52 protein-coding genes, 4 tRNA genes and 1 other annotated feature (1 of these 57 running past the window's edge) are annotated in these 57,671 nt (G+C 39.0%); of the genes, 12 read left to right on the top strand and 44 right to left on the bottom strand.

Going from position 1 to position 57,671, the window contains the following annotated elements:
- Together A8F94_RS21370 and A8F94_RS21365 are read right to left on the bottom strand one after the other, a co-directional pair.
- Positions 1–508, bottom strand: the 5' portion of a protein-coding gene (locus A8F94_RS21370; protein ID WP_066205352.1) for an ECF-type riboflavin transporter substrate-binding protein. Its footprint begins 65 nt before the window's first position; 508 of the gene's 573 nt are visible here — the first part of the coding sequence; the start codon lies at positions 506–508; its stop codon lies beyond the left edge, outside the window.
- 53 nt (positions 509–561) lie between these two features.
- Positions 562–1,425: an SAM hydrolase/SAM-dependent halogenase family protein gene (locus tag A8F94_RS21365; protein WP_066205349.1), complete on the bottom strand. Its 864-nt coding sequence runs from the start codon at positions 1,423–1,425 to the stop codon at positions 562–564.
- A 68-nt stretch (positions 1,426–1,493) separates the two neighbouring features.
- Positions 1,494–1,768 (bottom strand) — a binding site (T-box leader).
- Between the two features lie 443 nt (positions 1,769–2,211).
- Between A8F94_RS21365 and A8F94_RS21360 the strand changes: the two genes are divergently transcribed.
- Positions 2,212–2,994 carry a metal-dependent hydrolase gene (locus tag A8F94_RS21360; RefSeq protein WP_066205347.1) on the top strand — a complete coding sequence of 261 codons (783 nt, stop codon included), beginning with the start codon at positions 2,212–2,214 and terminating at the stop codon, positions 2,992–2,994.
- A gap of 646 nt (positions 2,995–3,640) precedes the next feature.
- Positions 3,641–3,907, top strand: a complete 267-nt coding sequence (locus A8F94_RS21355; RefSeq protein ID WP_066205345.1) for an Ada metal-binding domain-containing protein — start codon at positions 3,641–3,643, stop codon at positions 3,905–3,907.
- A gap of 110 nt (positions 3,908–4,017) precedes the next feature.
- Here the strand turns inward: A8F94_RS21355 and A8F94_RS21350 are convergent, their stop codons facing one another.
- From A8F94_RS21350 to A8F94_RS21340, 3 genes are all read right to left on the bottom strand, one after another.
- Positions 4,018–4,608, bottom strand: coding sequence for a DUF4839 domain-containing protein (locus tag A8F94_RS21350; RefSeq protein ID WP_066205340.1), 591 nt, complete (start codon positions 4,606–4,608; stop codon positions 4,018–4,020).
- A 228-nt stretch (positions 4,609–4,836) separates the two neighbouring features.
- Entirely contained in the window at positions 4,837–5,280 is a 444-nt protein-coding gene (locus tag A8F94_RS21345; protein ID WP_066205338.1) for a hypothetical protein, read from the bottom strand.
- A 705-nt stretch (positions 5,281–5,985) separates the two neighbouring features.
- Positions 5,986–6,603: an AAA family ATPase gene (locus A8F94_RS21340; protein WP_066205335.1), complete on the bottom strand. Its 618-nt coding sequence runs from the start codon at positions 6,601–6,603 to the stop codon at positions 5,986–5,988.
- A gap of 82 nt (positions 6,604–6,685) precedes the next feature.
- On the opposite strand from A8F94_RS21340, the gene A8F94_RS21335 reads away from it, so the two are divergent.
- Together A8F94_RS21335 and A8F94_RS25960 are read left to right on the top strand one after the other, a co-directional pair.
- Entirely contained in the window at positions 6,686–7,354 is a 669-nt protein-coding gene (locus tag A8F94_RS21335) for a hypothetical protein (protein WP_066205332.1), read from the top strand.
- A 13-nt stretch (positions 7,355–7,367) separates the two neighbouring features.
- Positions 7,368–7,532, top strand: coding sequence for a hypothetical protein (locus tag A8F94_RS25960; protein WP_175384491.1), 165 nt, complete (start codon positions 7,368–7,370; stop codon positions 7,530–7,532).
- A 151-nt stretch (positions 7,533–7,683) separates the two neighbouring features.
- On the opposite strand, the gene A8F94_RS21330 is transcribed toward A8F94_RS25960, so the two are convergent.
- The 28 genes from A8F94_RS21330 to A8F94_RS21195 all read right to left on the bottom strand — a co-directional run bounded on the left by A8F94_RS21330 (position 7,684) and on the right by A8F94_RS21195 (position 35,425).
- Complete coding sequence (locus tag A8F94_RS21330; protein ID WP_066205329.1) at positions 7,684–8,871, bottom strand: DUF262 domain-containing protein; 1,188 nt, start codon at positions 8,869–8,871, stop codon at positions 7,684–7,686.
- A gap of 18 nt (positions 8,872–8,889) precedes the next feature.
- Entirely contained in the window at positions 8,890–10,092 is a 1,203-nt protein-coding gene (locus tag A8F94_RS21325) for an FRG domain-containing protein (protein ID WP_066205326.1), read from the bottom strand.
- 1,239 nt (positions 10,093–11,331) lie between these two features.
- Positions 11,332–11,487, bottom strand: coding sequence for a hypothetical protein (locus tag A8F94_RS25955; protein WP_175384490.1), 156 nt, complete (start codon positions 11,485–11,487; stop codon positions 11,332–11,334).
- Between the two features lie 582 nt (positions 11,488–12,069).
- Positions 12,070–13,218 carry a Shedu anti-phage system protein SduA domain-containing protein gene (locus A8F94_RS21315; RefSeq protein ID WP_066205320.1) on the bottom strand — a complete coding sequence of 383 codons (1,149 nt, stop codon included), beginning with the start codon at positions 13,216–13,218 and terminating at the stop codon, positions 12,070–12,072.
- Between the two features lie 74 nt (positions 13,219–13,292).
- Entirely contained in the window at positions 13,293–13,772 is a 480-nt protein-coding gene (rlmH, locus tag A8F94_RS21310; protein WP_066205317.1) for a 23S rRNA (pseudouridine(1915)-N(3))-methyltransferase RlmH, read from the bottom strand.
- Positions 13,773–13,873: 101 nt separating this feature from the next.
- Positions 13,874–14,032: a CxxH/CxxC protein gene (locus A8F94_RS21305; protein WP_066206085.1), complete on the bottom strand. Its 159-nt coding sequence runs from the start codon at positions 14,030–14,032 to the stop codon at positions 13,874–13,876.
- A gap of 140 nt (positions 14,033–14,172) precedes the next feature.
- Positions 14,173–15,393, bottom strand: a complete 1,221-nt coding sequence (locus A8F94_RS21300; protein ID WP_066205314.1) for a S1C family serine protease — start codon at positions 15,391–15,393, stop codon at positions 14,173–14,175.
- 198 nt (positions 15,394–15,591) lie between these two features.
- Complete coding sequence (locus tag A8F94_RS21295) at positions 15,592–16,386, bottom strand: MBL fold metallo-hydrolase (RefSeq protein WP_066205312.1); 795 nt, start codon at positions 16,384–16,386, stop codon at positions 15,592–15,594.
- 6 nt (positions 16,387–16,392) lie between these two features.
- Complete coding sequence (locus tag A8F94_RS21290; protein WP_066205309.1) at positions 16,393–17,196, bottom strand: two-component system regulatory protein YycI; 804 nt, start codon at positions 17,194–17,196, stop codon at positions 16,393–16,395.
- Positions 17,183–18,493, bottom strand: coding sequence for a YycH family regulatory protein (locus A8F94_RS21285; protein WP_066205308.1), 1,311 nt, complete (start codon positions 18,491–18,493; stop codon positions 17,183–17,185). The genes A8F94_RS21290 and A8F94_RS21285 overlap by 14 nt, the downstream gene beginning before the upstream one ends.
- Complete coding sequence (gene walK, locus A8F94_RS21280; RefSeq protein ID WP_066205306.1) at positions 18,490–20,319, bottom strand: cell wall metabolism sensor histidine kinase WalK; 1,830 nt, start codon at positions 20,317–20,319, stop codon at positions 18,490–18,492. Before walK ends, A8F94_RS21285 begins: the two co-directional genes overlap by 4 nt.
- 8 nt (positions 20,320–20,327) lie before the next feature.
- Positions 20,328–21,035: a response regulator YycF gene (yycF, locus tag A8F94_RS21275; RefSeq protein ID WP_066206082.1), complete on the bottom strand. Its 708-nt coding sequence runs from the start codon at positions 21,033–21,035 to the stop codon at positions 20,328–20,330.
- Between the two features lie 253 nt (positions 21,036–21,288).
- On the bottom strand, positions 21,289–22,737 hold the full coding sequence (locus A8F94_RS21270; RefSeq protein ID WP_066205304.1) for a M23 family metallopeptidase: 1,449 nt from the start codon (positions 22,735–22,737) through the stop codon (positions 21,289–21,291).
- A gap of 410 nt (positions 22,738–23,147) precedes the next feature.
- A tRNA-Phe gene (locus A8F94_RS21265) sits at positions 23,148–23,220 on the bottom strand.
- 261 nt (positions 23,221–23,481) lie between these two features.
- A tRNA-Asp gene (locus A8F94_RS21260) sits at positions 23,482–23,558 on the bottom strand.
- 12 nt (positions 23,559–23,570) lie between these two features.
- Positions 23,571–23,642: transfer RNA gene (locus tag A8F94_RS21255), tRNA-Glu, on the bottom strand.
- A gap of 14 nt (positions 23,643–23,656) precedes the next feature.
- Positions 23,657–23,732 (bottom strand) — tRNA-Lys (locus tag A8F94_RS21250).
- Between the two features lie 218 nt (positions 23,733–23,950).
- A complete protein-coding gene (locus A8F94_RS21245; protein WP_066205302.1) occupies positions 23,951–25,246 on the bottom strand; it encodes an adenylosuccinate synthase in 1,296 nt (431 codons plus the stop codon).
- 194 nt (positions 25,247–25,440) lie between these two features.
- On the bottom strand, positions 25,441–26,805 hold the full coding sequence (dnaB, locus tag A8F94_RS21240; protein WP_066205299.1) for a replicative DNA helicase: 1,365 nt from the start codon (positions 26,803–26,805) through the stop codon (positions 25,441–25,443).
- Between the two features lie 154 nt (positions 26,806–26,959).
- Positions 26,960–27,409, bottom strand: a complete 450-nt coding sequence (gene rplI / locus A8F94_RS21235) for a 50S ribosomal protein L9 (protein WP_066205296.1) — start codon at positions 27,407–27,409, stop codon at positions 26,960–26,962.
- Entirely contained in the window at positions 27,406–29,379 is a 1,974-nt protein-coding gene (locus tag A8F94_RS21230) for a DHH family phosphoesterase (RefSeq protein ID WP_066205293.1), read from the bottom strand. The genes rplI and A8F94_RS21230 overlap by 4 nt, the downstream gene beginning before the upstream one ends.
- Positions 29,380–29,648: 269 nt before the next feature.
- Complete coding sequence (rpsR, locus tag A8F94_RS21225; protein WP_043934268.1) at positions 29,649–29,888, bottom strand: 30S ribosomal protein S18; 240 nt, start codon at positions 29,886–29,888, stop codon at positions 29,649–29,651.
- 52 nt (positions 29,889–29,940) lie between these two features.
- Positions 29,941–30,456: a single-stranded DNA-binding protein gene (ssb, locus tag A8F94_RS21220; RefSeq protein ID WP_066205290.1), complete on the bottom strand. Its 516-nt coding sequence runs from the start codon at positions 30,454–30,456 to the stop codon at positions 29,941–29,943.
- Positions 30,457–30,531: 75 nt separating this feature from the next.
- A complete protein-coding gene (rpsF, locus tag A8F94_RS21215; protein WP_066205283.1) occupies positions 30,532–30,819 on the bottom strand; it encodes a 30S ribosomal protein S6 in 288 nt (95 codons plus the stop codon).
- 139 nt (positions 30,820–30,958) lie between these two features.
- The gene (gene ychF / locus A8F94_RS21210; RefSeq protein ID WP_066205281.1) at positions 30,959–32,059 is read right to left on the bottom strand and encodes a redox-regulated ATPase YchF; all 1,101 of its coding nucleotides are present in this window, start codon (positions 32,057–32,059) and stop codon (positions 30,959–30,961) included.
- Positions 32,060–32,252: 193 nt separating this feature from the next.
- On the bottom strand, positions 32,253–34,259 hold the full coding sequence (locus tag A8F94_RS21205; protein WP_066205278.1) for a molybdopterin-dependent oxidoreductase: 2,007 nt from the start codon (positions 34,257–34,259) through the stop codon (positions 32,253–32,255).
- Positions 34,260–34,334: 75 nt separating this feature from the next.
- Positions 34,335–34,532 (bottom strand): DUF951 domain-containing protein, encoded by a 198-nt coding sequence (locus A8F94_RS21200; RefSeq protein WP_066205276.1) that lies wholly within the window; start codon positions 34,530–34,532, stop codon positions 34,335–34,337.
- Positions 34,532–35,425, bottom strand: coding sequence for a mechanosensitive ion channel family protein (locus A8F94_RS21195; RefSeq protein ID WP_066205273.1), 894 nt, complete (start codon positions 35,423–35,425; stop codon positions 34,532–34,534). Before A8F94_RS21195 ends, A8F94_RS21200 begins: the two co-directional genes overlap by 1 nt.
- A 282-nt stretch (positions 35,426–35,707) precedes the next feature.
- Between A8F94_RS21195 and yyaC the strand changes: the two genes are divergently transcribed.
- A complete protein-coding gene (yyaC, locus tag A8F94_RS21190; protein WP_066205270.1) occupies positions 35,708–36,343 on the top strand; it encodes a spore protease YyaC in 636 nt (211 codons plus the stop codon).
- Positions 36,344–36,392: 49 nt separating this feature from the next.
- Here yyaC and A8F94_RS21185 read toward each other — a convergent pair whose 3' ends face one another.
- From A8F94_RS21185 to rpmH, 11 genes are all read right to left on the bottom strand, one after another.
- Positions 36,393–37,097 carry a DUF554 domain-containing protein gene (locus tag A8F94_RS21185; protein WP_066205267.1) on the bottom strand — a complete coding sequence of 235 codons (705 nt, stop codon included), beginning with the start codon at positions 37,095–37,097 and terminating at the stop codon, positions 36,393–36,395.
- 397 nt (positions 37,098–37,494) lie between these two features.
- A complete protein-coding gene (locus tag A8F94_RS21180; protein ID WP_066205265.1) occupies positions 37,495–38,352 on the bottom strand; it encodes a ParB/RepB/Spo0J family partition protein in 858 nt (285 codons plus the stop codon).
- Complete coding sequence (locus A8F94_RS21175) at positions 38,345–39,106, bottom strand: ParA family protein (protein WP_066205262.1); 762 nt, start codon at positions 39,104–39,106, stop codon at positions 38,345–38,347. Before A8F94_RS21175 ends, A8F94_RS21180 begins: the two co-directional genes overlap by 8 nt.
- Positions 39,107–39,385: 279 nt before the next feature.
- Positions 39,386–40,255, bottom strand: coding sequence for a nucleoid occlusion protein (gene noc / locus A8F94_RS21170; protein WP_066205259.1), 870 nt, complete (start codon positions 40,253–40,255; stop codon positions 39,386–39,388).
- Between the two features lie 246 nt (positions 40,256–40,501).
- Positions 40,502–41,218 (bottom strand): 16S rRNA (guanine(527)-N(7))-methyltransferase RsmG, encoded by a 717-nt coding sequence (gene rsmG / locus A8F94_RS21165; protein WP_066205256.1) that lies wholly within the window; start codon positions 41,216–41,218, stop codon positions 40,502–40,504.
- A 16-nt stretch (positions 41,219–41,234) separates the two neighbouring features.
- Positions 41,235–43,124, bottom strand: a complete 1,890-nt coding sequence (mnmG, locus tag A8F94_RS21160; protein WP_066205253.1) for a tRNA uridine-5-carboxymethylaminomethyl(34) synthesis enzyme MnmG — start codon at positions 43,122–43,124, stop codon at positions 41,235–41,237.
- A gap of 33 nt (positions 43,125–43,157) precedes the next feature.
- Entirely contained in the window at positions 43,158–44,543 is a 1,386-nt protein-coding gene (gene mnmE, locus A8F94_RS21155) for a tRNA uridine-5-carboxymethylaminomethyl(34) synthesis GTPase MnmE (protein WP_066205248.1), read from the bottom strand.
- Between the two features lie 348 nt (positions 44,544–44,891).
- The gene (jag, locus tag A8F94_RS21150) at positions 44,892–45,509 is read right to left on the bottom strand and encodes an RNA-binding cell elongation regulator Jag/EloR (RefSeq protein WP_066205245.1); all 618 of its coding nucleotides are present in this window, start codon (positions 45,507–45,509) and stop codon (positions 44,892–44,894) included.
- Positions 45,506–46,282, bottom strand: a complete 777-nt coding sequence (gene spoIIIJ, locus A8F94_RS21145) for a YidC family membrane integrase SpoIIIJ (protein WP_066205242.1) — start codon at positions 46,280–46,282, stop codon at positions 45,506–45,508. The genes jag and spoIIIJ overlap by 4 nt, the downstream gene beginning before the upstream one ends.
- A gap of 208 nt (positions 46,283–46,490) precedes the next feature.
- Entirely contained in the window at positions 46,491–46,853 is a 363-nt protein-coding gene (rnpA, locus tag A8F94_RS21140) for a ribonuclease P protein component (protein WP_066205240.1), read from the bottom strand.
- Between the two features lie 220 nt (positions 46,854–47,073).
- Positions 47,074–47,208 carry a 50S ribosomal protein L34 gene (rpmH, locus tag A8F94_RS21135; RefSeq protein ID WP_066205237.1) on the bottom strand — a complete coding sequence of 45 codons (135 nt, stop codon included), beginning with the start codon at positions 47,206–47,208 and terminating at the stop codon, positions 47,074–47,076.
- A 685-nt stretch (positions 47,209–47,893) separates the two neighbouring features.
- On the opposite strand from rpmH, the gene dnaA reads away from it, so the two are divergent.
- The 7 genes from dnaA (at position 47,894) to gyrA (ending at position 57,338) form a co-directional block, all read left to right on the top strand.
- Complete coding sequence (gene dnaA / locus A8F94_RS21130; RefSeq protein ID WP_066205234.1) at positions 47,894–49,240, top strand: chromosomal replication initiator protein DnaA; 1,347 nt, start codon at positions 47,894–47,896, stop codon at positions 49,238–49,240.
- Positions 49,241–49,424: 184 nt separating this feature from the next.
- On the top strand, positions 49,425–50,561 hold the full coding sequence (gene dnaN / locus A8F94_RS21125) for a DNA polymerase III subunit beta (RefSeq protein ID WP_066205231.1): 1,137 nt from the start codon (positions 49,425–49,427) through the stop codon (positions 50,559–50,561).
- 423 nt (positions 50,562–50,984) lie between these two features.
- Positions 50,985–51,203, top strand: a complete 219-nt coding sequence (gene yaaA / locus A8F94_RS21120) for a S4 domain-containing protein YaaA (RefSeq protein WP_066205228.1) — start codon at positions 50,985–50,987, stop codon at positions 51,201–51,203.
- 11 nt (positions 51,204–51,214) lie between these two features.
- A complete protein-coding gene (gene recF / locus A8F94_RS21115; RefSeq protein WP_066205224.1) occupies positions 51,215–52,333 on the top strand; it encodes a DNA replication/repair protein RecF in 1,119 nt (372 codons plus the stop codon).
- A gap of 2 nt (positions 52,334–52,335) precedes the next feature.
- Positions 52,336–52,563, top strand: coding sequence for an extracellular matrix regulator RemB (remB, locus tag A8F94_RS21110; protein WP_368072803.1), 228 nt, complete (start codon positions 52,336–52,338; stop codon positions 52,561–52,563).
- A gap of 132 nt (positions 52,564–52,695) precedes the next feature.
- On the top strand, positions 52,696–54,615 hold the full coding sequence (gene gyrB, locus A8F94_RS21105) for a DNA topoisomerase (ATP-hydrolyzing) subunit B (protein WP_066205221.1): 1,920 nt from the start codon (positions 52,696–52,698) through the stop codon (positions 54,613–54,615).
- Between the two features lie 143 nt (positions 54,616–54,758).
- Complete coding sequence (gene gyrA / locus A8F94_RS21100) at positions 54,759–57,338, top strand: DNA gyrase subunit A (protein ID WP_066205217.1); 2,580 nt, start codon at positions 54,759–54,761, stop codon at positions 57,336–57,338.
- The last annotated feature ends 333 nt before the right edge of the window (positions 57,339–57,671 follow it).

Below are 57,671 nucleotides of genomic sequence, written 5' to 3'. Positions count from 1 at the left end.
TTAAGAGCAGAGTACCAATCACAGCCACCGTAACAATGTTGGAAAGTCCTGCAACCAACCCTTGGGTATATACTTTATTTGCTGGTTCTGCATAAATCCAGATATCCAATGTCGGGGCAACAAGAAACCACCCAAATGCCTGGGCAAGCGCTTGGACAACATTAAATAAAATGATTTGTTTTGCGCCGAATACGCCTGATTCCATATTGATTTTTTTCGAGACAAGGCCAATTAGAAATCCAACAAGCATCGATACTAGAACCCAGCTCCACCAAGGTGAACCATAAAAAATCGCATCTTTTAATGCGTGGCCGATTAATCCAATCAGTCCCCCTGCAATCGGTCCAAATATAACTGCCATTAGAGCTAAAAAGGCATAAGCTGATTGAATTTCTGTGTTTGGAATTCCTGTTGGGATGGAAACGAATCTGCCTAAGATTACAAAGATTGCTGAGCCAATCCCAATCGCAACAATGGTTTTAATGGATAATGATTTGTTACTCCTCATCTCAAACTCTCCCTTTTTTAAAAATATTTATAGTACAAAAGTATGAAAGCACTTTATTGATTATAGCTTATTTTCGGAATCTTGCGAATGGATATTTTCCACTTGGCGCCTGTTTCGATATGGTATGCATTGGCAAACGAGCCTTGGTTAATGGCCACACCGATTTTATCGAGCGAATTGATAAAGAGCAGCGGTTCTCCTAGATGGCTGTCAGCGAAAGAGCGTCCATATGTCATGATATTTTTATACACTTGGCGGATATCATTTTGGATGATTACTTCAAAAGAATCGCCATGTCTAACTTCCAATTGATTGAAAAGCGTTCGGTCAATATTGGTCCATAGGTTACCGAAGCGAACATCAAGAATATCAATATTTCCGATAAGGGTGCCCTCCTCAAGAGAAGGTTCCAATTTAAAAAGCTGATTAATGGAATCTACAGAAATTTCTGGGCCTATTTGTTCAAAGGCAATCACACCTGAAGCAAGTTTTGCTGCGGTATAAGCGTACACATCACGGCCATGGAATGTATACGATTCGCCCGAGTTTGGCAAACGATTGACCGTTTCATCAATGATTCTTGCTTCTAAAAGGCCGATTTCCGCTTTAATATGGGTAAGTGTTCCATTATCAGGCGTAACAATATATTGATTGTCGGCCGTTTTGACGACAATACTGCGGCGATCCGTTCCTACCCCTGGATCGACAACGGAAACAAACACGGTTTCTTCAGGCCAATATGAAATGGTCTGGTATAAGCGATAGGACGCCTCCCAAATATTATATTGTGGAATATCATGGGTCAGATCAAAAATTCTGAGTGCTGGGTCAACTGAAATCGCAACACCATACATTGCACTTACCGCCCCATCGCTTATACCGAAATCTGTCTGCAAAACTAAATTGCTTTTTGTCATTTACAATCGCTCCCCCATGTAAAAAATAGTCATTTTGGACATAAAAAAACCACGTCCTTATCAATTACGATAAGGACGTGGTTGAATTCACGTGGTACCACCTTATTTCACCGCTTGCTCACGCAAATCGGCCTCTGCAAGTACGAGAGCTCAAAAAACTCTCTTTATACTGTGGTTTTGATAACGAGTACCAATTCTCGTCGTGTCCTACTAATTTTAAAAATAAAATGTTCAGCACGAGACTCCGAGGCCATTGTTCAGATTATTATTTTTGCTTCTTTTCAGCTCCCGAAGCTCTCTGTGTAAAATAAGTAATCCTACTTTTTCTCATCATCGTCATTAAAGATAATTAGATTTTTAATATTATCTGAATTATACAGCAATTAATAATAAATGCAAGATGTTTATTTTGAATAGAAGAAATTAAGGTAGGAGGACATATATTCTCCCTAAGCCAGCCTTCAAAACCTCATTTACTTATGATAAGGTCACCCACCCTGTAAAAGTGGCAGTTTTTTGATAGGTATGATGTCACCTTTATCTAGCGCATTTTTTGCTAATTCAACACAACGTCCCAGGTACTTCAAATCTAAATCACTATCATCATTTAATCCTACCCGGCTTCTTTTACGCCAATATTCCAGAAACGTGACCCGTTTGTGAAATACTGGTCTCATGAAAGAAAATAAACTTTATACATTTTGTAAATGCGTACTTATTAATTAGAAAGTCAGGAATAGAATGATAATGGTTTTACTTTACTAATATTAGGGGGAGAAGAATGTAATGAAAATATTACGGCTTGGCCATGCAATGTATATGTTTACAAGTAAGGGAGGAAAAAATTACCTCGTAGATCCGTTTATTGATTTAAATCCAGGATTTCCACAACAGCTAGATAATAAGGATTTTTATAATGCTATTGATTGTGTATTTTTGACACACGGACATTTTGATCATACAAGTGGGCTTTCTAAGGTAGTGGAAAACAAACCTGACATTATGGTTGTTGCCCAATATGATTTGGCCATGATCCTTCTGCAAAAAGGTATTAAAAATGTACTACCTATTAATCTAGGTGGTTTGGTATCCTTCGAAGATCTTAACGTCACAATGGTACAAGCAAAACATACATCCTCATACGGGGAGATAGAAGGAACCCCAATATATGCGGGCGAGGCATCTGGTTATATTTTTGACTTTGACAATGATTATACAGTTTACCATTCTGGGGATACCGCTCTTATGTACGATATGAAGTTAATTCAAGATGTGTATAATCCAGAGATTGCAATATTATCCTCATCAGGCCATTTTACAATGGGACCAAAAGAAGCAGCCTATGCAGTAAAGCACCTATTGGATGTTCAATACGTTATTCCAAGCCATACATTTCCATCTAAAAAAAGTGCCACATCACCGGAGACCCTTGAACAATTATTGAATGCCTTTCCCGTAGTGGCATATATGATAGATAGAGATAGAGACCTGAAAGAGTTGTTAAACGATTATCAACAAACAGAAGTGGTAACGATGGGATATGGAGAGGAAAGGGAATTTAAGAAATAGCCATATTATATAAAAAGTACCAATATCGTTGTCCTTCAATTGATTGTGCCTTCATGACCTCTAATACAATCCATTCATATGAAAATCGTTCTTGAATTCTAGCCAACGTATTAAGGTCATTCCTCGTTCTGCTGCCTTACTGTTAAAAATAGTTCAAACTTAATAGCTCAAGGTGATTTTACTATTCAGTGATTGTATACTACAAGATAAGTAATAGAACAGAGATAAGCTCTTTATCATCTCTGTTTTTTTGTTTCCTTTTGGCAATCTCTCCAATTTATCTAATGAGCTTGTCTATCATTGTTCATAATTAAAACTGCATCTATTTATAATACAGTCCCCCTTATGTATTTAAATGAGGTTTTATTAAATTTAACAACCACAATAAGTATTATCATATTATATTTGGCCCCACTAATTTCTGATAAAGGATCGGTACAGCTCGGTCCAGTAACGGTCCACAATTGATCTAACTCTAATGAAGTTTTTATTTGCACGTTAATAAGTATCCTTTCCACTTCATCAGTATGGAAAGGTGAAAAACCTAGAATTATATTGAAATTTCAACTGGAAATTATATGAAGTACCATTTGAAATATAGACGAGTTACCCAAACAGCGCAGTTAAGGACAAAGGAGCGAACGGAATGTCTGAAAAAATGTACACCCTGCTTGATGCAAACCGCCAGCCATACCAGAGTGTAATCCCAGGAACCCTAGGCGGGAACGGGAAAGCGAAAATCTATGGACGGCTGGATTGCCATGCTGCATTACGAGCGATAGCCCAAGGAGGATATGTGGAAACCCGGGTCTTCTTTGCCGATGAGGAAATCGCCATTGCAGCCGGTTATCGCCCATGCGGAGCATGCATGCGCGACAAATATGCTAGTTGGAAGGCGCAGCAAGGAAAATAATCTCGGTAACCAATTATACATACACTTCCCAACTGGCCAATACAAACTAGTAAAAAAGAAGCCTGGAACATTTCCAAGCTCTTCTTCAAAATATCCATTCTTTAATTCTTTTATCGTATTTCAGTAGAAACCGGCTCCAGTATGAAAAGCCCAGAGCTTTCATTGTATTCTTCAACTACAGCCGTAATAATAAGATTTTGTCCCGCGCCTATCGTATCTGGTATTTCAGAGCCAGTAAGGTTTAAATCAGAAATACTTACATCTTCGAATTTAAAGCTAGGTCCAATAGCATTTGTTTCACTATAATCACCCGCATATATTAAAATATCATATCGTGTTGTAGAATTCCCGTGTGGCATCATATCTGCAATATTTCCATTAAATTCAATGGTTCCGCCAGCATATTTTTCTGCAAATTCACCAACAATTGGCTCGTATGGATCCTTGACTGCCAAGACTGCTGCTAGCTCCTCATTATTTTGTACCGTCAAAATTTCCTGTTTGCTCTCCGCAGGTTTATCATTGTTGGATTGGTCCTCTGTCTCAGAACTCTCTTTATCAGTAGATTCTGAGTTACTTTTCTTAGAACTCGTTTCCTCGGTTGGTTCTGTGTCCGTTTTTACAGAATCCTGTTCATCAGAACATGCTGAAACGCTGATAATAGCAAGCATCAAAAAAAGCATTAAGAAAATTTTCTTCATAATGGCCTCCTTAAATGATGTATAACCCAAGCAAATATGTTCCATTATTTCCCCAATACCCGCAATCACGTAACCAACAAGAAAACATGAAGCCAACCAGAGCCAAGCTTTGGAGAGCAAGGGAATATATTTTTATCTAAACTATCTGAACCTTCTGCTTGTTCATCACTTGTGATACGGTTCACCGTATAGTATCTATATGTGTTCTTTATTATTTTTTTTAACTTTTTAAAAAGACGCACTAACATTACGCTCTAAAAATTGTTCCAGAGCTAAAAATATTCCCACGATTTCTTCATCAATCTCGCGTTTTGTTAGATTTTGTAAAACCTGCTGATGTGAAATAGAAATCTTCCACTCTTTTTGGAGAAATTTATTTAGTTTTGAGAAGGCGTCTTTTCCTGGGATAACTGAAAGCCTATAATTAATACTAGACCAATCTGATTCAAATTCCTTTCCCTTACTAGAAACTAAACTAGATAACGCAATCCCTTTACTCCTTTTATAATTATACTCATGGTCAATTATCTGCCCTAAGACATCCTCTTTATATTCGTCTGCAATATTATTAAGGATTTTATCTATATTAATATCTTGAAGATTCTCTAAAGAACCATTCTTTATCCTCTTAATTAATTTTTTTATAGCTCTTTCTATTGCCTTTGAAGACAAAAGGTAGTTCTCAATCTCTTTTTTCTTTAATATATGAACTAAAGAAATCTTTTTTCTTAAACTTTCTTTAAATTCAAGAATTTGATCTGTATATTTGTAATCTCTATCAAATAATGCAGCAATTTTAATCTCTTCACCAAGAACACCTGAAAAAGCCCACTCGGCATGGCTTATTTTTTCCCACTGAGAAAATCCTCCTAAGGGAATTACCGTAAGGTCTCCACTGCTGAATATAGAAGAATGTCCAGAGATTTTTCCAGGTCTTTCTAGATACTTATTATCATTTCCTTCAACAAATAGAACTTTTTTGCCTCTTGCAAGTAGTTAGATGTATATTTTGAGTTGAACCAAGTATATCAACAGCATTTTGTAACCCAGTTAAATCCGTTAATCTTTGAGCAGTTTTTTTATTTTTCTCGACAATTAATACCTCATCTGGATCTACTTCATTTATTACTTCAATTGAATGAGTAGCTAGGATTACCTTCAGCTTTAACCCTCTCAATGTAAAAATAAGTTGTCATTGTAGGTCTGGATGAAGATATATTTCTGGTTCATCAATAACTATAAAATCAGCGTTTTGTGACTTTATTATGTGGGTCAATAATTGTAACCAAATTTGGAACCCGTTTTCTGACCAAAAGACTTCCGCGTGATTCTGTTTTCAGTACAAAACATATTTAGTGTTGTAGAAAGCATTGATTCTCATTCTGGTAAATCAATACTTACACCTGGCCAAGTCTCCTCTAATATTCCTTTAAATGTGCCAAAATGCTCTTTATCATAAAACCAAAAATTTCCAAATAGTCTTGGGGCTCGGTGGCTACTAGCCCACCTTTTTACATATTCTTCATTGTGAATTTCTTCATCTTCTTCTAAAGGACCTAAGGTAGGAACAATCGCAAGGTTTAAAGGAAATTCAGTTCTGAAAGGAACAGCAGACCTTACTGGTTTTCTTTCTCCTTCAAAATAAAGAATTGGTTCTTTCTTATAATCAAATAAAATAAAAATGGATTTTTTATCCTTTAACTTGTATTGTATAGAGGTGGTTTCTTCATTGTAATCAGTATGAATGTGTCTTATTGAAATGGGTATACTTGATTCCGGGATATTATAACCATATGTCGTTTTACCATCTGCAAGTTTAATTAAAGTTGGCTTGTATCTAGAAGCGAAGCGATATGCACCGGATAAAACTCTAAGTGCATCTAAAATTGTTGATTTACCACTGTTGTTAGGACCTACCAGAACATTAAAGTCATTTAATGAGATAACCAAATTTTTGTGAGTTTTAAAATTCTTAAAAATTATAGACTTAAGCATCACTGAACCCTTCATTTACCATACAATGCTATTTTTAGCTTTTCATAAATATCTATCTATAAGAGATGTAGGAGTGAATTACATGACAAAATTAACCTATATTGGTGAAAGCAGTTTAAGCCTCATAAAAGGTAAACAATATGTGGTACTTAATAAACTTGAGGATAATTTGATTAATGTAATTGATGAATCTGGTACGGATTATGTTTTCTACCTAAATAATAATCTTTGGTTAATAGATGATATTAAAAATCAAATTATTGAAACAAAACAAATTGACCAAGTTGAATGTTTATCATTTTTTGATGTGGGCTATAATATTAAAAATAAAGGTATAAAAATTGGTCCTGTACATAAATTGATTAGTAAAACAATACTGGAAGTTGCTGCCACTTCAGACACTGCTTTTTATAAAAATGATATTTTTATCCCCAAGAGTATTCCTTTATTTGGAATGGACGGGAAGTGGGTAATTACTGGCGGTACTTATATTCGAAAAGTTAAAGTTATCGCCTCTTCTAATAATCATAGAAAAATCGACGAGTTAGCAAGACTGGTCAACTTATATAAACATCAAAATGATATTGATACTAATCCTGATGATTGGGAAAAGGTAACAGGTCAAGCAATCGTAAAAAATGTTTCTACCTCTATAAAAGGAATTGCCGATGTCCATTGGTATTCTTGTATAAATATAGGAAAAGTAGATATGAAAATCAAAAAATTGATAAGAGAGCTACCTAAAAGATAAAGGGTGGTGTAACATGTTATTTAAAGTCAGATATCTAGGAAAAACTAGTCTCTCATTAACAAATGGAAATATATATGATGTCATTTCTAAAGATGCATTTGATTGGTGGAGGATAATAGATGAATCTGGTGAAGATTATTGTTATTCTTTAGATGAATTTGAAATTATCGAGTCATAATATTTTAATTATCTTTTTTTAATTCAAATTTGTTAACCATTTATATATACAGGTAACCTTTTATTAAGGTTACCTGTATTAATTTTCAATTTAATAATAGACCTGACTGACTTATGGTATGGTTCTCGCGTGATTATCAAAATGAGGGTATTTAAATATGGAAGCTCTCTTTTAATGTTAGGGAGTTATATACTTCGTTAAAAATATTATTTTTATCAATTAAATAATTCACTAAACTCCTAGTATTAGTGCTCGAAGCATTATATTCAATATCACCTAAAGGGCTTTTAAGTATAATATTTCTAACCTCTCCACTTAACTCTGGATGGTCAATATCTATTTCGAAATAATAAAATATTACTGCTAAAACCATAGACACCCCTACATGATACTTGGCCATTCTTTTCTCTGATATTTTATAAATACTATTTGAAAAAGGATATTCTACAACTTCAGATAACTTAAGTACAAATTGATTAAAGGCGTCTAACTTTAACTTCAACTCTCCTAAGTTTTCATCTTCATCATTTTTGAACAACTTTGATTTTGATTTTAGAAAATTATTAGCTGCTTCCACACCATCTTTTGCTGTGAGATCTGGTCCCATAAGTAATATACTTAATAGAATGCACAATTCCTGATGGTTTTTCTGTTTATCCTTTCTATCTTTGGTAATATTGTAAATCCTCACCAGATCCCAGTATTCTGGTTTTTTTTCACTATTTTCAATTATTTCATTTATAAAATTGGTAATAAATTGACTGGTTTTTGAATAATAAGTGGCCATTGCAATTTCATGTTTTTCCAATGGTTTGGTATTTCTGTTGTACCTTTTAAATAATTCAATTTCAATTTCATCATCTTCAAATGGAAAGAATTCTAGTATTGATAAGTGACTTCCTAAAATTTTTATTTTATGTTCCCGATTTAACTCGGAAAACCTTTTATTGTAAACAGAAAAATCTTCACTTAATATTTCCAAATTTTTTAATGCAAATTTATCTTTTACAAATCTATAAATTGCTGTAAGGCGATGTTGCCCATCCATTACATGACGAAGTTGAATACCTGCATTACTAGTTCTTACTAAAAAAATTTCTGGGATTGGAATGCCTAGTAAAAGCGATTCAATTATAGAAGCTTCTTCTGCTAAAGTAGATCTATATTGTCTTTGATAATCTGGACTTAAAACGATACCATGTAGAACTTCTAATTGCTCATTGTCACTTAGGTTCTCCAAGTCACTTTTTATGTATTTTTCACCCTTATCAATAAAATTAATTATATCCTGAACTGATATTAAAGGACGTTGGTATTCTATTTTATGACTAATCTCCATTTATTAAAAATCCTCCTCTCATGCCTCTTCATAAATAAATTTTATTGTTTTAACCATGTTATCCTTATCTGGATATATATTTTCAAAAGTAATACCTAAGTTAAATAGTTCACTTAATATCTTATTCTTTGATTTTTTATCGATAATAGCTACTTTTGTATGTTTTGCTAACATATTTTCTAACTTATCTCCCGGCTCCACTTTAAGAAAACACCCTTTTTGAAAGTGAATTCTCTCGCTAGAGTTTCCTACTTTAATGAAATAAGATTGATCTGAATAAGTACGTTCTTTTGTTGTTTTTAAATCCTTATCAGAAAAATCAACAAGTTTTATTTCATCTCTGATAACTTCTTTATTATGAGCTGAGGCATCAACAAAATATACTATTGAATGATTTTCATTGTATTTATAATCTTCCACAGCAAAAAGTAATGAAATTAAATGTGCTTCTGTAAAATCTAGATAATTAGTAGGTAATCCAAAATGTTGGGCGTAAGCCCTAAGTTCTTCTATATCCTTTTTTTCTACTGAATTATCATAAAATGCCACTTTTTGTTTGAATAAAGATTCATACATGGATGAATGACTTTTATAACTGTCTGTATGTATCCTATAAAGTGAGGGTGTTAATGTGTATCGGCAATCTTTTTGACCTCTAGACACAAAATTAAAGTTATCAAACTTAGATATAAAATCTACATATTCAGTTACACTTTCTATGTACTGAATATTCTCTTGATTAACTTTAAATGTATTTGAAAAAGTTTCTATGACATTTTCTTTGTCCCAGGCCTCCAGGTCTTTAACTAACCCTTTCCATTCACTTTCATCAGAAAAATCATATTCAATTTTTAGAATGTTTTCTTCTACTTTAATTTTAAATTTATTAGGTAAGCCTTTCTTTAATAATAACTCTTCTACACGAGATGTATCCACTTCACTAAGGTTTTGTTCAGTTTGGTTTGCGATATCATATTTTTTTACTGAAAAATGATATTTAATGCTATAAACTATATCAAACCATTTTCCAACTAATTCCTCACTTTCTTCAAACCTTTCTGTCAAAATATCTTTTATCTCTTGATCCATGTATTCCGTTAACTTCTCATACTCTGTATTATCTCTTATAAAAGATTGCTTTAACATTTCAAAATTATAGGATTCAGGCTCTACTTGACTAAATATATCTAAAATATTATCTATTAAGTCAGTTAGATTCACTTTTTATTCCCCCTTGTTCTATAGTTAGCTGTTAATAATATACCATATTTTTACTTCGGCAATATTTGGTTATGAACAAGGATTTAGTTATTATTATAATTATTTTCAAACATAAATTAAAAAAATGCCGTAAACTTTACTTGTTTACGACATTGATAAAAAACCTCATGTACTTATGATACGGTTCTCCGTAATGTATCTAAGTGCGGTTTTTCCCATATTAAAACTAGTTTTTTATATTCCTAAGCTGCTCACGTATTAATAAATAATGGGTTTTTCTTTTTTCAAGCTAACAATAGTGAAATTACTGAAACATACAAAAATAGTGCTGCTTACGTTGCTTATGCAACAACAATATTTTCTATAACTCATTTAATTATTTTATTATTAACTTCAGGATATAAGCTGTAAATTCATATATAAAACCCAGAAATTGAACATTCCAAAAAAATAAAAATACAGCCAATAATATAATAAAGGTGATCACCTTAGTATAAGTTAATTTATTTTTTTTATCTTTCGTATATAGCCTTACTCCTGGGGACACATTTCTCATAAAAATCGCTATTTTTATTTGATATAATAATAGTATCTTTTCCAGCCGATTCTGTAGCAATATGAATGTCATAAAACAACGTTAATACAGGGTTAATATGATATAAATTGTTATACATATATAAGTTTCCAATTACAAGAAATAGAATAATAAACGCTATAAGAGTTGGAATATTTAATCCTTCTTCGCCTTGAAATATGAACATCCTGGAAGTGTGGATGCTCTGTTAAACCAGTAGAAGAGCGAGATTCATTAGAAGAAGTCATTCTACGTATTAATGAACGCTTTCCAGACGACTTTTCAGAAGGTGATAGAGTGTTATGCACAACACGTTAAAAAGAAAGACGAATGCACGGATGGTAAACATGGCTTGAAATAACAGTGAAGAGATGTTTGAGAAGAATCTATTTAAAGAACCATTCCAAGATACTCTTTTAGATATAATCTTCTGGATTCTGTGACCTTAGCCACTTATAAAAGTCTTTTGCTAAGAAAGAATATACAGTATTAAAATAATTCTGGTCTGCGTCAAACATTTTTCGTAGGTATGTAAAGATGATAGACTCACCGAACAATCGATGGGTCTATTAATACTCAAGAACTTGCAGGGAATGATTATTCTTCGCAAGTTCTTTTATAATCTAAAATTTAACCAACGCCTAATAAATATACGATTATTACCCTTAATACATATTCCATTCAAAGCGATCAGGAATATAGTCTAAGTTAATTCCTTTACTTTCTAAATCTCTGTATACATCTTTTGCAAATTCATCATAATTTGGTACATCAACATCAGTAACGGTTGGTGAAGAAACATAATAATTAACTTCATACATATTTTTATCCATATCCCAAAGGAATTCAATAGTGACATTCACTTCAAATTCAAAATGCCTCTCTTCACCACTATTAAAGTTTTCCAGGTAAGCCCCATCCTTATTATATCTATAACTAAATTCGAAATGATCCTCAAAATCGTTAGTATTATCCCCATTTTTAGAACTGCCAAACCAAATCCTTTCGTTTTTCTTTCATTATAACTTACATTACTTTCTGATTCATTTCATGTAAGGATTTTACCTTTTCATCATTAAAATAGACTGTAATGATAGGGAAAATAGCTGACCTCTCATATTGAGAAACTTAGATCTGGTAGAAGGTTTTCCTTGGTTTTTAGGTCGCTTCCCTCCTCTTTAATATATTAGAGTAGAGGTGGATTGAACATTTTTTTCCAACTTTTCTTTATACTTTCTTTTTTGGAGTCCTACTCGTTCGCTTTCAAAAAAAAACCACACTGGCTTATGGTAGGTTTCTAATTAGTTATTGTGAATAATCGTCAGTCTATTTGTGATTATCAATACCTATCGAATCACAAGTTAGTAATAAAATAAGTAATTATCATTATTACCTTCCTGTTTTCAATAATTTTCCGTTTTATTACCAGTTAAAATGTTTAATAATGAATTAGCATTATCTAATAAATCATCGTAGGTAATTATTTCAATTTTATCTCTAAAAATTAGATTCCTTCTTCTGAGCTTTTCTTTGTTTTCTGGTGTTAAAGTTTTTGATCTTCCAATGACCACATAGCCTTTTGGTGAATATAATTCTTGGATTTTTTCACGTGCATATGGGTTATTGTGTTCAATCCACTCTAACCAATCCATTATTTGTTGTTCTGCATGTACTAATTCACTAGACGGGTTACCTTGTTTAGTATAAATATTTAAAGTACTTGCTTCAATTTCAATAACATCAAAAAGACCACTATATCTTTCTAATACATAGTCAGCTTCATATTCTGACCCGAAACTATGTTTATCTAATACTCTAATATATTCAGTTCCAAATAATATTGGATAGTTTGTCAAAATTGTTTGAAGTTTATTCTCATTTCTAAATGAACTATTTAATAAGTCTGATAATTTTTTAATTCCTTCTTTCAAATTATTAATAACGTATTGAGCATTATCGAGCTGTTTTAATTTCTCCATTATTTTATTTTTATAGATATTAACTTCACTAAACGAATAAATTCTTGGAATTTCATTGCTCGTCAAATCAACTTCTTCTTCAAGATTTGGCATAATAGAATTTGTAAGTTTGTAAGTTTTTAATTCACCATTTTCATCTAATAATTCAAAACCATATTCATATAATTCGTTATAATATTCAACAAGCTTTTGTTCTGTACTATTATCATTAGGAAAAACAGGTACATTGTATATAATTGACATAGCTAGTTCATGTAGTATATCTTTATCTATTTCATCTTTTGAGCCTTCAACAGACGTTGTTAATAAAGCAGCCACTTCAACACTGTTATAAGAACTATTAAACGTATAACAGATAATGTAAAGCAATGGTCTACTTTCTTCATCAATGTCAAAAATCATTTCTTTAACAATTTCATAAAAATTAGGCTCTTCTCTATACTTTTCTACATTTATTTTTAGATCTTTTTTACCATCTGAATACTTTTTATAATCTTCATCAATATCTTCGCCACTATGTGTAACCAAGGTACGCAATAAATTTGGTTTTTTATACATGTCTAATCTTCTCAAAAAATTTCCCTCCTATGAAAATTTTATTATTATTTACAATACGAGTGAGAGCTCTAAAAATACAAAAACCGCATTTACTTATGATAAGGTTCCCCCCTGTTAATCCTAAACGCCCGATAAATCTGCTCCACCAATATCAACCTCATCAGCTGATGGGGAAACGTCATTTTGGAAAATGAGAGCTTTTCATTTGCGCGCGATAAAACTTCTCCGCTTAAGCCAAGTGAGCCGCCTATCACAAACGCAATTTTACTTTTCCCATGAAGGGCCAGGTTATCCAAGGTGGAAGCAAGCTCTTCGGAGGATTGCATTTTTCCTTCTATTGCTAATGCAATGACATACGGGTCCTGCCCTATCTTGGCAAGGATCCGTTCTCCTTCCTTTTTTTTGACCTGCTCCATTTCCGCCAGGCTCATTTCTTCAGGAGCCTTTTCATCTGGCACTTCAATCACTTCTATTTTTGAATAGGCCGATAGCCTTTTGATATATTCTTCGATTCCCTGTTTAAGGTACTTTTCTTTCAATTTGCCAACTGTCACAATCGAGATATTCACAATCCACAGCCCTTTACAATTTGGTTACAAACAGTTTACAAACAAGTTATCAACAGGAGTTATCCACATTTCCACATTTATTATCCACATCTTGTAGGAGATCATCCGTTCGCCACAATATATACTGAGGTTTTTTGACAAAATTCGCAGCTTGTTGATAACTTATCCACAACCACTTTTTCAAGGATCGGAAAGGTTTCATGTTCATCTACGACTTTATCTAAAGCCAAATCGACATGTTCTTCACAGCAATAAATCATTGGATCCACCTCCCATTCATTTGTATTTTCCACAAATGCAAACTGGTTATTCCCATCATAACAAACCCTTTGACTTATCCACATTATTTTTTTAGCCTCAAAAAAGCAGCGAAGTCACCTAGCCCCGCCGCTTTAAAAATCTATAGATTATCTTCTCCTAGTTCCAAGGTCGTTTTCATCTCTTTGCCTTGTCTGTAAAACTTGATTTCCATTTTCTCGCCGATTTTCTTTTTATTATATAGATGCTTCCGTAAATCTATCACATCTTCTATTTTTTCACCATCCATCGAGACGATTACGTCTAATTCCTTCAATCCAGCCTTATCTGCTGGCGAGCCGGGCACTACATGCCTTAAGGCAACACCATAGTTTGTTTTTTCCGGAAGATTCAATTCCCCTTGCCGGAAGGAGACAGGTAAATCTGATACAGAGCGCAGATCCACTCCCATGTACGGACGGCGGACCTCACCATATTGTTCAAGATCATTTATTACCGGCTTTGCATAGTTAATTGGAATTGAAAGCCCGATTCCTTCCACGGCGGACTCCGCAATTTTCATTGAATTAATACCGATTACCTGTCCGGCGATATTAATTAGCGCACCCCCGCTATTGCCCGGGTTAATTGCAGCATCTGTTTGCAGAACCTCTGCCTGCCAGTCCGGTATACCATCCTGGTTGATATCAACAGGAATAGCACGCTCTAGGCCAGATATGATTCCTTGAGTAACTGAACCTGAGAAAGTCAGGCCTAATGGATTTCCTATTGCAATCACCGGCTCACCAGGCTTCAGGTTGTCGGAATTGCCGAACTCTGCAACAGTTTTTACTAGCTTGGAATCAACCTCCAGCACCGCAAGATCTGTCCATATATCACTGCCCTTAAGCTTTGCTGGAATTTTAGTGCCGTCTGCAAGTGTAATCTCCAATTCGCTTGCCCCTTCGACAACATGATGATTGGTTACTATGTACGCCTTATTCCCTGACCGTTTATAAATAACTCCAGAACCTGTCCCTGCCGATTCTTCCTGTTCTTCACTGAACCAGAACCTGCCTGATGTTTGTATATTGCTTATCCCAACAACGGCATCAGCAGCTTTATCAACTGCCTTTGTTACGTCCGTATTTACATCAATAGCAACTGTGCCGGAGTTCCCAGCCACTTCCTCCTTAGGTGCCTTATTAGTAGGCTCAACAACATAAGGAAGAACGCCTGCATCTGAAAGGACGGGAATGGTCATAATTACGATCAAAGCCCCGATAACCGCCCCGATAAGGCTTGTGAGGAAATAACCTTTCCTACTGCGTTTCTTCTCTGGTTCCCGATACCGGGTTTGAAAGTCTTGATCGTAATACCCCATGTTACTCCTCCTCCATGCAAGCTGGCACTTTTTGTTCATATCATTATTATACTCGCAAACCTATGGTTTTCTAATTAAAAACAATCTTTATGCTTATCTTTTTCCAAAAATCACATGTTTTGGACAATAATTATTTTTACAAATCAAAAAGAGCAAATCCCTTCCTCATGTAGGAGGAGATTTGCTCTTTTTCTCGTTTTAAACAGCAGTAAGTGCTGTAGGAATTCTTGGGTCTGTATCGTACAGGTCAAATTGTTCTCCTATGAGAATGCCTCTTGTTTCAAGAGTTTGGGCAACAGACATTCTTGCCAAGTCCTTAATATTGTTATCAAGGCTTAAATGGGCAAGATAAATCCTTTTTGTATTTTCTCCGGCGACTTCACTCATCGCTACGGCTGCATCCTCGTTGGAAACATGGCCGACATCACTTAATATCCGGCGCTTTACATTCCATGGATATCTTCCCATCCTCAGCATTTGAACGTCATGATTGCTTTCAAATACATACGCATCAGCGTTTGAAATGACTCCCTTCATCCTGTCACTGACATAACCAGTATCAGTGATGATGACAAGCTTTTTGCCGCCTGAATAAAATACATAAAACATTGGCTCAGCCGCATCGTGTGATACCCCAAATGACTCAATATCAAGTGAACCAAAGCTTTTTACTGTTTCCATTCCAAAAACAAATTTTTGCTCTGTTGGCACTTCGCCTATCAGGGTATCCATGGCCTTCCATGTTTTTTCATTTGCATAGATAGGCAGTTTATATTTACGCGCGGCTACCCCAAGTCCCTTTATATGATCGCTATGTTCATGGGTAACAAGGATGCCTGACAAACTGCTCATTTCACGGCCAATTTTCTGGAAAAGACCTTCAAGTTGCTTGCCGCTCAGGCCTGCATCAACAAGGAATGAATGGTCGCCTGATTCCACATAGATCGCATTGCCAGTACTACCACTGGCAAGTACACTAAACTGCAATGTCATTCGACTTCACTCCGTTACTTCGTTTTCATTATTGTTATAGTTTAAATCAACTTGTCCTTCAAAGGCATTTACATACAGGTTTTCTTCATTATTTACCTCAATTCTCCAAGTTGGCGCAAACACTTGTGATGAAGCAAGCGGTACGAAAGTTGAATAACCTAGTTCAGCATCCGTAATTTTCGAGTTTGACTTTAGAAGCCCACGCTGAAGAAGAATTTCGATGGCTTTTAAAGGGGTAAGAACTTCCTCTTTTACATCGTCATACTTTTTTATATCCTCCAAGAGCGTTTGCTCATAGGAGACGACTTGATTTTTATCATTTAAATGGAATACAAGCATTCCATTTTCATTTTTATAAAAAAACTTGTTTTCAAATTGCTGAAGATAAATAATCGTCTTATCTTCTTCATTTTTACTCCAAAATTTATACTCGTTTCCATTTAGGACATTCTCAGCAATAAGCCCCGCTAAAGAAACGGGTTCAAAATTGCTATCGAGTTGATATGGCTTATCAAAAGAGGAAAACAGCGTTGTCTTTTTATTTATTTGAACAGTTTGCCCTTTAAGGCTATCCGCCTCTTTTTCTGTGAATTCTTTTAACCGCGCACTCACATATTGTTCCTTAATAGAACCTTTTGGCATATCAAAGGTTATCTCAATTTCTTCAGCTTTCAATTGATCCTCAATCTTAGTTTCAACCCTCAACTCATACTTACTTGAATTATATTTAATCATAAATTGAGAGACGAGATATACATCAAGAATAAGAAAAGTAATGATAAAGATTGTTTTTATTCTACTCCAGTCCACGCTTGACTCCCCCTAACTCATCCATGGAAATCTCTTCCCATGAATTATTGTAAAGGTAGAACCAGGCTGGCTCCAGAACGATGAGCCTTTTTAACTGAGGCTCTCTCTCCATCCTATAGCCAAGTACGAGGCTTTCAAGCAATTCAGGCTTAAAATTTTCTCTGCTGTGCAGGAATTCAATTACATCCCTGCCAGATGGCCTGACCACTTTTGTAAACTCCAATGGTAGTTCCATTGAAAAAGTCGGCCTCGTAAATTTTATTATTTCATTTTTCCCCCAAACTTCTGTAATTTCCGAAAGACCTTTGCTATTGAAAACAGGATAGCCGTCCATACTATACATTCTGAAGGTAACTTCCTGGCTGCCTTCATCCAAACTTGCAAATCTATACGGATCGGTCCAGCCACTATGATTATTAATGAAGTCAATACTTCTTTGCAAAAGGTTTGCAGCCCCCGAGATATACCCATTATCCTCCGTTGGATTAACAAAAACAAGATAATTATCATCGGTATAAATGTTCAACTTGCTTGAGTCATTCGTATATTCTTCTGAACCATCAACAAAGCTCTTTAATACGAGGTTAGGAACCTTGAATAACGCTTCCTTAAATTCCTCCGAGTTAAGATTCATCGGTAAATACTTGTATTGAATCATTTCTGTTTCCTGTTCCGGAATAAAGATGGTCCTCTTTTCGCCTGCATTATAAGAAAAATAAGCTGGGTACTGTTCAGCATTTTCGTAGAATTCCTGGTCAAATTTGGCCAAATAGGAAGAGGATATATAACTAATATAAATTTGCTGGTTTGCAGTATTGGCAAAATAGATTCGTCCGCGATCCTTTTTTAGGCTTGTCATATCAATGACTACACGGTCAAACTTAAAGGACGGGATCCTTTTTTGCTCAAAGTTTAGTACTTCCCTAAATACTTCAATGGGTACTTCGTGCGGAAATACAAGTTCAACTTTGCCTGTACCATGGATAGCCTGTTTGAAGTTGCCCGCCTGTTCAGTGTAATTCTGGACATCAAAGTATACCCATTCTGAGATTTCATTTATTACTCTATCCACTTCATTTGTCCCAAAATGTTTATCTTCCCCTACATGGTAGAGGATTCGATCAGGTTTAATAATGCTGGACTCTTCCTTCTTATCGCCCATTTTGACTTCCTCAACAAATTTGCCACTCACAAGTGGATCATAATTTGGCTGATACGTCCATATGGCCCATGTTAGTCCAAAACTAAGCAACATGAGTGCTGTAAGCACAACTGATTTTATTGTTTCATATTTCATGCCCAGTCAACCTCTTCAGAAGGCTCATAAGGAAGTGTAAAGATGACTTGTGTTCCTTTACCTTCCTCGCTTGTTGCCCAAATTGTTCCCCCGTGTGCCATTATCATTTCCTTGGCAATCGCAAGCCCGAGGCCTGTCCCCCCCAATTTTCTTGTCCTGGCCTTATCGACACGGTAGAAGCGGTCAAATATTTTCCCTACATTCTCCTTTGGAATCCCGATACCTTCATCCTTGACACTCACAGTAATCTTCCCTACTTCCTCAACTACTGTAAAAGTGACTTCCCCGCCTTCAGGAGAGTATTTCATTGCATTCGAAATAATATTATCCAATACCTGTGTCAGTTTGTCTTCATCAATATCAACAAAAAGAGGCTTCCTTGGAAGGATTCTGGTAAACCTAACATTCTCTTCCTTGGTCATCTCAAACCGGTCAATAATCCTGTTAAAGAATTCCGTAAAATCTATCCATTCTTTTGAAAGGCGATAATCCCTGCTATCCATTTTGGAAAGCTGCAGTAAATCATTAACCAGACGGATCATCCGCTCAGTTTCTGTTTGTGCCACATTCAAAAATTGAGGGCCAACCTCCGGATCCTTCATGACACCATCCGCAAGTGCTTCCAAATAGCTTCTCATTGTTGTTAATGGAGTTCTTAACTCATGGGAAACATTTGCGACAAATTCCCTGCGTTCTGCATCGATTTTTTCTTGTTCGGTAATATCATGTAATACTGTAATCAATCCATTCACAAAGCCTGTTTCTTTTTGAATAACAGAAAGATTGGCTTTAAGAATATAAGGATTATGTTTTGTGCTATAATCCAGAATAATTGAATCATTTATTTCCAGCAATTCCTCAAAGGTATATGTGTCCTGCAAATCCAATAAGGCAACTATAGGTTCAGATAACACTGTTTCACGTGAAACACCAAGCATTTTTGCTGCTGGCTCATTAACGACAATGACTCTTCCTCTCCGGTCCGTTGCAATAACGCCATCTGTCATATATGAAAGAACAGAGGAAAGCTTCCTTCTCTCACCTTCTGTAGTCGCCTGGGCCTCCTGGAGCTTTTTCGTCAGGTTATTAAAGGTCATGGCCAGGGTGCCAATTTCATCATGGCCATACACTTTAACCTTTCTGGAAAAATTACCTTTAGCCATGGCAATAGCCTGTTTTTTCATGTCTGTAATCGGCCTGGTTATCGTTTGGGCCAGTAATGTACCGAGGATAGCCGTAATGCCAAGGGCAATTGCCGTCCCTGTTGCAAGAATGCTATTGATTGTATTCATCTGCTCAAAAACAGATTCAATATTTGCCTCTAAATAAATGGCACCGATTGTTTTCCCTTCTGATTTAACAGGATAAGCCAACACCCAAATACGGTGGCCACTGCTGCGGTCTATGAGGATATCACTCTGTTCCTCTTCTAGCAAAAGTGCGCGTTTTATTCTTAGTTCTGTCGTTCGCTTCCCTACAACATTTTGGTCACCCGGTTCAGACGTACCAATAATGTTTAATGAGGCTGCGCCAATAAATCTGGCTTCAGTAATATCATCACCAACCGCAAAATCACTCAGGATTTTTCTGACATCATCTTCAAGTGTAGGGTCTTCCGATGTTCGCTCCTTCTCCATCTGCTCGACTAAATTATACCCGAGCATGTTTACCTGCCCTTTTAACGATGTTTGGAAATTGGTGGTTAACGTTTCTTCCAATTGCCTTACAAAATATACACCAATTATTTGTCCAGCGACAAGAATGAGCAGGATATACATTAACACAAGTTTTAATCTAATTGAATTTAAAAAACCGACTCTTCTCATGAAGATGTTTACTCCTGATCCGGATTTCGCAAGTAATAGCCTACTCCTCTTCTAGTCACAATCCAGGCAGGATGGCTTGGATTATCCTCAATCTTTTCCCTAAGCCTTCTGACAGTCACATCAACTGTCCGTACATCGCCATAATAGTCATATCCCCATACAGTCTGAAGGAGATGTTCCCTAGTCATGACTTGTCCAATGTGCTTGGCAAGATAATGGAGTAGTTCAAACTCACGGTGAGTTAATTCTATTGTTTCGCCACGTTTTGAAACGATATAAGCATCAGGGTGAATAGTCAATGAACCAACTTCAATTTCATTGGTTGTTCCTTCTGTGGCTTGTCCAGAAGGAAGTTGATGGCGTCTCAGGTTCGCCTTTACCCTTGCAATCAGTTCCCTTGTACTGAAAGGCTTTGTGACATAATCATCAGCGCCTAATTCAAGTCCAAGGACTTTATCTATTTCGGAATCCTTTGCAGTCAGCATAATGATTGGCATTTCATGCTTTTTTCGTACTTCCCTGCAAACTTCCATCCCATCCCGAAGCGGAAGCATAATATCCAGCAGGATCAGGTCAGGTTGCACTTCTTCAACCATTGAAATAGCTTCGTTCCCATCATAAGCACAGAAAACAGTATAGCCCTCTTTTTTTAAATTAAATTGAAGTATATCAGCAATTGGTTTTTCATCATCTACAACCAATATTTTCTTTTCCATCCCCATGCTCCTTTCTTCCTGTTTCTCTTTCTCTACTACATACGTATACTACTTTACTTTACCACTTTAGCCCCCATAAATCATCTATTAGAAAATATTGGACGGATGAGAGTTACATTGTTCTTATTGAACGTTCCTGCTCGTAATAGAGTAGCCAGAGGGTATGATTGGCCCTTTATAAGTTGCATGTTTGCCTGTGCCTCCTCTAGTATAAAAGCCCCCGACATTTTGTCGGGGGCTCACTCCTATTTGATTACCGTATGTAATTCAATGGATTCTGGAGTTTACCATTTTTATAGACTTCAAAATGAAGATGAATACCAGTTGAGTCTCCTGTCGAACCCATGTTTCCTATTTTTGACCCTCTGGAAACAGTTTGCCCCACTTGGACATCTATGGAAGAAAGGTGTGCATATACAGTCCGGAAACCATTATTATGGTCTATTACGATTTTCTTTCCGTATGCCCCATCCCATCCCGCCTCAACAACGGTTCCATTATCGGCGGCCTTGATTGTATAGTTGGATGGACGAGCAATATCTATGCCTTTATGCATTTTTCCCCATCGATAGCCTACCTGGCTTGATACATATCCACCAGATGCCGGCCATACAAATGAGCCCTCACCGCGTGATGGAACTACCTTTGTACCTCGGACAATAATATGATTAACAGGTTTTGTTGTAATCGTCTCGTTGGAAACAATTTTATTTACTGTTTTCCCGTTTTGTTCAGAAATGGTATAAACGACATGTCGTTCTCCATTTTTCCCTTCTTGCTTAATCTTCTTTTCACCCTTAAACATGGAATCGTCATTTACAATTTCAGTTTTAAAGGTTATCGATTCTTTTTTAAACACTTCTCTTTCAACAATAACGGACAGGTAAGCCTTCGGAACCGTAATATTGAGCTGTTGTCCCACTTTAATTACCGAAGTTTCCTTTACTCCTGGATTAAGAGCAAGCAACTGGGTGGTGGATAGGTTTACGTCCTTCGCTATTGACCCAAGCACATCCCCGTCTTTAACAGTATACTGTTTTTCTTCCAAAGTTCCTTTTTGCAAGAATTTAAGTGCTTGGTCAGGATTTAGTACATTTTCAGGGGTTGTTGTTAAAGCTTCAATAGCTACGTCTTCAGAAAGACGAACATCTTTTAAACGTGTTTGATTTTCTTTCAATGCGGGTAAAGTCTTGGCAGGATTGTTTTTTGTATCTTCAAACTCCTGCAGCTCCTCAGCAGTCACATATTGTAGCTTCAATTTATTTAAGACTTCTTCAGCGTCTTGCTTGCTTTTTAAATATACAATCGGTTTTCCGGCAACTACAATTGCGGTTGATTCAACCTCAACAGCTAGTTCAGCGGAAAGTTTCTGAGTTGCTTGCTGATTATTGGCAGTGGATCTGAAGACTTGTTCTGGTATATAAGTAATATTCGAACCAATGGTGAAGGTATAGTCTTTATGAGTCTGCTCCATTGTTTGAATTTCTTTTTTTATAAGATCTTCTATTATATGTTTATCTGAAACAGTTCCAATATATGTATCATCCATATACACATAATATACAGTTGTAAGTTCTGACTTTGCCTCTACTTCTCCGGCGGTACCAAACATTAGAAATGATAGTGCCAACAAAGCGATAAGGCAATTTGGCAGTGGAATTCTTCTGGATTGGACCAACCGCTTCTGAGCTTTTTTCATCATTATTTTTCCTCCTGAGCGACAAGAACATGACTATTATCCTACTTCATCTTCATTGGGAAATTTTTTATTTTTTATACTTCTATACTTTACCATAAAAAAATATTTATAAATTGAAAGTTAAAATATTGTAATATAAATGTATAATAGCTGACATTTTAAGGGAAATACCTGGGTTTTTTTAGCGAAAACAGAGAATGGGCAGAGGGAAACAGGAACGTTATCCTAGGAGAAAAAGCCTATAAATCAAGGTTTTATGAAAAATTCCCTACCATAGTTATAGAAAAGCAATATCGACATATTTTTTAATATTTGTTGGGAAAATTTCAATTTATTATTACAAAACTATTACATTTGTAAAGTAAATGAAGGGAAATAAATAAAGAGAGCAGAAGATTCTGCTCTCTTTATTATGGCGCGGGACGGAATCGAACCGCCGACACAAGGATTTTCAGTCCTTTGCTCTACCGACTGAGCTACCGTGCCTTATTAAAAATGTACCCTAAAGTGAATCCTGCATGTCCTTCGTCCCAATCTCGGAAAGCTTATTCAAGCAGCCTCTCGATTGGTACGCTGATGCTTACTCATGTTGCTTATTCACCGTGCTCTACCGACTCCTGTGCTTAAAGCATCAGCTAACGCTCATGCATAGCGCAGAACCTACTTTGATAATTACTCAGGATGTTTACGGTCCAGCTACCGATCCGTATTCACTTCCATATGTATGTTGTATAGCCTTTTTAAAAATGGCGGTCTGGACGGGACTCGAACCCGCGACCTCCTGCGTGACAGGCAGGCATTCTAACCAACTGAACTACCAGACCAATAAATAATAATGACCCCTACGGGATTCGAACCCGTGTTACCGCCGTGAAAGGGCGGTGTCTTAACCGCTTGACCAAGGGGCCATTCACCAAGAAAATGGTGAGCCATGAAGGACTCGAACCTTCGACCCTCTGATTAAAAGTCAGATGCTCTACCAACTGAGCTAATGGCTCGTAAATAATATTATTATATTAATTCGCCAACAAGCTAAAACAACTTTTTGCCAGTGGCGACGTTTTTTATAATAGCATAAGCAATTTATATAATGCAAGGGTTTAGTAAATATTTTTTTAAAACAGGTAAATCTTTCTTTTGTTTCCCTATTCCTCTCCTTCTTAAACAATATAAACAATGGTGGCACCATCGCCCAAAGGGAGGTGCCACCTGTTCATTAAATGCTCGTTCTCCACGGGCTTCTAACAACATTCGTCTGTGAACGGTCTGGGCCGACTGAAAAAATTGAAAGTGGGATACCTGTCAGCTGTGAAAGCCGCTCTAAATAATGGCGTGCATTTTCGGGTAAATCTCCAAGGTTTTTGCAGCCTGTAATATCCTCGGTCCAACCAGGTAATTCCTCATAAACAGGCTCACACTCAGCAAGCACCTTCAGGCTCGCCGGGAATTCTTCAATGATTTCTCCCTTGTATCGGTAAGCTGAGCAAATTTTTACTGTCTCCAGCCCCGACAGGACATCAATTGAGTTTAGCGAAAGGTCGGTAATCCCGCTTACACGCCGTGCATGGCGGACAACGACACTGTCAAACCAGCCAACTCTCCGCGGACGGCCTGTTGTTGTACCATATTCACGGCCAACTTCACGGATCCTGTCACCAATTTCACTGTTTAATTCCGTCGGGAATGGACCATCACCAACACGGGTTGTATACGCTTTTGACACCCCAACGACTTTTGTAATCTTTGATGGGCCAACACCAGACCCGATTGTTACCCCGCCTGCAACTGGATTGGAGGAAGTAACAAATGGATAGGTGCCCTGGTCGATATCAAGCATGACTCCCTGTGCTCCCTCAAACAGGACTCTGCGTCCATCATCCAATGCATCATTCAATACAACCGAGGTGTCACAAACATACTTTTCAATTTGCTGCCCGTACTCATAATATTCTTCAAATATTTCTTCAACCGTAAATCCGGTTGTTTCATAAATTTTTTCTAAAAGGCGGTTTTTCTCCTGAAGGTTCCTTGTTAACTTCTCCTTGAATACTTCCTGGTCTAGCAGGTCGGCAATCCGGATTCCTATCCTTGCTGCCTTATCCATATATGCCGGGCCAATTCCCTTCTTTGTCGTCCCAATTTTATTTGGGCCTTTGCTTTCTTCTTCAACCTCATCCAATTTCAAATGATATGGCAGAATGACATGAGCACGGTTGGAGATTCGCAAATTATCAGTTGAGACTCCTTCCCCATGCAAATATGCAAGTTCGTTGACTAGTGCCTTTGGATCAACGACCATGCCGTTCCCAATCACACATATTTTGTCTTTATAAAAAATTCCCGATGGAATTAAATGCAATTTGTATGTAACACCATTAAATTTAATCGTATGGCCTGCGTTATTTCCACCCTGATAACGTGCGATTACCTCAGCGTTTTCTGATAAAAAGTCTGTAATCTTTCCTTTTCCTTCGTCGCCCCATTGTGTTCCCACTACAACAACTGATGACATACCAGCACCTCCGTTGTACTTTCTATTCTTGATAATCCTCTCCAATCTTACCAACTTTCCAATGGGGAAGTCAACAAAACCCGAACATTGTTTAATGTATTTACTTATTATGTTCGTAAAATACCAATATATACTCATTTAAAAATAGTAAAATATTATATAAAAAAAAACCCACCTGAAATGGTGGGTTTTCCTTATGCTCCCGGTGGAACTGCCGAGTCTCCAAATCTCGTCTCAAGATTTACGAATTTATTATATTCTTTTACAAAAGCCAATTGGACCGTTCCTGTCGGGCCATTCCTCTGTTTTGCAATAATGATTTCAATGATATTCTTATTCTCAGATTCCTTGTCATAGTAGTCATCCCTGTACAAGAACGCAACGATATCAGCATCCTGTTCAATACTTCCAGATTCACGGATATCAGACATCATAGGCCGCTTATCCTGCCGCTGCTCCACTCCCCGTGATAACTGGGACAAGGCAATAACCGGCACCTGCAATTCACGTGCAAGCTGCTTCAAAGAACGGGAGATTTCGGAGACCTCCTGCTGGCGGTTCTCTCCGCTTCGGCCACTGCCCAAGATCAACTGAAGGTAATCAATTAGAATCATGCCCAGGCCATGCTCTTGCTTCAGCCTTCTGCATTTTGCCCTAATATCGGCAACCCGGACACCAGGAGTATCATCGATGAATATGCCTGCCCTTGAAAGGCTTCCCATCGCCATCGTTAATTTGCCCCAATCCTCGTCGGTAAGAGAGCCTGTCCTAAGCCTTTGTGCATCTATGTTCCCTTCAGCACAAAGCATCCTCATCACCAGCTGTTCCGCTCCCATCTCAAGGCTGAAAATAGCAACATTTTCATCGGTCTTGGTCGCAACATTCTGGGAGATATTCAAGGCGAAGGCTGTTTTACCAACTGACGGACGCGCCCCTACAATAATAAGGTCATTCCGCTGGAAACCAGCTGTCATTCGGTCCAGCTCCCGGAAGCCAGTTTCAATACCGGTAATATCGCCTTTCCGGTTATGCATCATTTCAATATTGTCATACGTACGGACCAGAACGTCTTTAATATTATGAAAAGCCCCTCCGCCTTTGCGCTGGGAAACTTCCATTATGCTTTTTTCCGCCTCGGATAGCAGGGTATCGACTTCATCCTCACGGGTATATCCATTTTGGGCAATCTCGGTTGCTGTACGGATCAACCTGCGGAGCAATGACTTTTCCTCAACTATTTTTGCGTAGTATTCTATATTGGCAGCTGTCGGTACAGAACTGGCAAGTTCACTTAAATAGCTGACTCCGCCTGTATCCTCGAGCAATTTCGCTGCAGCAAGTTCTTCAGTTACGGTTACTAAATCGACTGCTTTTCCTTGATCATTCAATTTAAGCATCGTGTTAAAAATCTTTTGATGCGATGCCCTGTAGAAATCTTCAGGAATCAGAATTTCTGTGGCAAGAGTTAGAGACGAAGGTTCCAGAAAAATGGCGCCCAGCACCGCTTGTTCAGCTTCTATATTTTGAGGCGGCATCCGGTCCGCAAAAACATCATTCATCTATTTAAACCCCCTATTACGAAAAAATTAACGTATTTCCCTATCTATCAGCCTTAAAAAACCGCGAAAAAATGTGACCAGCTCGGCCGATCACATTATCATCCATTTACCTTATTATCTTAACATGTTTATGATTTAAATCTACTTTAAAATTTTATTTTCCTTCTTTTACATGAACATCTAATGAAGCAGTTACTTCATGATGCAGCTTAACAGGGACCTTTGTATGCCCGAGGGTACGAATAGCGTCATCAAGCTCCATCTTTCGCTTATCAATTTTTATATTATGCTTTTTCTGAAGTTCTTCCGCTATTTGCTTCGTTGTAATGGAACCAAATAACCGTCCGCCTTCTCCGGATTTTGCAGTCAATTCCACAGTTATTTTCTCAAGAACCTCTTTCATTTTTTTTGCTTCAGCAAGCTCTGTTGCAGCCGCATTTGCCTGTTTTTTCTTCTGCGCATCAAGAACACTCATATTCGCTGGAGTAGCCTCAACAGCCAATCCTTGTTTTAATAAGAAATTATGTGCGTAGCCGTCCGCAACATTTTTAATTTCGCCTTTTTGGCCTTTCCCTTTAACGTCTTTCAAGAAAATGACTTTCATTCCCTTTTTCCTCCTTCAATATAATCATCGATTGCCCTCTGCAATCTTTCTTCCGCCTCGGAAACCGTGATTCCATTTATCTGTGTGGCTGCATTGGTTAAATGGCCGCCCCCGCCAAGGCTCTCCATAATCACCTGGACATTAACCTCACCCAACGAACGTGCGCTGATGCCAATCTTACCATCATCCCGATATGACAAGGAGAATGATGCTGAGACTCCATCCATTGCTAAAAGGGTATCCGCAGCCTGGGCAAGCATGACCTGGTCATATACTTCATCTTCTTTTGCTTTTGTAATTGCAATGCCCTCTTTATAAAAATAAACCGATTCAATTAGCTTGGCTCTCTTTATATAGGTATCAACATCTTCCTTCATAAATTTTTGGACAAGGATTGTATCGGCACCAAGTGACCGGAGATAGGAAGCTGCATCAAAGGTCCTTGCTCCTGTTCTAAGTGTAAAGCTCTTGGTATCTACAATAATCCCTGCCAATAAGGCAGTGGCCTCTATCATATTGAATCGGCCTCGTTTAGGCTGATACTCCAATAGTTCTGTAATAAGCTCCGCTGTTGATGAAGCATATGGCTCCATATAGACAAGTAGAGGATTACTTATAAAATCTTCACCTCGCCTATGATGGTCAATAACGACAACATCGCTAATCGTATTAAGAAGTCTCTCATCAATGACGAGAGAAGGTTTATGAGTGTCAACAACAACGAGCAGCGTATCGTTGGTGGCAAGGTCCAATGCCTGCTCTGGTGTAATGAACCGTTCATAAAGGTCTGGGTGCTGTTTAATTTCATCCATTAACCTTTGTACGCCTGTATCTATTTCATCGAAATTAATGACGATATAGCCTTCTCGTTGATTCATTTGGGCTACCCTGCTAATCCCAATTGCTGAACCCATGGAATCCATATCCGGGAATTTATGCCCCATGACAATTACTTTATCACTTTCAGCAATCAATTCCTTCAAAGCATGGGAAATGACTCTTGCTCTAACCCTTGTACGTTTTTCTATAGGGTTGGTCCTTCCCCCGAAAAACTTTACTTTACCATTCGGTTGTTTGATTGCTACTTGGTCACCGCCACGGCCGAGAGCAAGGTCAAGGCTCGATTGTGCCAATACCCCTAGTTCAGGCAAGGATGAAACACCGGCACCCACACCAATACTGAGCGTTAACGCAACATTTTGGCGCGCAGTCGTTTCCCTCACCTCATCAAGAATCGTAAACTTTCCTTTTTCCAGCTGATGCAGGATTTGTTCATTTAAAATTCCAATAAAGCGCTCTGATGTAATGCGCTTTAGGAAAATCCCATTATCATTTGCCCATTTATTTAATAAGGAAGTGACGAGATTATTGATGCTGCTCCTCATATGGTCCTCAAGGCCCTGGGTCAATTCCTCATAATTGTCGAGATAGATAATAGCAATAACCGTTCTCTCTTCCTTATATAACTTTTCAATTTCGGTCTGTTCGGTTACATCAAAAAAGTAAAGCAATTTTTCTTCTAGTCGGTGAATAACCCGGAATTTTCGATCATGAAGGGTTATTAACTCAGTCTCTACCTCTTGCTTTATTAACGGAATTAACGATTCAGCTACATCATAAAGGGATCTTCCCGCAAGTGTCTCCTCGTCAAAACAGGAAGCAAGGTAAGGATTTGTCCATTGAATATAATAATCATCATTGATGAGCATAATCCCGATAGGCATTTCCATTAAAGCTTCTTCGCCAACTTTTTTAACGCGGTACGATAGCGTTGATATATATTGCTCCATTTCCTGACGCTGTCGTGTATCTACCTTTAATAGGCCATAAAGTAATCCGGCTGCGATAAGCAGGCCAAAAATACTGACTATCGGAAGATATAAGGCCAGGACGCCAAGAAGCACCGCTGTTAAGCAAAGTAATCCATAAAAAGGATAGCGTATCGATCGCTTTTCCAAAAAAGACGGCATTCTTTCAGCTCCCTGACAATAGTTTCTTTATAACTTACCATACACCCTATATTAATTATACCCAATATCCCGGCTAGTGAAAGACAAACGCATTCAGAATAGCGCCTGGCAAATATGTTCTTTAAAAAGAACAAATCAACAGTATTCATTGCTTTTTATGTATGTATTCTTTAGATATTTCTATATTATCTGGTATACATTATCAGTTATATCATAAAAATAGGCAAAAAGAGCAGCAAGGATTCCCCTGCTGCTCTAATTTTTAGCGATTATTCACCAGACACATATGGAAGAAGTGCCATCAAACGAGCACGTTTAATAGCTACTGTCAATTTGCGCTGATACTTGGCGTTTGTACCTGTTACACGGCGAGGCAGGATTTTGCCGCGCTCTGAGATGAATTTCTTAAGAAGATCAACATCTTTGTAATCGATATGAGTAATGCCGTTAGCAGTAAAATAGCATACTTTGCGGCGCTTTGCGCGACCGCCTTTACGTCCCATTGCCATTTTTATGTCCCTCCTAACTGTTGGATTTTTTATCTATTGCACTGAATTAATTTTAGAATGGAAGGTCATCGTCGGATATATCGATTTGTCCGCTGCCAGCGAACGGATCATCATCCATACGAGTATATCCCTGCTGCTTTTGAGCAGCCGGACGCTGATTCTGATTACCGCTTCCGTTTCCAAATGGATTGCCTTGTTCCCTTGGAGCATTCCCATAAGAGTCATAATTGTCACTTCTTGCAGAGGAATTTCTTGGCTCAAGGAATTGAACACTTTCTGCAACAACCTCTGTTACATATACTCTTTTTCCATCTTGTCCCTCATAGTTGCGTGTTTGAATTCTGCCATCAACACCGGCCATACTGCCCTTTTTAAGGTAATTTGCAACATTTTCGGCTGGCTTTCGCCAAACGACACAATTTATGAAGTCAGCCTCTCTTTCACCCTGTTGGTTCGAGAAAGCCCGGTTAACAGCAAGCGTAAATGTAGCAACAGGAACTCCACTTGGGGTATAACGCAATTCAGGGTCTTTGGTCAGGCGTCCAACCAGGACTACACGATTCATCATCAGAATCAACTCCTCTTTATGGGTTTTTGATGTTTCACGTGAAACATTTACCCAATCCATTTATCAAAAAAAGGATTATTCTTCTTCTTTAATAACGATGTGGCGAATGATATCTTCGCTGATCTTTGCAAGTCGGGAAAATTCCTCAACCGCAGCCGGTTCAGCATTCACCTTAAGGATTTGGTAGTATCCGTCGCGGAAATCATTGATTTCATATGCGAGGCGGCGTTTACCCCAGTCCTTAGCTTCAGCCACTTCCGCACCATTGTCAGCAAGAATTGTGTTAAAACGCTCAACAAGAGCCTTCTTTGCCTCATCTTCAATGTTTGGGCGGATGATGTACATAACTTCGTACTTTCTCATCACAGTCACCTCCTTTTGGTCTAAGCGGCCCGATTTGGGCAAGGAGCAATTAATTATCAATTACTCACAATGATAAATTATAACATGGAATTTTAAAATCCGCAACAAAGTTAACAAAAAAACCCGCGATTTGCGGGTTTTACACGTTAAATCTGAAATGCATGACATCTCCGTCTTTTACTTCATATTCCTTACCTTCAAGGCGGACCTTCCCTGCTTCTTTGGCAGCATTCATGGAACCATATGTGACAAGGTCATCATAATGTACAGTTTCAGCCCGAATAAAACCTCTTTCAAAGTCAGTATGAATAATACCAGCACATTGAGGTGCTTTCATTCCCTTTCTGAAAGTCCAGGCGCGAACTTCCTGAACTCCTGCCGTGAAATAAGTTGCAAGGCCAAGCAAACTATAAGCCTTGCGAATTAACTGATCAAGGCCTGACTCTTCAATCCCAAGCTCGGAGAGAAACATCTCCTTTTCTTCTCCCTCCAGCTCAGCGATTTCAGATTCAATCTTGGCACAAATAACAATTACCTCTGCGTTTTCTTCGGCAGCATAGTCGCGTACCTTTTGTACATATTGATTTGAAGAAGGATCAGCGACATCATCTTCTCCAACATTCGCTACGTAAAGGACTGGCTTAATCGTTAACAGGTGGAGCAGTTTAGCTAGTTTTAATTGCTCGTCAGTAAATTCGATAGACCTTGCCGGCTTTCCATTCTCAAAAGCATCACGGAGCATCGAAAGAACTTCAAATTCCGCTGCAGCATCTTTGTCTTTTTGCTTTGCCAACTTCTCAACTCGGGCAATCCGCTTTTCTACTGATTCCATGTCAGCAAGAATAAGTTCCAAGTTAATTGTTTCAATGTCTGAAATAGGATCAACCTTTCCAGATACATGGGTAATATTCTCATCTTCAAAACAACGTACTACCTGGCAAATCGCATCAACTTCGCGGATATGGGAAAGGAACTTATTCCCAAGTCCTTCACCTTTACTGGCACCTTTTACAATTCCAGCGATATCCGTAAACTCAAATGTGGTTGGGACAGTCTTTTTTGGTTGGACAAGCTCTGTCAGCTTATTCAATCTATGGTCCGGTACTTCCACAATTCCTACATTCGGGTCAATTGTACAGAATGGATAATTCGCCATTTCTGCCCCAGCCTGTGTAATTGCATTAAAAAGCGTTGATTTTCCGACATTCGGCAGTCCTACAATTCCAGCAGTTAAAGCCATTTCCGCCACTCCTCTTCTCAAACTTCATCTATTTTCACATAGCAATTATTTTAAAATGTTGAAAGCCTCTCACAATTATAGGCATTTCCGCCTGAAAAGACAAGGAAGGCTCAACAAAAAAGAGCGGCTATTGCCACCCCAAAATTCGGATTCATGATACTTTACAGGAATCAGTTTCCTTATAATCATTAACTTATTCGATTTTTTCTATAGCAACTAAACAATCATATAGTGTACTTCCCAATCCATTGTCCGAAGCACGACTTGAAGTGAGATTATTTACTGAACCGCCAAACTTCTTCCATATTCCCTCTTCCATAACAATTGTATCAGGATGAGCCTTGGGCATAATTAAAACTGTCCCAAAAATCTCTCCACGATTATTCCAAACACGTACATTACACCCTTGTTCAAGCTCATGTTTTTCAGCTATATTTGCTGCAATTTCAATAATGACCTTAGGCTCTTTTTCAAAAATGTGATAATGCTGTGAATGGTTTGAACGTAAAGGATGGATGGTCAATAAAGTGTATGGAAATTCTGTTGCCAATTCTTGATTGGACCATTTTGACTCAGCTGGAAGTGAGAGAGTAAGCCTCCCGTCCATCCCTTTTTGCAATGCCACGTTAGAGGTGAATTCATATTTACTTGATGGCGTCTTAAAAATCCAATCACTCCAGGGTATTTTTTTAACTGGAAGTTCAATAGTATGTTCCTCTCTTAGAACTTGAAGAGTAATCCCGGATTGATTTAAAGGCTCTAAATACATCTCCAGCCATTGTTCAGTCGAATACTCAAAGTCCTTCCCAAAGCCGAGCCTATTGGCTAATTCTGTCCAAATCCAAAGATCAGGCTTTGCCTCCCCCGGTGGTTCAACCAGCTTCGGAGCATAATTAACATAATGATGATACATGGATGCATAATAGAAATCTTCTTCCTCAAAGACGGACGCTGCAGGTAAAACATAATCAGCAAGCAAAGCAGTTTCCGTCATAAATTGCTCTATTACCACAACCGTTTCAACTTGTGAAAATGCCTTTTCAACAATATTGGAATCAGGAACTTGAAGCGCTGGATTTCCGCACGTATTAATAATCATTTTTATCGGTGGATCTTGTGCTGACAGAATAGATTCAGCCTGTCCCATTATCGGAAACTGTCGGTGCTCCATCTTCCGTTCTGCCAATGTGAGGCGATCTGCCTCGAAACTTTGGCCCACCTGTAAATTGGCATAGTTGGCCCCACCGCCTGGAATCCCAATATTTCCGCTTGCGGCCACTAATGCATCAATCCAGCGAATCGTATTCCCACCGTTTCGATAGCGTTGCATCCCTAATCCCATATAGGTCGAGACAGGTTTATCAGCATAAACAGTTGCCAGCCAGGTTATCTTCTCTACCGGCACTTCTGTCATTTCACTAATTGTTTCGAGTCTTATTTCGGCCAATGTAGATTCTACTTCATCAAAACCAATTGTATGTTTTTTGATAAATTCTTTATCCTCGTGCCCAAGCCGGAGCATTTCCTTTAAGATTCCTGCAGCCAAAAGGCCATCCATTCCAGGCTTTATTGATATATAGTCATCTGCCAGTTTGGCAGTGGCATTAAAGATGGGATCAATAACATAAATCTTGATCCCTTTCTTCTTTGCTTCAAGGAGATCCTGGTAAAAGTGAATATTTGTTCGTGAAGCATTCCTGCCCCATACAAAAATATGTTTACTGTTTAAAACATCTCCTGGCGCGTGGCTAAGTGCGTTACCAAAATCCCATTTCTGAGCCTCAATTCCAGAACCCCAGCATAATGAACCAACCAGTTCAGTGGCCCCGCCAAAAGCATTAAAAAAGCGCTGATCCAAATTTTTCAGAATCCCATTATTGGCATAATCATGGGTATGAAGAACTGCAGAAGGACCGAAATTTTCTTTGATATCTATCATTTTTATTGATATTTCAGTTAGTGCTTCCTCCCAGGAAATCCTGATGAACTCGCCATTCACTTTTCTCAAGGGATACAGAAGCCGGTCGTCAGCATTGATCCGTTTCACAAGGGTTCTACCCCTGCCACATATCTTTCCTTTTGTGATCGGATGGTCCGGATCCCCATCAATTTTTACAACTTTACCACTCTCAACTTTCACCCGGAAACCACAGCTATCCCAGCAATTCAATGGACATGCTGACTTATGGACTGTTTGCATGTTCTTCACCCCCGTAAACTTATAAAATAGATACATTTTAGATTAATACAATTTTGCAAAAAAAAGAAGCATGCATTACTCTTCATGCTTCACCAGTACTTTTTTCATTTTTCTAGAGAATTCCCTTCTCGGGATTAAAACACTATGGCCGCACCCTTCACATTTTATCCGGATATCCATACCGAGACGGATAATTTTCCAACGATTCACTCCACATGGATGCGGTTTTTTCATTTCAACTACATCATTCAACCCAAATTCCTTGATTTCCATCAACCTTTGCCCCCTTCTGCAGCTGAACTTCCTTGTTCACCGCCTGAATACATTACGAGCTTTGGATAAGGTACTTCAATTCCATGCTGATCAAGAGCCAATCTTATTTCTTTTCTTATCATTCTTGCGATAGAAAAATGTTTCATTGGTTTGGTTTCAAACACCACTCTTAATGTCACTTCAGAAGGGCTAAAATTCTGAATCCCCTGGAGCTCAGGAGCCTTTATCAGGTCTTCATACTGCTCAGGCATCTTTCCAAGAAGTTCTTTAATAACTGTTTCCGCCTTCTCAATATCTTCCTCATAGCCAATCCCGACATCTATAACAGCCGAACTATTATTTAATGAGAAATTTGTAACTTGATTGATACTTCCATTAGGGAGTATGTGCAATTCACCCGTCCAGCTTTTTATCCTTGTTGTCCTGAGCCCAATTGCTTCAACTGTTCCTTCAAACGTGTCAACTCTTATATGATCGCCAACTGAAAATTGATCTTCAAGTATGATGAAAAAACCAGTAATAACATCTTTGACCAAGTTTTGCGCCCCAAAACCTACTGCGAGGCCCACTATCCCGGCTCCAGCGAGAAGAGCTTTGACATCAATGGTCAACGCAGAAAGAATCATCATTAAAGCGATAAAATAAATCGCATAAGTGACAACATTATCCAGAAGCTTTACGAGGGTCGCCTCTCTTCGTTCTGAAACTCTGAGTGGCATTTTCATCCTTATTTCAAAAGACTTATGAATGGCACTCCTCACTATTTTAATGATGAACGCCGAGACAATTAAGATAAGTACGATTTTGATTAGCCCTTCACCGAGTGCAGCCCATGTATCCTCATTGAATAGCCGTTCTTGCAGCCTATCCAAAATCCTGTTAAATGAATCCAAATTTTTCACCACCAATTTTTTCAATCATTATCATTCTAGTTAGAATCGGGCGGTTTTTCAACTGGACTCCTTCTAGTACTTTTATCCTTAAAGCTTAGTACCCATCCATCTTTCTACCCTGTTTAGCAAAATCATTTTTTAGGTATGTATAGATAACACAACATATTCGTATAATGATACTATTCTTTAAATTCAGATTCAAGAAACATGTACAAACAAAGCTTACTGACCACAACCCTAGTAAATAAAGTTTGTGCAGGCGCCATTAAAGGAGTGGGCTTTATGAATAGTAAGTCAGCAGGTTTGTTTGAAAGGCTGCCTTCCAACCGAATTCATCATGAAGATAACCAAGCAGCGGAAAAGCTCGCTGCCGGGCTGCTATCAAATCTGCCTCTTTTGTCCAGCAGACCGATTGTTGTTGTCTGTATTGGTACAGACCGATCCACGGGAGATTCCTTAGGCCCTCTTGTAGGAACATTCCTCGAAGAACAAAGGTCCCAGTCTTTTCATGTATACGGTACATTAGATGATCCAATTCATGCTGTGAATTTGGAAGCAAAAATGAAGGAAATCCACGCAAAACATTTCCGGCCTTATATTATTGCGATTGATGCCTGTTTAGGAAGGTTCAAAAGTATCGGAGTTCTGCAAATTTGCAACGGTCCTGTAAAACCCGGTGCAGGGGTAAATAAAGATCTGCCTGAAGTAGGAGATATGCACATAACTGGGATTGTTAATGTAAGCGGATTTATGGAGTTTTTTGTATTGCAGAACACCCGTCTAAGCTTAGTTCTTAAAATGGCGAAAACAATTGCTAATGGGATAAGCATGGCTTCCCGCCAACATTCTAGCCAAATGGGATGGACTGAACTGGGATGGGAAACAAAACCGGGAACCATTCGGGAACAAACCCCCTAATTTAAAAACAGGCAAAGGATTCGCCTTTGCCTGTAAAATTTAAACTATATTATTTATATAGATATATGCATCCCACAACCAATGCTGTAACAATAATACCTGGAAGCAAATTGGCAACCTTTATTTTGGCCAACCCGGTTAAATTCAATCCAATCGCAAATATCATTACACCGCCGACAGCAGTCATTTCAGTAATAAACTGATTTAGAAGAGCCTCCGGTACAATTTGATTGATCTGAGTAGCAAATAGTGCAATTGTGCCTTGGTAAATCATGACGGGAATCGCTGAGAAGAGAACACCAATACCAAGTGTTGTTGCCAAAATAATGGAAGTGAAACCATCAATAATTGCCTTCGTATATAAAACGTCGTGATTTCCTCGTATTCCGCTGTCGAGGGCTCCTATTATTGCCATTGCCCCTATAAGGAATATTAATGTCGCAGTCACAAACCCTTCTGAAATGCTGCCCTTTTCTCCATTCCCAAGCTTTGATTCAAGCCAATTCCCAAGCTTATTCAGTTTGTCATCAAGCGCCCATAGTTCACCTAGGACCGCCCCAGCAACTAGGCTGATTATAACAATCAGAAAATTCTCGCTCTTCAAGCCCATTTGCAGCCCTAAAACCATGACGGAAAGACCAATTCCATGCATAACGGTTTTTCGCATTCCATCCGGAATTCCGCGAAGCAATTTCCCTATCATAGTTCCTATAATAATACACAAGCCATTCACCAATGTTCCCAAAAAAAACATTCTTTTTCCCCCACAGCATGTAAGAAAAGCGCAAGCACCTTGCCAAGCGCCGTATGGACTGGAGAGCCTCGAAAGAGATAAGGGAAACACGATGAATGAAGTTACTGCCTGCATTATTGCATGAGGCAACATCTCAGTGGACTTTGCGACAAGCTGAGGAGTTTGCCTCCATGAATATATGGAACAGGAGTACTAAGCGAATCGATGTTGACTTATCATAACGAGGGACCGAGGCACATTAGGCGCTAGGCGCTGGATCTAGACAGTTCTTAGAATAGGTATAATTTCTTATACTATAAAGAAAAACCCGCCTTTATGGCGAGCCTTCACAAAAAACAACTTGCCCTTATAAATAAGTAAGGCTTCTATTTTAAAAAAGGAAACCACCCAAGAATACTTATGCATTCGGATTCTCGGGGCCGAGAATGTCCAGCAGCCTTTCCAGGTCCTCTTGTGAGAAAAATTCGATTTCAATTTTACCTTTGTTTTTTGATTTTTTTATATGAACAGTAGTACCAAACTTTTCTCTCAGTTGATGTTCACGTTCATGAATAAATTGATCTTTTTTCTTGTCAGGAGTTTTTGTTTCACGTGAAACATTATTATTTAATTGATGAATTAACTTTTCCAACTGCCTTACATTAAGGTTTTCGTTGATTGTTTTTTCAACAAGAAGAGGAAGTTTAGCTTTCTGTTTAAGGCCCAGTAAAGCGCGGCCATGCCCCATTGATATAGTACCGTTTGAAATCAGCTGTTGGATTTTTTGTGGCAGGGAAAGGAGCCTTATATGGTTGGCAATATGTGGCCTGCTTTTTCCAAGCCGTTTTGCAACCTCCTCCTGAGTGAGGTCAAGCTTTTCCATTAAAGTCTGATAAGCAGCCCCTTCTTCAATCGGATTTAAGTCTTCTCTCTGCAAATTTTCAAGGACAGCCAACTCCATCATCTGCTGTTCGGATAGCTCTCTGACAACTGCAGGTACAGTTTCAAGTCCAGCCTCCTTTGCAGCCCTAAATCTGCGTTCTCCCACGACAATTTCATATCCCCGAATACTTTTGCGGACAACCAGCGGCTGAAGGATTCCATGTTCAAGAATGGAAGCTTTTAATTCTCCTATCGCTTCGGCTTCAAAGTGCTTTCTTGGCTGATAAGGATTGGGCCTTAACTCCTTCACTTTGATTTCCTGAACTGTTTCTTCCCTCCCAGCTTCCATGTTCCCGAAAAAGGCATCAAGCCCCTTTCCCAAACCTTTAGCCATTAGAAACCACTTCCTTTGCGAGGTCTAAGTAAACTTCAGCTCCCCGTGATTTCGGATCATAAATAATGATGGGCTCCCCATGGCTCGGAGCCTCGCTAAGGCGCACATTCCGTGGAATAATTGTTTTATAGACTTTGTCCTGAAAATATTTCTTTACTTCTTCAATTACCTGAATACCGAGATTTGTCCTTGCGTCAAGCATTGTAAGAAGGACTCCCTCAATTTTCAGATTTTGATTTAGATGTTTTTGGACCAATCTGACCGTATTGAGCAACTGGCTCAATCCCTCCAATGCATAATATTCACATTGGACCGGAATCAAGACTGCATCGGAAGCCGTTAGTGCATTCAAAGTCAAAAGGCCAAGGGAGGGAGGGCAGTCGATGATGATATAATCGTAATCATCCTTTACCTCTTCGAGTGCGCGCTTTAAGCGAACTTCCCTTGAAATGGTTGGAACTAATTCAATTTCAGCCCCAGCAAGCTGGATCGTAGCAGGAATGGCATGAAGATTTTCAACAGCGGTAGGTATAATTGCTTCTTTTGCCTCAACATCATCAACGAGCACATCATATATACACTGGGAAACATCGGCCTTTTCGACACCGATTCCGCTTGTTGCATTTCCCTGGGGATCAATATCAACCATTAAAACTTTCTTACCTATGTATGCTAAGCAGGCGCCCAGATTGACAGAGGTGGTCGTTTTACCGACGCCCCCTTTTTGATTCGCGATCGCAAGTACTTTGCCCACGATCTCACCTACCTTTTTGAAAAAATAATGAGTGAATCAATAGTGGCAAGAATGCCATGCTATTTATTTTAACATGAAATGATACAAATGTAGGTTTTTTCTTAAAATATTGATTTTTAAAATAAAGTTATGAAAGAGAAGATAACCTCCCTTACAATTCTATTATATTGCCAAATATGCATACATACAAGAACATATATTCGCCTTATCTACGATGAAATTAGTATATTACTGTAAAGAAAAAGCCTTGCATGATATGCAGGGCTGGGTGGTCTTCCTTTATTTTTTCTTTGGAATCTTTATGGTGAATTGATAATATTCTTCAAACTCTTCTTCTTCAGCATCTAATGGTATCCCGCTATCTGAGACCATAGAAAGAGATTGTCGGATTGTATTAACGGCAATTCTCAAATCCTTGCTAACTGCTTTTCTCTTAGGCTTAGGTTTAACAACTGCAGGCTCCATTAATTTAAGAACCTTCTCTTCAGTTTGCTTTACATTTAGGTTCCGTTCCATAATCTCTTGAAGGACTTCAATTTGTTTCACTGGGTCTTTTAAAGGAATCAGTGCCCGGGCATGCCGCTCAGAAATATGCTTATTTAATAGTGCATCCTGGACTTCCTGAGGCAGCTTAAGCAGCCTGAGCTTATTGGCTACTGTTGATTGTCCTTTTCCCAGCCTTTGGGCCAAAGCCTCCTGTGTGAGATTATGAAGGGATAGAAGCTTCCCATAAGCAATTGCCTCTTCAATTGGTGTCAATTCTTCACGTTGAAGATTCTCTATTAATGCGACTGAGGCTGTTTCTGTATCCGACATATTTTTAATAATGGCAGGAACCTCTTCCCAGCCAAGCTTCTTCATGGCGCGCCATCTTCGTTCACCAGCAATAATTTCAAAGCGGTTATCTTCAAGCTCCCTTACGACTATAGGCTGGATGATGCCATGCATATGAATAGTCCGGGATAACTCTTCGATCTTATCATCATCAAAAACAGTCCTCGGCTGATAGCGATTGGGAATAATAGATTCAATGTTTATTTTTTTTATTTCTTCATTGGATGATTCAGGATCCAAAGTGATTTCCTCGTTGAGGTCTATGTGTTCACTTTTATCCCCCCGGCTAAAAAAACGAGAAAAAGAAGATTTCATTTTCCAGCACCACCTTTTGATACTCCCTATAACTAATTCTCTCTATATGAATAAAAATCCTTTAAAAATAATTAGAGTGACTCGTTTTTCAGCATAATGTAAAAATTCTTCAGTGGGGGGTTATCCCCCACTGATGGAAGCCGCGCAGAACTCCATTGATTTTAATAAGAACTGGAGCCCTAAGAAAAACCTTATTTAACCAAATGGCGTTCCAGGTAAAGAGAAGGGATTTCCGTCCATCCAGTTTTATTCTATTGGTGCTTTATTGGGAGTCCCCGGCTTTCTTGGATATTTCTTAGGCGTCGGCTTTTCCTTATTAATTACGATGATAGTCCGTTCACTTTCCTCTATAGGCAAAGAAAAAGTATGGGTTATTACCGTCCGCCCACCAAGGACATTAATCGCCTTTTCGGCAGCATGCAGTTCATCGGGTGCATTGGCTGCCTTCATCGCAACAAAATCGCCACCTCGTTTTACAAGTGGGAGGCAGAGCTCACTTAACACAGAGAGCCTGGCCACTGCTCTGGCCGTTACAACATCGTATTGTTCACGATGATCCGGCTTAACACCAAAGGTCTCAGCACGGTCATGGATAAACGTTACGTCTTTAAGCTTCAATTGATTTGCCAAGTGGTGAAGGAATGAAATCCTTTTATTCAGCGAATCGACGATTGTCAACTTTAAATTTGGAAAAGCAATTTTAATCGGAATGCTAGGGAAGCCTGCTCCAGCTCCGACATCACATACAGCCAGGGGTTTGGAAAAATCATAGTAAAATGCAGCCGTAAGAGAATCATAAAAATGCTTAAGAAATACTTCATCTTTATCCGTAATCGCAGTCAAATTCATCTTTTCGTTCCATTCAACCAATGTTTCATAATAGGTTTCGAATTGGCTAATCTGCTCGGAGGAAAGAGTTATCCCCTTTTCTCCAAGCAATTCAATAAACTTCTCATTATTCATCGTTCCAACTCCGCTCTTATTCTGCCTTCACCTTAGCAATACGGCCATTCTCCAGGTATACGAGGAGGATGGAAATATCAGCAGGATTGACCCCCGCGATCCGGGATGCCTGGGCAATCGAAAGCGGCCTAACTTCCTTTAAATTATGGCGAGCTTCTGTTGCAATTCCCGATATGGCATCATAGTCAATATTCTCAGGAATCTTTTTGTTTTCCATCTTTTTCAGCCTGTCAACCTGTTGAAGTGATTTTTCAATATATCCCTCATATTTAACCTGGATTTCAACCTGTTCCTTAACTTCTTCATCCAGTTTTATTTCCGGGGGAATGATGTTTTCTATGTGACTATATTTTACTTCAGTTCTTCTCAGGAAATCTGCTGCACGAATTCCATCTTTCAACTCACTTCCACCCAGGTTCCGAATCAATTCCTGCACAATGGAGGTAGGTTTAATAATTTCTGAATGAAGGCGCTTCTTCTCAGCTTCAACTGCATTCTTTTTTTGCAAAAACTTTTCGTAGCGGTCTTGAGGTATAAGGCCAATTTCATGCCCAATATCAGTCAATCTCATATCTGCATTATCATGGCGAAGCAGCAGGCGATATTCCGCACGAGATGTCAGCAGCCTGTATGGCTCATTTGTTCCCTTTGTTACTAGATCGTCAATCATTACACCGATATAAGCATCCGACCGGCTAAGGATTAACTCTTCCTTTCCAAGAGACCTTAAAGCAGCATTGATTCCTGCCATTAACCCTTGCCCGGCAGCTTCCTCATATCCTGAAGTACCATTAATTTGGCCTGCGGTATAAAGATTTCTCACTTTTTTCGTTTCAAGCGTCGGCCAAAGCTGTGTCGGGACAATCGCATCATATTCAATAGCATATCCGGCTCTCATCATTTGAGCTTCTTCCAGGCCTGGAACTGTTCTTATAAGACGGTGCTGTACATCCTCAGGAAGGCTGGTTGACAACCCCTGGACATACACCTCTTCAGTGTGCCTTCCTTCAGGTTCAAGGAATATTTGATGGCGGGGCTTGTCATTAAAACGGACAACTTTGTCCTCTATAGATGGACAGTATCGTGGTCCTGTCCCTTTTATCATACCTGAAAACATCGGGGAACGATGTAAATTTTCTTCAATAATTTTATGGGTTTGCTCACTTGTGTATGTCAGCCAGCAAGGAAGCTGGTCAGTAATATATTTTGTTGTTTCATAAGAAAATGCCCGAGGTGTTTCATCACCAGGCTGAATTTCCGTTTTTGAATAATCGATCGTTCCACTATGGATCCGCGGAGGTGTTCCGGTTTTAAAACGCACCAGGTCTAACCCTAGACTTTCAAGATATTCAGAAAGCCGAATTGAAGGTTGTTGATTATTTGGACCACTCGAATATTTCAGGTCGCCAAGAATAATTTCTCCGCGCAGGAATGTCCCGGTTGTAATAATGACTGTTTTTGCACGGTAAACTGCTCCAGTTTGTGTAATCACCCCTGTACAAACACCGTCTTCCACTATCAGTTCTTCCACCATTCCTTGCAGTAGAGTCAGATTTTTTTCGTTTTCAAGCGTTTTTTTCATTTCATGCTGATAGGCAAATTTATCTGCTTGTGCCCGAAGAGCCCGGACTGCTGGGCCCTTGCCTGTATTCAACATTCTCATTTGTATATATGTCTTATCGATATTTCTGCCCATCTCACCGCCAAGGGCGTCAATTTCTCTAACCACTATTCCCTTTGCTGGTCCTCCAATGGAAGGATTGCAGGGCATAAAGGCAACCATATCAAGATTTATGGTAATCATTAGCGTTTTAGCACCCATCCGAGCAGCTGCAAGTCCGGCCTCACAGCCTGCATGTCCCGCTCCGATTACAACTACATCATAATTACCGGCTTCGTAATGCATAACGCTGCCTCCTTTTTAAATTTTATTTTAAACCTATTTTCCGAGGCAGAACTGCGAGAAAAGCTGATCAATCAAACTGTCATGGACACTTTCACCAATAACTTCACCCAGTAGCTCCCAGGCTCGCGTCAAATCTATTTGGACAATATCAATAGGAGTTCCCATTTCTACTCCAGAAATCGCTTCTTCAACAGAATGGAGTGCCTGGCCAATTAGAGCAATATGGCGGCTATTGGAGACGTAGGTTAAATCGCCCGCCTCTATCTCACCTGCAAAGAACATATTCGCAATTGCCTGTTCCAATTCGTCAATTCCTTTATCTTCAATAAGCGATGTAGTGATGACCTTCCTGCCTGATGCAAGAGCCTCTACTTCCGCCATATCGATTTTTCTTTCCAAATCGGTTTTATTGATGATTACAATCGTATCCATTCCTTCAGTTGCCTTAAAAATGTTCCGGTCCTCTTCAGTCAACTTATCGGAATAATTCAAGACAAGCAGGATTAAATCGGCCTCTTTTAATACCTGGCGGGACCGTTCAACACCAATTTTCTCGACAATGTCCTCAGTTTCCCTTATACCCGCTGTATCTAGGAGCCTAAGCGGCACACCTCTTACATTGACATATTCCTCAATGACATCCCGGGTCGTTCCGGGAATATCGGTTACAATAGCCTTGTTCTCCTGGACAAGGCTATTTAGCAAGGATGATTTTCCAACATTCGGCCTCCCGACAATAACGGTGGAAAGTCCATCCCTCAGTATTTTACCCTGCTGTGATGTTTGTAAAAGTTTTTGAAGCTCTCCCTTTACATAAGTGGACTTCTCTAACAACATCGTATGGGTCATTTCTTCTACATCATCATACTCTGGATAATCAATATTCACTTCAACATGGGCAAGGACCTCTAGGATTTCCTGGCGCAGCTTTTTAATTAGCCGTGATAATCGCCCTTCCATTTGTCCAAGCGCCACGTTCATGGCTCTGTCTGTTTTGGCTCGAATCAAATCCATAACAGCTTCAGCCTGTGAAAGGTCAATACGTCCATTTAGAAAAGCCCGTTTTGTAAATTCACCTGGTTCGGCAAGCCTTGCTCCATTATTCAATACTAGCTGAAGCACCCGGTTGACACTGACTAGTCCCCCATGGCAATTAATCTCGATTACATCTTCTCTTGTAAAAGTCCTCGGTCCTCTCATCGCAGAGACCATAACTTCCTCTACAACCGAACCTGTCTTTGGATCTATCAGATGCCCATAATGAATGGTATGGCTAGGAACCTTCACTAAACTTTTTCCACCGGGGCTTCTAAATACTTTATCGGCAATCGTAAATGCTTCATCCCCACTAAGGCGGACAATCGCAATTGCTCCTTCCCCCATCGGAGTCGATATTGCCGTTATCGTATCAAACTCCATTTTTGTCACCTCTATTCATTCACATTTTATCTATAAGTCAAACCATCATTTATAAAATACCAAAACAATAGCATACCACAGCACTGTTGACTGTAAAAGGCTAATTATCCACAATCCCAAAAGTCAATACGCTTTATTTTAACTTATCCACATGTGAATAACAATAAAGCACGTCTTTCATTCTTTAAAGAGTTTTTGAAACGTTCCTTTGAGGAAGTTGAGTAACGCCAGGCAAAGGTTATTGCTGTCCACTCCGGAAGGACAAACCAAGACACCTTCATTTTTGGAGCAACACAAAAAAACCCTGCTAGATTTTACATCTAACAGGGTTTAGGTTCATACATTCTTTTAACGGACTGGAGAAATAACGATATGGCGATGAGGCTCTGTCCCATCCGAATAAGTGTTAATTTTATTGTTTTCAGCCAGTGCAGTATGAATGACTTTTCTTTCATAAGAAGGCATTGGCTCAAGTGTAACAGTCTTACCAGTTTTTATAGCCTTTTGTGCAAGGCGATGGGCAAGTTGGATAAGCGTTTCATTACGGCGGCTTCGATAATCCTCGGCATCCAGGATGACAGTTAAATATTGTTCCGAGTATCGATTAAGGACCAGCTGGGTTAGATACTGAAGAGAATTCAGTGTTTGTCCCCTTTTGCCAATCAACAGAGCAATTTTTTCACCACTAAGGACAAATGTGACATGCTTCCCATCTTTTTTTGTTTCAATTTCAATTGGGGCACCCATCTGTTCAGAAACTTGATTTAAAAATTTCTTCGCCTCTTCGATCGGGTCAATTCTTACTGTTACCTTTACAATAGCCGGTCTTGATCCAAAACCGAAAATCCCCTTTTTCCCTTCATCAACAATCTTAACTTCTGTGCGGTCTTTCGTGGTGTTTAACTGAGCAAGTGCTGATTGTACTGCTTCTTCAACGGTTTGTCCGCTGGCAGTTATCTGTTTCACTTTTTGGCTCCCCCCGCATTGCCGGTGCTTTGTGCCTTTCTTAAGTCCGGCCCTTTAATGAAATACGTTTGGACAATCATGAAAATGTTCCCGACCACCCAATATAGTGAAAGAGCTGCTGGGAAATTAATGGCGAAAATAATGATCATTAGCGGCATCATCCAAAGCATCATCTGCATTTGCGGATTGTCCGGCATTCCGGCCATCGACATTTTTTGCTGGATGAAGGTAGTCAACCCTGCTACTAACGGAAGAATATAGTACGGATCCTTGTCTCCAAGATCAAACCAAAGGAAGTTATCATCCGCGATTGCTCTGGTCCTTGTAATAGCATGATAAAAACCAATCAGAATTGGCATTTGCACAAACAATGGCATACATCCCGCCATTGGATTTACACCATGCTTTTGGAACAAGGCCATGGTTTCCTGCTGTAGCTTTTGCTGAGTTTTTTGGTCTTTCGAGCTGTATTTTTCACGAAGTTTTTGCATTTCTGGCTGCAGGGCTTGCATAGCTTTGGTGCTCTTTGTTTGCTTAATCATCAATGGCAGGATTGCCAAACGAATCAGAATCGTTACTGCGATGATCGACAAACCAAAACTGCCCCAGAGCAATTCTGCAAATTTAATAATCAGCCAGGAAAGCGGATAAACAATGTACTCATTCCAAAAACCTTTGCTTTCTGCTGTTATCGGTTGATTTACTTCCGTACATCCAGCCAATAAAAGAACAAATGCAAATAAACCGATAAACGTAACTATTCGTTTACTCAACCGAATTTTCCTCCTTAAACGGATGGTTATATTGGTGGGAAATCCCCAGAATACTATAAGAAAAGCGCAAGCGCCTTCGTGACAGGCATAACTCGCATGTCCCTACGATAATTATTCAGGGAGCCTCCTTTAATAGAGAAGCTATCTGAATCATTCTATCATTTTTTTGAGTGAAGTGCTTTCAAAATTTGTGTAATAAACCAATTTTTCATTTATTTTCGAGTGAATAGTCTTTTTTTAGTACTTTAGCCAATTTTAAAACATGAACAAGGCTTTTTTTCACATCGAAAAAATTCATATCTGCTGCAGGCTTCCTGGCAATAATAACGTAATCATTTTCTGGTTCCAGCCATTCCTTCATCTCGAACATAGATTGCCGTATGTACCTTTTCACCTGATTCCGGACTACAGCATTGCCAATTTTCTTGCTAACTGATAAGCCGATCCTAAAATGGACCTGTCCTTCCTTTTTCAGTACATATACAATAAATTGCCTATTGGCAGTAGAATGTCCCTTTTTAAAGACCTTTTGAAAATCCTTATTCTCTTTTATCCTATATTCCTTTTTCATATGGCACACCTTCAACTCCGGGCATATTATATGAGCCCTTCCTAAGTGTAATCCTATCCTTTAATAAAACACTATATTCCACCAGCAATATTTATCCGAAGTTTCACACAGTTATTTTCCACCAGTGGCAGATTCTCTCTCCCACTGGTGGTAGAGTCCTTTCCTGCAAAGCCTTTCTTGCTAGGAAAGAGAAAAAAAGACCACTGAGACGGTCAGTGGCCTACGCTGATAATACTTTTCTTCCTTTTTGGCGGCGGCGGGCAAGTACTTTGCGGCCGTTTGCAGTGCTCATACGCTTACGGAATCCGTGAACTTTGCTGTGCTTTCTTGTATTTGGCTGGTAAGTCCTTTTCATTCTATGACACCTCCCTGAGGAATTGCTTATAAAGACAGTCTGGATCTTTCAGAATTAATTTTTGTTAAGACAGTCTTAATTATTATAGAGAGGTGCCCTATCAATTGTCAACTACTGTTCGATTTTTTCATACTTCTTCCAGAAGTAGTTGTTGATTTTAAAAGATGACTTAAGTAATTGGATCGAGGCTGATTTCCTTCTTAAGAAAAGGCTGCAACTATTGTTGCTGGTTCCCTCAACCTGGGCTGTGGATAATTTACGACATATTTTTTACTTTTCCTAAATGTTATTGACAAGATTTTCACAAGTCCCTTCGTTGTGGATAATGTAAGCGTGCATAACTGTGTCTCTTGTGGATAATCTCTTAAAGCCATTGCGCCTAGTGCATATTTCTGATATTATAGTTGTGTTTTCACTTCTCCTTATTCAATGTGGATAAAATGCTTATCCACAGTCTGTGGATAACTTGTGGACAGGTTATCCAAAGGCTCTGTAGAAAATTGTCCACAGATAGAGGAAATTGTCGAAAACCCCATTTCCTTTCCTTATTATATGCTTTTCCACAGTTTCATTCACATGGATATTTATTCACCAGGGTTATACAAGTTGTATAACATCGACAAAATATTCGCATTTAGAAACTATACTAATCTATAAAACAAATAAACAAAGGAGGGAAAATAGATTGGAGAACATCTCAGACTTGTGGAATGAAGCCCTAGCCAGCATCCAGAAGAAAATAAGTAAACCAAGTTATGATACATGGCTAAAATCAACCAAGTCACATGCACTTCAAGGGAATACACTTATTGTTACAGCTCCAAATGAATTTGCCCGGGATTGGCTTGAAGAACGTTATTCGCAGCTGATATCGGAAATATTATATGAAATTACGGGAGAAGAGCTTGAGATTAAGTTTATTATTCCTCAAGTGAAAAGCGAAGAAGACCCTGATTTGCATCTACCGAAAGCGAGAGCAAAAAAAGGTGATGAAAATCATGACATCCCTTTGACAATGCTGAACCCAAAGTATACATTTGACACTTTTGTCATCGGATCGGGAAACCGCTTTGCACACGCAGCCTCATTGGCAGTGGCGGAGGCACCGGCAAAGGCATATAATCCCCTATTTATTTATGGTGGAGTCGGACTTGGAAAAACACATTTAATGCATGCTATTGGCCATTATGTTCTTGAACATAACCCATCGGCAAAAGTTGTTTATCTTTCTTCAGAAAAATTCACAAATGAATTTATTAATTCAATTCGTGACAATAAAGCAATTGAGTTCCGTAATAAATATAGAAAAGTAGATGTCCTGTTAATTGACGATATTCAATTTCTTGCAGGGAAAGAATCGACCCAGGAAGAATTTTTCCATACATTTAACACGCTTCACGAAGAAAGTAAGCAAATTATCATTTCGAGTGACCGGCCTCCGAAGGAAATACCTACTCTCGAAGACAGGCTTCGAAGCCGTTTCGAATGGGGACTAATTACCGATATTACTCCTCCGGATCTCGAAACACGGATTGCCATTCTCCGTAAAAAAGCCAAAGCTGAAGGACTGGATATCCCGAATGAAGTCATGCTTTATATTGCGAATCAAATCGACTCCAATATTCGGGAACTTGAAGGAGCTTTAATTCGCGTAGTCGCTTATTCTTCCTTAATAAATAAGGATATAAACGCTGATCTTGCCGCTGAAGCTTTAAAAGACATTATTCCAAATTCGAAACCAAAAATGGTTACGATCCTTGATATTCAAAAGGCGGTTGGACAACAATTCAATATTAAACTTGAAGACTTTAAAGCAAAAAAGCGAACAAAATCTGTCGCCTTTCCAAGACAGGTTGCAATGTATCTTTCTAGAGAGCTCACTGATTTTTCACTTCCGAAAATTGGTGAGGAATTCGGAGGCAGGGACCACACAACAGTTATCCATGCCCATGAAAAAATTTCAAAGCTGCTCGCGACCGATGTTCAGCTTCAAAGACAGGTCAAAGAATTAAACGACCTGTTGAAAGTTTAATGATATTGTTGATAATTCCACTAAAGTTACGCACAGTCTATCCACATGTGGATAGACTGTATTTCCTGTATAATAAACACTTATCCACATAATCACAGGACCTACTAGTACTTCTACGATTTTTAAAGAACTTATAAATATATTCATCAAATCAAAAAATATGATTATAAACGGAGGAAGAGAAATGAAATTCAGTATTCAGCGTGACTATTTAGTCCAAAGCGTGAACGATGTAATGAAGGCTGTTACTTCGAGAACAACAATTCCAATTCTGACAGGGATTAAAATTGTAGCTGGAAATGATGGAGTTACGCTTACTGGAAGTGATTCAGATGTATCGATCGAATCGTTTATTCCTAAAGAGGAAAATGGTAATGAAGTTGTAGAAATTAAACAGACTGGAGCCATTGTACTTCAGGCAAAATTCTTTAGTGAAATTGTAAAGAAACTACCTACTGATACGGTAGAAATCGAGGTTCAAAATCATCTTCAGACTGTTATTCGTTCAGGAAAATCAGAATTTAATCTGAACGGCCTGGACGCGGAGGAGTATCCACATCTTCCCCAAATTGAAGAGAGCAATAAATTCAGGATTCCAGCTGATCTGCTAAAAGCAATAATCCGCCAAACGGTATTCGCAGTGTCCGCCTCAGAAACACGCCCTATCTTGACAGGTGTAAACTGGAGGATGGAAAACAACGAATTGATCTGTATTGCAACAGATTCCCATCGTCTGGCTTTACGAAAAGCCCGTATTGAAACTGACAACAATGAAACATACAATGTCGTTATTCCTGGTAAAAGCCTAACTGAATTAAGCAAAATAATTGCTGATACAAATGAACCTGTCGATATTGTTATTACGGAAAACCAAGTATTGTTCAAATCGAAGCATGTATTATTCTTTTCGAGGCTACTTGAAGGAAATTACCCTGATACTTCACGGCTGATTCCGCTTGACAGTAAAACAGATGTTGTGCTGTTTACAAAGGATTTCCTGCATGCAATTGACCGCGCGTCGTTGTTAGCAAAGGAAGGAAGAAATAATGTTGTTAAATTTTCGACTCTCTCTGATGGAGTCGTAGAAGTATCTTCAAATACACCTGAAATTGGAAAAGTAGTTGAGGAAATCCAAAGCCAATCTGTTCATGGTGAAGAATTAAAAATTTCCTTTAGCGCAAAATATATGATGGATGCTTTGAAGGCACTTGAAGGTACGGATATTAGAATTAGTTTTACTGGAGCGATGAGGCCGTTTGTCATTCGTCCAATCAATGATGAATCTACACTTCAGCTTATCCTGCCGGTTAGGACATATTAGAGTAAGGTATGGTTCAAGGCTGCCGGGTAATCCCTGGCAGCTTTCTTTGGATAAGAGAGTATGAGTGAGTGAATTTTAATTTATAGCAGGAATAATCAAAGCAGACAGGTTTACTGATAGCTAGTTGAAAAATCATGCTGAAATTTTCCCATAAAAAGGAGTGAAATCACGAAAACTTAAAGATTTCTTTGAATTCTTTGTAACTAGGCAGGTTTTTTAGTAAAATAAAGTATTGATACTTTCAATGGTCAATGCCATAAAGTAAACCTTCATCGGTGAGGATTGTTTATTCTGCACTGATGGTTTAATAAAACCAATCGAACCTTTCGGGAGTTAATCCTTCGTTATTTATTCAGACTTTCTGTATCCAGGGATTAAGTACCCGTTAAGAATGGGATAACATTTCGGAAATGAGTGGACAAAATGCCAAAGGAAATAAAGATTGACACTGACTATATTACGCTTGGACAATTCCTGAAACATGCAGAAGTCATTCAAACAGGAGGAATGGCTAAGTGGTTCCTAGGCGAACATAAGGTTTTTATCAATGGGGAACAGGACCAAAGGCGAGGCAGGAAATTAAGAAATGGAGACAAGGTCTCCATCCCCGGTTTTGGCGAGTTTTTTCTTAGTGGATCTTAAAGGATGTCGATATGTATATTGAGCAGCTGTCTTTAAAAAATTACCGGAATTATGAAGGCCTTACGGTTAGCTTTGAGAATAAAGTGAATGTTTTCCTCGGAGAAAATGCTCAAGGAAAGACAAATATCATGGAATCGATTTATGTCCTGGCAATGGCAAAATCACACCGTTCTTCAAACGATAAAGATCTTATTCGCTGGGATACAGAGTATGCTAAAATAGAGGGAAGGATTAAAAAAAGGCATGGCTCTATCCCAATGCAGCTAGTGATATCCAAAAAGGGTAAAAAGGCATGGTTTAATCATATTGAACAGCAACGGTTAAGCCAGTACGTCGGGAATATGAATGTCGTCATGTTTGCACCCGAAGACCTTAATCTCGTAAAGGGAAGTCCACAGGTTCGCAGACGCTTTATAGATATGGAAATTGGGCAGGTATCACCTGTCTATTTGCATGGTGTCAGTCAATATATGAAAATCCTGCAGCAGCGGAACCATTATTTAAAAATGATGCAAATCAAGAAGACGAATGATGAAACAATGCTGGATATCCTCACTGAACAATTTATTGAGGCAGCTGCCAAGATAACAATCAAACGAATTGAATTCCTAAAGTTGCTTGAAGAATGGGCCCAGCCTATCCATAAAGGAATCTCCAGAGGCACAGAGATGTTAGAAATACGTTATGCTCCTTCTGTGAATGTATTAGAAGCCCAGGATTTGTCGAAAATGATAGAGACATACAAAGAAAGATTCTTCAAGATTAAACAAAGGGAAATTGAGCGGGGAACAACTTTATTTGGCCCACACCGGGATGATGTTATTTTTCTTGTAAATGGCCGTGATGTACAGACATTTGGGTCTCAGGGGCAGCAGCGTACCACGGCACTTTCTGTCAAGCTGGCTGAAATAGAATTGATACATTCTGAAATTGGCGAGTATCCAATTCTGCTTCTTGATGATGTGCTGTCAGAGCTGGACGATTACCGTCAATCTCACTTGTTAAATACGATAGCTGGCAAAGTGCAAACGTTTGTAACAACGACTAGCATTGAAGGAATTGATCATCAAACCATGAAAGAGGCTTCAACTTTTATTGTCACTGCAGGTGAAATTACTAAAGGGAGTTGAGGGTGAAGGTGTACATTCATATTGGTGAGGATCACATGGTAAGAGCCAGTGAAATTATTGCAATTATTGATAAGGATAGTGTGATTGGCCATAAGTATGCCAATAGTATAAACCTTTCAAAAGGCCCCTTCAAATCAATGGTCATCACAGAAAAAAATGTGTACCTTTCGCCACTTGCTTCAAATACATTAAAAAAACGTTCAGCCCAGTCGGGAATACAAGATTTTTAAAATGAACTTTATATAGATTATGAATTTTTTATTGTTATTCACAGGTAGTGAATAAATGGATTGGTGTAAAAATTGGACAATCCTTTTCACAACTGGAACAAAAGTATGAAAGTGCAGGTGAGCGGTTTGGCAATGGAACAAGAAACGGTACGTGAACAATCCTATGATGCCAATCAAATACAGGTCCTTGAAGGCCTTGAAGCTGTAAGGAAGCGCCCAGGGATGTATATTGGCTCAACAAGCAGCAAAGGCCTTCATCATCTTGTCTGGGAAATCGTCGATAACAGTATTGATGAGGCATTGGCAGGTTACTGCGATCAAATAAAGGTCATTATTGAAGAAGATAACAGTATTACTGTAATAGATAACGGCCGTGGTATTCCTGTAGGAATTCAAGAAAAAATGGGCAGGCCGGCTGTGGAAGTTATCTTAACAGTTCTCCATGCAGGCGGTAAATTTGGCGGCGGCGGTTATAAAGTTTCTGGGGGTCTCCATGGTGTTGGGGCTTCTGTCGTTAACGCTTTATCTACATTCCTTGAGGTCTATGTACACAGGGATGGAAAGGTTTATTACCAAAAGTATGAACGGGGCGTACCAGTAGCCGACTTAAAGGTCATTGGTGAGACTGAACGGACAGGAACGACAATACACTTTAAACCAGATCCAGAAATTTTTACGGAGACACTGGAATACGAATATGATGTACTGGCCAACAGGATTCGTGAGCTCGCTTTCTTAAATCGCGGCCTTCGGCTCATCATTGAAGATAAACGTGTCGAAAATAAGAGTAACGAGTACCACTACGAAGGTGGTATAAAATCGTATGTAGAACACTTGAACAGAACAAGGGAAGTTATTCACGAGCCGATTTATATGGATGGCGGCAGGGATGGAGTCAATGTCGAAGTTGCCATGCAGTATAACGATGGCTATACCGGGAATCTTTATTCTTTCGCTAATAATATCCATACGTATGAAGGCGGTACACATGAATTTGGCTTTAAAACAGCCCTGACCAGGGTTATTAATGATTATGCCCGCAAAAGCGGGATATTCAAGGAAGCAGATTCAAATCTTTCGGGTGAAGATGTACGTGAAGGGTTGACAGCTATTGTTTCAATTAAACATCCAGATCCCCAATTTGAAGGGCAAACAAAGACAAAGCTAGGGAATTCCGAGGTCAGGAACATCACGGATACCGTATTTGCCGATAAGTTTGAGCAGTTCATGCTTGAAAACCCGGATGTTGCCAGGAAAATTGTTGAGAAAGGCCTTATGGCAGCAAGAGCAAGACTTGCGGCCAAAAAGGCTCGTGAGTTGACTCGAAGGAAAAGTGCCCTTGAAGTATCGAGCCTTCCTGGAAAGCTTGCCGATTGCACTTCAAAAGATCCAGCTGAAAGCGAAATTTACATTGTTGAGGGTGACTCTGCAGGCGGATCGGCCAAGCAGGGGCGTGACCGCCATTTCCAGGCGATTTTGCCATTGCGCGGTAAAATCCTAAATGTTGAAAAATCCCGGCTCGATAAAATCCTGTCCAATAATGAGGTCAGGGCGATTATTACAGCTGTCGGTACAGGAATTGGCGAGGATTTTGATATAAGTAAGGCTAGATATCATAAAGTCGTCATTATGACCGACGCGGATGTAGATGGGGCCCATATCCGAACTTTATTATTAACGTTCTTCTACCGTTATATGCGCCCAATCATTGAGTCAGGCTATATTTATATTGCCCAGCCTCCTTTGTATAAAATTCAGCAGGGCAAACGAATAGAATATGCGTACAACGAAAAACAGCTAGAAAAATTCATGTCGGAACTGCCTGCGACACCAAAGCCAAACATTCAGCGTTATAAAGGGCTTGGTGAAATGAACCCTGACCAGCTATGGGAAACCACTATGGACCCGTCTGTTAGGACATTGCTGCAGGTCAGCCTGAATGATGCAATTGAAGCTGATGAAACATTTGAAATCTTGATGGGTGATAAAGTAGAACCCCGCAGGAACTTCATTGAAGAAAATGCCCAATATGTAAAGAATCTTGATATATAACTTAATAACAAGAAGTTTTAGAAAAATGAGGATGGATTTTGTCTATCCTGCTTTTTCTTCAAATTCAGTGTTAAATTTGTTAAGGATGGCAGTGCTCGATAGTAGTCTATTAGCCGCTTGTTCCTTAAGTGGAGGGTTATCTGATGGCGGATTTTGAAAACTCCCGTGTAGAGGAAATTAACATAAGCCAGGAAATGAAATCATCATTTTTGGATTATGCGATGAGTGTTATCGTTTCAAGGGCTTTACCTGATGTCAGAGATGGACTAAAACCGGTTCACCGCCGTATTCTCTATGCTATGCATGATCTTGGAATGCACTCCGATAAACCATATAAAAAGTCCGCCCGTATCGTTGGGGACGTTATTGGTAAGTACCACCCCCATGGTGACCAAGCCGTTTATGAAACAATGGTCCGTATGGCCCAGGACTTCAACCAGCGGTATATGCTGGTAGACGGCCATGGAAACTTTGGATCAGTGGATGGAGATTCGGCCGCTGCGATGCGATATACAGAGTCGAGAATGTCAAAGATTTCGATGGAATTATTGAGAGACATCAATAAGGATACAATCGATTACCAGGATAACTATGATGGTGAAGAAAGGGAGCCAGTTGTGCTTCCTGCTCGTTTTCCAAACCTTTTGGTTAATGGTACGACCGGGATTGCGGTTGGTATGGCAACAAATATTCCACCTCACCAGCTCGGTGAGGTTATCGATGGCGTACTGGCTGTAAGTAAAGATCCTGAAATTACTATCCAGGAGCTCATGGAAATCATACCTGGCCCCGACTTTCCGACAGGCGGAATCATTCTCGGGCGCAGCGGAATCCGCAAGGCCTATGAAACTGGCCGGGGTTCGATTACTTTGCGTGCCAAGGTAGAAATTGAGCAGCTTAAAAATGGCAAGGAAGTTATCATCGTAAAAGAACTTCCTTACCAGGTAAACAAAGCAAAGTTGATTGAAAAGATCGCCGAGCTAGTCCGCGAAAAGAAAATAGACGGCATTACCGACCTTCGTGATGAATCAGATAGGCGTGGTATGAGAATTTATATTGAAGTTAGGAAAGACACGAACGCAAATGTCCTTCTTAACAATCTTTATAAACAGACAGCCCTGCAGACGACCTTTGGTATTAATATGCTTGCTCTTGTCAGTGGGCATCCTAAAGTTTTGAATGTAAAACAATGCTTAATTCATTATCTTGACCACCAGAAGGTTGTAATAAGAAGAAGAACTGAATTTGAATTGCGTAAAGCTGAGGCCAGGGCGCATATCCTTGAAGGTTTGCGGATTGCACTTGACCATCTTGATGCGGTTATTACATTAATTCGTAATTCGCGCACTACTGATATAGCACGAGAGGGCTTAATGTCTTCATTCAATCTTTCCGAAAAACAGGCGCAGGCTATCCTTGATATGAGGCTGCAGCGCCTGACAGGATTGGAAAGGGAAAAAATTGAGGAAGAATATCAAAACCTTATGGCACAAATTGCTGAGTATAAAGCAATCCTGGCTGATGAGGAAAAGCTTCTTCAAATTATTAGGGATGAACTTGCCGAAATCAAAGATCGCTTTAATGATAAGAGGCGCACTGAAATTGCGGCGGGTGGCCTTGAACACATTGAGGATGAAGATTTAATACCTCGTGAAACGGTCGTCCTAACGCTAACACATAATGGGTATATAAAACGGCTCCCTGCATCAACTTACAGATCACAAAGACGCGGCGGGAGAGGAATCCAGGGAATGGGGACGAATGAGGATGACTTTGTAGAACATCTGATTACGACTTCAACCCATAATACAATTTTGTTCTTTACAAACAAGGGCAAGGTGTATAAGACAAAGGGATATGAAATACCTGAGTTCAGCCGTACAGCAAAAGGTATTCCAATTATTAACCTGCTCGGCATAGAAAAGGGTGAGTGGGTAAATGCAATCATTCCGGTAGAAGAATTTGTGGATGATTGGTTCCTGTTCTTTACCACGAAAGAGGGAATTTCAAAACGTTCACCATTAAGTTCCTTTGCCCATATTCGCAATAATGGCCTAATTGCCCTAAACCTTCGTGAAGGTGACGAATTGATTTCAGTAAGGTTAACAGATGGGTCCAAGGAAATGGTCATTGCCACGAAGAAAGGTATGCAAATACGCTTCCCTGAAACAGATGTAAGGACAATGGGAAGAACTGCAACAGGAGTTAAGGGGATTACGCTTGATCGGGACGATGAAGTAATCGGCATGGAAGTGCTTGAAGAAGGTTCAGAGGTACTGGTTGTTACTAGCAAAGGATATGGCAAACGAACGGATGCATCTGAATATCGAATCCAGGGCCGGGGCGGAAAAGGAATCAAGACAGCCAATGTTATCGAAAATAAAAACGGCCATCTTGTTTCCATGAAAACCGTTAATGGAGAAGAAGACCTCATGCTTATTACAACAGGCGGGGTGCTAATAAGAATTCCAGTCGATAGCATCTCCAAGGTAGGCCGAAATACAATTGGAGTTAAGCTTATCAATATTAAAGAAAATGAAAGTGTCGCTACTGTTGCGAAAGTTGAACGTGAAGAAGAAAAGGATGAGGACGACTTAGAGCTGCCAGAAGCAGTTATTGAAGCGGACCATCCTGGTGAACCTGTTACGGTTAAGGAAGTTATTGAATTGGATGAACCTGTTGAAGTTTCAGAAACTGATTCTGATGACGATTCAGAGGAATAAACCTATTTAGATAATAGTGATAAAAAAGGGTGTGGCCGAAGTTTATTTTCGCCACACCTTCTTTTTATATAAAATAATGAGTCCGGCTTTAGATAGATGCAAATATTCCGAACTGATTGATTGTTTCTTAAGCTATTGCACAGTAATCAATATGCTGATATAATCACTAACGCAGCACCAAGTTAAACAGTTGATTATAGTATAAAAGTTAAAAAAAGTGTTGACTTAGTTTGCTGCACATGATATATTATTAAAGTCGCTGTTACGCGATACAGCAGTTTGAATTGTTCTTTGAAAACTAAACAAACAAGCGTCAACAAACAATAATATGAT

The sequence above is a fragment of the Bacillus sp. FJAT-27225 genome (assembly GCF_001685025.1).
Classification (GTDB): domain Bacteria; phylum Bacillota; class Bacilli; order Bacillales; family Cytobacillaceae; genus Bacillus_D.
This window is presented reverse-complemented; position numbering and strand designations above follow the sequence as displayed.

Coding starts and splice junctions, on each gene's coding strand:
- A8F94_RS21365 (WP_066205349.1), bottom strand. CDS start 1,425: ATGACAAAAAGCAATTTAGTTTTGCAGACAGATTTCGGTATAAGCGAT.
- A8F94_RS21360 (WP_066205347.1), top strand. CDS start 2,212: ATGAAAATATTACGGCTTGGCCATGCAATGTATATGTTTACAAGTAAG.
- A8F94_RS21355 (WP_066205345.1), top strand. CDS start 3,641: ATGTCTGAAAAAATGTACACCCTGCTTGATGCAAACCGCCAGCCATAC.
- A8F94_RS21350 (WP_066205340.1), bottom strand. CDS start 4,608: ATGAAGAAAATTTTCTTAATGCTTTTTTTGATGCTTGCTATTATCAGC.
- A8F94_RS21340 (WP_066205335.1), bottom strand. CDS start 6,603: ATGCTTAAGTCTATAATTTTTAAGAATTTTAAAACTCACAAAAATTTG.
- A8F94_RS21335 (WP_066205332.1), top strand. CDS start 6,686: ATGACAAAATTAACCTATATTGGTGAAAGCAGTTTAAGCCTCATAAAA.
- A8F94_RS25960 (WP_175384491.1), top strand. CDS start 7,368: ATGTTATTTAAAGTCAGATATCTAGGAAAAACTAGTCTCTCATTAACA.
- A8F94_RS21330 (WP_066205329.1), bottom strand. CDS start 8,871: ATGGAGATTAGTCATAAAATAGAATACCAACGTCCTTTAATATCAGTT.
- A8F94_RS25955 (WP_175384490.1), bottom strand. CDS start 11,487: ATGTATGAAGTTAATTATTATGTTTCTTCACCAACCGTTACTGATGTT.
- A8F94_RS21305 (WP_066206085.1), bottom strand. CDS start 14,032: ATGATTTATTGCTGTGAAGAACATGTCGATTTGGCTTTAGATAAAGTC.
- A8F94_RS21300 (WP_066205314.1), bottom strand. CDS start 15,393: ATGGGGTATTACGATCAAGACTTTCAAACCCGGTATCGGGAACCAGAG.
- A8F94_RS21295 (WP_066205312.1), bottom strand. CDS start 16,386: ATGACATTGCAGTTTAGTGTACTTGCCAGTGGTAGTACTGGCAATGCG.
- A8F94_RS21285 (WP_066205308.1), bottom strand. CDS start 18,493: ATGAAATATGAAACAATAAAATCAGTTGTGCTTACAGCACTCATGTTG.
- walK (WP_066205306.1), bottom strand. CDS start 20,319: ATGAGAAGAGTCGGTTTTTTAAATTCAATTAGATTAAAACTTGTGTTA.
- yycF (WP_066206082.1), bottom strand. CDS start 21,035: ATGGAAAAGAAAATATTGGTTGTAGATGATGAAAAACCAATTGCTGAT.
- A8F94_RS21270 (WP_066205304.1), bottom strand. CDS start 22,737: ATGATGAAAAAAGCTCAGAAGCGGTTGGTCCAATCCAGAAGAATTCCA.
- A8F94_RS21245 (WP_066205302.1), bottom strand. CDS start 25,246: ATGTCATCAGTTGTTGTAGTGGGAACACAATGGGGCGACGAAGGAAAA.
- dnaB (WP_066205299.1), bottom strand. CDS start 26,805: ATGAATGATGTTTTTGCGGACCGGATGCCGCCTCAAAATATAGAAGCT.
- rplI (WP_066205296.1), bottom strand. CDS start 27,409: ATGAAAGTCATTTTCTTGAAAGACGTTAAAGGGAAAGGCCAAAAAGGC.
- A8F94_RS21230 (WP_066205293.1), bottom strand. CDS start 29,379: ATGCCGTCTTTTTTGGAAAAGCGATCGATACGCTATCCTTTTTATGGA.
- rpsR (WP_043934268.1), bottom strand. CDS start 29,888: ATGGCAATGGGACGTAAAGGCGGTCGCGCAAAGCGCCGCAAAGTATGC.
- ssb (WP_066205290.1), bottom strand. CDS start 30,456: ATGATGAATCGTGTAGTCCTGGTTGGACGCCTGACCAAAGACCCTGAA.
- rpsF (WP_066205283.1), bottom strand. CDS start 30,819: ATGAGAAAGTACGAAGTTATGTACATCATCCGCCCAAACATTGAAGAT.
- ychF (WP_066205281.1), bottom strand. CDS start 32,059: ATGGCTTTAACTGCTGGAATTGTAGGACTGCCGAATGTCGGAAAATCA.
- A8F94_RS21205 (WP_066205278.1), bottom strand. CDS start 34,259: ATGCAAACAGTCCATAAGTCAGCATGTCCATTGAATTGCTGGGATAGC.
- A8F94_RS21200 (WP_066205276.1), bottom strand. CDS start 34,532: ATGGAAATCAAGGAATTTGGGTTGAATGATGTAGTTGAAATGAAAAAA.
- yyaC (WP_066205270.1), top strand. CDS start 35,708: ATGAATAGTAAGTCAGCAGGTTTGTTTGAAAGGCTGCCTTCCAACCGA.
- A8F94_RS21185 (WP_066205267.1), bottom strand. CDS start 37,097: ATGTTTTTTTTGGGAACATTGGTGAATGGCTTGTGTATTATTATAGGA.
- A8F94_RS21180 (WP_066205265.1), bottom strand. CDS start 38,352: ATGGCTAAAGGTTTGGGAAAGGGGCTTGATGCCTTTTTCGGGAACATG.
- noc (WP_066205259.1), bottom strand. CDS start 40,255: ATGAAATCTTCTTTTTCTCGTTTTTTTAGCCGGGGGGATAAAAGTGAA.
- rsmG (WP_066205256.1), bottom strand. CDS start 41,218: ATGAATAATGAGAAGTTTATTGAATTGCTTGGAGAAAAGGGGATAACT.
- mnmG (WP_066205253.1), bottom strand. CDS start 43,124: ATGCATTACGAAGCCGGTAATTATGATGTAGTTGTAATCGGAGCGGGA.
- mnmE (WP_066205248.1), bottom strand. CDS start 44,543: ATGGAGTTTGATACGATAACGGCAATATCGACTCCGATGGGGGAAGGA.
- rnpA (WP_066205240.1), bottom strand. CDS start 46,853: ATGAAAAAGGAATATAGGATAAAAGAGAATAAGGATTTTCAAAAGGTC.
- rpmH (WP_066205237.1), bottom strand. CDS start 47,208: ATGAAAAGGACTTACCAGCCAAATACAAGAAAGCACAGCAAAGTTCAC.
- dnaN (WP_066205231.1), top strand. CDS start 49,425: ATGAAATTCAGTATTCAGCGTGACTATTTAGTCCAAAGCGTGAACGAT.
- yaaA (WP_066205228.1), top strand. CDS start 50,985: ATGCCAAAGGAAATAAAGATTGACACTGACTATATTACGCTTGGACAA.
- recF (WP_066205224.1), top strand. CDS start 51,215: ATGTATATTGAGCAGCTGTCTTTAAAAAATTACCGGAATTATGAAGGC.
- gyrB (WP_066205221.1), top strand. CDS start 52,696: ATGGAACAAGAAACGGTACGTGAACAATCCTATGATGCCAATCAAATA.
- gyrA (WP_066205217.1), top strand. CDS start 54,759: ATGGCGGATTTTGAAAACTCCCGTGTAGAGGAAATTAACATAAGCCAG.